We start from the raw sequence: 56,954 nt of genomic DNA on the forward strand, positions 1-56,954 counted from the left end.
CCGCTGCGCGTATTCAACATGAACAAGCCTGGCGCCCTGCTGAACATCGTGCATGGCGGCGCTGAAGGCACTCTGATCGAGGAAGGTCAACAATGATCAACGAAATCAAGAAAGACGCTCAAGAGCGCATGCAGAAATCCCTGGACTCTCTGGCCCATGCATTCGGTCAGATTCGTACTGGCAAGGCTCACCCAAGCATCCTGGGCAGCGTGATGGTGCCGTACTACGGCGCAGACACTTCCATCACTCAAGTGGCCAACATCACTGTAAAAGACTCCCGCACCCTGCAAGTCGTCGCTTTCGAGCGCAACATGCTGGCGGCCGTCGACAAAGCGATCCAGAGCGCCGGTCTGAACCTGAACCCGACCAACCTGGGTGAACTGCTGCTGATCTCCATGCCGGCCCTGACCGAAGAAACCCGTAAGGGCTTCACCAAGCAGGCGCGTGCGGCAGCCGAAGATGCGCGTGTTGCCGTGCGCAATATCCGCCGTGATGCGCTGGGCGAGCTGAAAAAACTGGTCAAGGATAAAGAAATCAGCGAAGACGAAGAGCGTCGTGCCACCGCTGAAATCGACAAGCTGACCAAAGACTTCGAGGCCCAGATCACCAAGGCCACGGACGAGAAAGAAAAAGACCTGATGGCCGTATAAGGGTCGAGTTTTAAATGGACAAGACCAAGCAGTCTGCGCCGTCCGCGGTGCCGCGCCATGTCGCGATCATCATGGATGGCAATAATCGCTGGGCGAAAAAACGCTTTATGCCGGGTGTCGCCGGGCATAAGGCCGGCGTGGATGCTGTGCGGGCGGTAATTGAGGTGTGCGCCGAGGCCAAGGTCGAAGTGCTCACCCTGTTCGCCTTTTCCAGTGAAAACTGGCAGCGCCCGGCCGATGAAGTCAGTGCCTTGATGGATCTGTTTTTCAAGGCGCTGCGTCGTGAGGCCAAGCGCCTTAACGACAACAACATCAGCTTGCGCATCATCGGCGATCGCTCGCGCTTCCATCCTGAGCTTCAGGCGGCGATGCGCGAGGCAGAAGCCATGACGGCTGGCGCCAACCGCTTCATCCTGCAGATCGCCGCCAACTACGGCGGTCAGTGGGATATTGCCCAGGCGGCGCAGCGTCTGGCGCGTGAAGTCCAGGCCGGGCATCTGCGTCCGGAAGACATCACTCCGGATCTGCTGCAGACCTGTCTGGCCACCGGCGACCTGCCGTTGCCGGACCTGTGCATCCGCACCGGTGGCGAGCACCGCATCAGCAACTTCCTGCTGTGGCAACTGGCGTATGCCGAGTTGTACTTCTCCGACCTGTTCTGGCCGGACTTCAAACACGAAGCCATGCGCACCGCGCTGGCCGATTTCGCTTCGCGCCAGCGTCGCTTCGGTAAAACGAGTGAACAGGTCGAAGCTGGAGCCCGGGTTTAATGCTTAAACAACGAATCATCACTGCGCTGATCCTGCTGCCGATCGCTTTGTGCGGGTTTTTCCTGCTCGAAGGGGCCGGTTTTGCGCTGTTCATCGGTCTGGTCGTCAGCCTGGGCGCCTGGGAATGGGCGCGCCTGGCGGGCTTCACCGCGCAGTCGTTCCGTGTCGGCTTTGCCGCTGTCGTCGCGCTGATGCTGTTCGTCATGTACGTCCTGCCGGGCCTCGCCCCTTGGGTGTTCGGCGCTTCGGTGTTGTGGTGGGCAGTGGCGACGTATCTGGTGCTGACGTATCCGCGCTCGAGCGAGCACTGGTCCACGGCGGCCACCAAGCTGGTGATCGGCTTGCTGATCCTGTTGCCGGCCTGGCAAGGCCTGGTGCAGATCAAGCAGTACCCACTGGGTAACTGGCTGATCATGGCGGTGATGGTGCTGGTCTGGGGGGCCGACATCGGTGCCTATTTCTCCGGCCGTGCCTTCGGCAAGCGCAAGCTGGCGCCGCAAGTCAGCCCGGGGAAAAGCTGGGAAGGCGTTTATGGTGGCCTGGCGCTGAGTCTGGTGATCACTGCGATCGTCGGCCTGGTTCGTGACTGGACGGTGGCTGAGCTGCTCAAGGGGCTGGTCGGCGCTGCATTGATCGTATTCATTTCGGTGGTGGGCGACCTCACCGAAAGCATGTTCAAGCGTCAGTCCGGCATCAAGGACAGCAGCAACCTGCTGCCCGGTCATGGCGGTGTGCTTGATCGCATCGACAGCCTGACGGCTGCGATCCCGATTTTTGCCGTATTGCTGTGGATGGCTGCACCGTGAGCCGCCCGCAACAGATTACCGTTCTGGGGGCCACCGGCTCGATCGGTCTGAGCACCCTTGACGTCATCGCTCGTCATCCCGAGCGTTATCAGGTTTTCGCCCTGAGTGGTTTCACGCGCCTGAGCGAGTTGCTGGCCTTGTGCATCCGCCATGTGCCGCAGTTTGCGGTGGTGCCGGAAGTGGCGGCGGCGCGCGGTTTGCAGGACGACTTGCGGGCTGCCGGCCTGTCCACTCGCGTATTGGTCGGGGAGGAGGGGCTGTGCCAGGTCGCCTCCGCGCCCGAAGTCGATGCCGTGATGGCTGCCATCGTTGGTGCCGCGGGCCTGCGCCCGACCCTGGCAGCGGTGGAGGCCGGGAAGAAAATCCTTCTGGCCAACAAAGAAGCGCTGGTGATGTCCGGCGCGCTGTTCATGCAGGCCGTGCACAAGAGCGGTTCGGTGTTGCTGCCGATCGACAGCGAGCACAACGCGATCTTCCAGTGCATGCCACAGGATTTTGCCCGCGGTCTGGGTGCGGTCGGCGTGCGGCGGATTCTGCTTACGGCCTCGGGCGGTCCTTTCCGTCAGGCGCCGATGAGCGAGCTGTCACATGTTTCGCCTGATCAGGCGTGTGCGCACCCGAACTGGTCCATGGGCCGCAAGATCTCAGTGGACTCGGCCAGCATGATGAACAAGGGCCTGGAGTTGATCGAGGCCTGCTGGCTGTTCGATGCCAAGCCGTCGCAGGTGGAGGTGGTGATTCATCCGCAGAGTGTGATTCACTCGCTGGTCGATTATGTGGATGGCTCGGTATTGGCGCAGTTGGGCAACCCTGACATGCGCACGCCGATTGCCAACGCATTGGCTTGGCCTGAGCGGATCGACTCGGGTGTGGCGCCGCTGGATCTGTTTGCCGTTGCGCGCCTGGATTTCGAGGCGCCGGACGAACAGCGCTTCCCTTGCCTGCGCCTGGCGCGGCAGGCGGCGGAGGCCGGCAACAGTGCGCCGGCCATGCTCAATGCGGCCAACGAAGTGGCAGTCGCGGCGTTTCTCGACGGACGCGTTGGCTATCTGGAAATCGCGAGTATCATCGAGTACGTGCTGAACCTCGAGCCAGTGGTTGCGCTTGAGGATCTGGACGCGGTGTTTACCGCAGACGCGAAAGCGCGGATTCTGGCCGAACAGTGGCTGAATCGTCACGGCCGATAGCCGTTGCAGAACCATGGCTTCACGCGGCACTGAACAGGATTGCGGAGAAAGTAGATGAGCGCGCTCTATATGATTGCCGGCACCCTGATCGCTTTGGGTGTACTGGTCACCTTTCACGAATTCGGCCACTTCTGGGTCGCGCGTCGCTGTGGCGTCAAGGTTTTGCGTTTCTCCGTAGGCTTCGGCATGCCCCTGCTACGCTGGCACGACAAGCAGGGCACCGAGTTTGTCGTCGCCGCGATTCCGCTGGGTGGCTACGTCAAAATGCTCGATGAGCGTGAGGGCGAAGTACCGGCCGATCAGCTTCATCAATCCTTCAATCGCAAATCGGTTCGCCAGCGCATCGCTATTGTCGCGGCGGGACCGATCGCCAACTTCCTGCTGGCCCTGGTGTTTTTCTGGGTGCTGGCCATGCTCGGCAGTGAGCAGATCCGCCCGGTCATCGGTGCCGTCGAGCCCGGCAGCATCGCGGCCAAGGCCGGTTTGAATGCCGGTCAGGAAATCGTCGCCATCGATGGTGAGCCGACTTCCGGCTGGGCGGCCGTCAATTTGCAGTTGGTCCGTCGTCTTGGGGAAAGCGGTTCCCTGCAGTTGCTCGTACGCGAGCAGGGGTCTACCGCGGATATGCCGCGCGAGCTGGCGCTGGATCACTGGCTCAAAGGGGCTGATGAGCCCGATCCGATTCGCTCGCTGGGTATTCGCCCATGGCGCCCGGCCTTGCCGCCAGTGCTGGCCGAGCTCGATCCAAAAGGTCCGGCGCAGGCCGCTGGTCTGAAAACCGGAGACCGCCTGTTGTCGCTCGATGGCCAGGCGCTGGGTGACTGGCAGCAAGTGGTCGATACCGTTCGTACGCGTCCTGATACCAAAATCTTGCTGCGCGTCGAGCGCGACGGTGCTCAAATCGACGTCCCGGTGACCCTGGCTGCGCGTGGCGAAAGCAAGGCGCCGAGCGGTTATCTGGGCGCTGGCGTGAAAGCTGTGGACTGGCCGCCGGAAATGATCCGCGAGGTCAGTTATGGCCCGTTGGCCGCGATTGGCGAGGGTGCCCGGCGTACCTGGACCATGAGCATCCTGACGCTGGACTCACTGAAGAAAATGCTGTTTGGCGAGCTCTCGGTAAAAAACTTGAGTGGGCCGATAACCATTGCTAAAGTGGCGGGCGCTTCTGCCCAGTCGGGCGTTGCTGATTTCCTGAATTTCCTTGCTTATCTGAGTATTAGCCTGGGGGTTCTGAATTTGCTGCCCATTCCTGTACTGGATGGGGGGCATTTGTTGTTTTATCTGATTGAGTGGGTGCGTGGTCGCCCCTTGTCGGATCGGGTGCAAGGTTGGGGGGTGCAGATCGGTATCAGTTTGGTGGTCGGAGTGATGTTGCTTGCTCTGGTCAATGATCTGGGTCGACTGTAAAGCTTCGCTGAATTGCGAATCTGCCGCATTTTGCGGCAGTTTGTTTATTGCCAGTTGGAATAAGAAAGGACTTCATGAAACGTCTGCTGCTAACTGCGGTTCTCACCGTATTGATGATCGCCGAAGTTCACGCCGAGTCCTTCACTATCTCTGATATTCGCGTCAATGGCCTCCAGCGGGTCTCCGCGGGTAGCGTCTTTGGTGCCTTGCCGTTGAACGTCGGCGAGCAGGCGGATGATCGTCGCCTGGTGGAATCCACTCGTGCGTTGTTCAAAACCGGTTTCTTTCAAGATATCCAGCTGGGCCGCGAAGGCAACGTTCTGGTGATCACGGTCGTCGAACGTCCGTCGGTCGCGAGTATCGAGATCGAAGGCAACAAGGCGATCTCTACCGAAGACCTGATGAAAGGCCTGAAGCAGTCCGGTCTGTCCGAAGGCGAGATCTTCCAGCGCGCCACCCTCGAAGGTGTCCGTAACGAGTTGCAACGTCAGTACGTTGCCCAGGGCCGTTACTCGGCGACCGTCGATACCGAAGTGGTTTCGCAGCCGCGTAACCGTGTGGCGCTGAAAGTGAAGATCAACGAAGGCACCGTGGCGGCCATCCAGCACATCAACGTGGTGGGTAACACGGTCTTCCCTGATGACGATCTGATCGACCTGTTCGAGCTGAAAACCACCAACTGGCTGTCGTTCTTCAAGAACGACGACAAGTACGCCCGTGAAAAACTCTCCGGTGACCTGGAGCGCCTGCGTTCCTACTATCTGGATCGTGGCTACATCAACATGGATATCGCTTCGACCCAGGTGTCCATCACCCCGGACAAGAAGCACGTCTACATCACCGTCAACATCACCGAAGGCGAGAAGTACACCGTTCGTGACGTCAAGCTCAGCGGTGACCTGAAAGTGCCTGAAGACCAGGTCAAGTCGCTGTTGCTGGTGCAGAAAGGTCAGGTGTTCTCGCGCAAGCTGATGACCACCACCTCCGAACTGATCACTCGCCGTCTGGGTAACGAGGGTTACACCTTCGCCAACGTCAACGGTATACCTCAGCCGCATGACGACGATCATACTGTGGACATCCTGTTTGCCGTCGATCCAGGCAAGCGCGCCTACGTCAACCGCATCAACTTCCGTGGCAACACCAAGTCCGAGGACGAAGTGCTGCGTCGTGAAATGCGTCAGATGGAAGGTGGCTGGGCTTCGACCTATCTGATCGACCAGTCCAAGACCCGTCTGGAGCGTCTGGGCTTCTTTAAAGAAGTGAACGTCGAGACGCCGGCTGTGCCGGGTGTCGACGACCAAGTTGACGTGAACTACGCCGTTGAAGAGCAGGCCTCCGGTTCGATCACCGCCAGCGTCGGTTTCGCCCAGAGCGCCGGTCTGATCCTCGGTGGTTCGATTACTCAGAACAACTTCCTGGGTACCGGTAACCGTGTGAGCGTGGGCCTGACCCGCAGTGAATACCAGAGCCGCTACAACTTCGGCTACGTTGACCCGTACTGGACCGCCGATGGCGTGAGCCTGGGTTACAACGCGTTCTATCGCACCACCGACTACAAAGACCTCGACGTCGACGTAGCAAGCTATGCGGTAGACAGCCTGGGTGCCGGCGTCAACGTTGGCTACCCGATCAGCGAGACTTCGCGTCTGACCTTCGGTCTGTCCGCTCAGCAGGACAAGATCAAGACCGGTCAATACACCGTTGACGAGATTTTCGACTTCGTTAACAAGGAAGGCGACAACTACCTGAACTTCAAGGCTTCGGCCGGCTGGTCCGAGTCGACCCTGAACAAGGGCGTATTGCCGACCCGTGGCCGTTCGCAGAGCCTGACGCTGGAAACCACGATTCCGGGCAGCGACCTGTCGTTCTACAAACTCGACTACCGTGGTCAGTTGTTCCAGCCGATCACCGAAAACTACACCCTGCGTCTGCACACCGAACTGGGTTATGGCGACGGTTATGGTTCGACCGACGGCTTGCCGTTCTATGAAAACTACTATGCTGGTGGTTTCAACTCGGTTCGCGGCTTTAAAGACAGTACGCTTGGTCCGCGCAGTACTCCTAGCCGTGGTGTCGGCGTTACAGGTAACGCCGGTACGCTGGCTGACCCGGATCAGGATCCGCTGCCGTTCGGTGGTAACGTGCTGATCCAGGGTGGTGTTGAAGTCCTGTTCCCGCTGCCATTCGTGAAGGATCAGCGCTCCCTGCGTACCTCAGTATTCTGGGACGTGGGTAACGTGTTCGATTCGACTTGCAAGTCGACTACCAATGCTGACGGTACAAAAGCCAACACTCAGTGCAACGACATCAGCCTGAGCAACATGGCCAGTTCCGTCGGTGTGGGCGTGACGTGGGTAACCGCACTGGGGCCTTTGAGCTTCGCGTTGGCCATGCCGATCAAGAAACCGGATGACGCTGAAACTCAAGTGTTCCAATTCTCCCTCGGCCAGACGTTCTAAGCGTCTGACCCAAGATAACGACAATGGATTTTGTAGGAGTGCATCGTGCGTAAGTTGACTCAATTGGTTCTCCTGGCCTCCGTACTGGTGGCAGGCCCGGCGTTCGCCGACATGAAAATCGCTGTTCTGAACTATCAGATGGCATTGCTGGAATCCGATGCGGCCAAGAAATACGCCGTGGATGCCGAGAAGAAGTTCGGTCCGCAACTGACCAAGCTCAAGACGCTGGAAAGCAGCGCCAAGGGCATTCAGGACCGTCTGATGGCCGGTGGCGACAAGATGCAGCAGGGCGAGCGTGAGCGTCTGGAGCTTGAATTCAAGCAAAAGGCCCGTGACTTCCAGTTCCAGTCCAAGGAGCTGAACGAAGCCAAGGCAGTTGCCGACCGCGAAATGCTCAAGCAACTGAAGCCGAAACTGGATAGCGCAGTGGAAGAAGTCATCAAGAAAGGTGGTTTTGACCTGGTGTTCGAGCGTGGCGCAGTGATCGATGTCAAACCTCAGTACGACATCACGCGCCAGGTTATCGAGCGCATGAATCAGCTGAAGTAACCCATGACCGTGACTATCAAGCTCGGCCAGTTGGCCGAGTTCCTCGGCGCCACCCTGCGTGGCGACCCCGAGAAGCAAATTACTGGGCTAGCCACCTTGCAGGAGGCTGGCCCAGCTCAGTTGAGCTTTCTGGCAAATCCTCAATATCGCAAATACCTGGCAAGTTCCCAGGCGGCTGCGCTGTTGCTCAAGGAAGCCGATGCCGAAGGTTTTGCCGGCAACGCCCTGGTGGTGCCGGATCCTTATCTGGCTTACGCCCGTATCTCCCATCTGTTCGATCCCAAACCGAAAGCCACTGCGGGTGTTCATCCCACAGCGGTGATTGCGCCGGATGCGGTGGTTGATCCAAGCGCCAGCATCGGCCCATTCGTGGTAATCGAGGCCGGTGCGCGCATCGGCGCGCAAGTCACCCTGGGCGCTCATTGCGTCATCGGTGCCCGCAGTGAAATCGGCGAGGGCGGCTGGCTCGCTCCTCGGGTGACGCTGTATCACGACGTGCGCATCGGCAAGCGTGTGGTGATCCAGTCCGGTGCCGTGCTCGGCGGTGAAGGCTTCGGTTTTGCCAATGAGAAAGGTATCTGGCAGAAGATCGCCCAGATCGGCGGCGTGACCATCGGCGACGATGTCGAGATCGGCGTGAATACCGCCATCGACCGTGGCGCGCTGGCAGATACCGTGATCGGCAACGGCGTGAAACTCGACAACCAGATCCAGATCGCGCACAACGTCCAGGTCGGTGATCACACTGCGATGGCGGCGTGTGTCGGTATCTCCGGCAGCACCAAAATCGGCAAGCATTGCATGCTCGCCGGTGGTGTTGGCCTGGTTGGGCACATCGATATTTGCGACAACGTTTTCCTGACCGGGATGACCATGGTGACCCACTCGATTACCGAGCCAGGCGCCTATTCTTCCGGCACAGCCATGCAACCGGCGGCCGAATGGCGCAAAAGCGCGGCCCGCATCCGTCAGCTCGATGACCTCGCGCGACGTTTGAAGCAGCTGGAAAAGCGCGTCGGGGAAGTGACCCCCGGCAGCAATGCTTCATCTGATGGCTGATACCATTTCCATATCAAGTGTGCACAGCCTCTAGACTGCCTCCTTGATTTGCTAGAGGAGTGCGCGTCAGTCGCGCTCCCAATCTTTACATAGGCTTCCCCCCGAAATGATGGACATCAACGAGATTCGCGAATACCTGCCTCACCGTTACCCGTTCCTGCTGGTGGACCGGGTGGTGGAACTGGACACTGAAGGCAAGCGCATTCGCGCCTACAAGAATGTCAGCATCAATGAGCCATTCTTCAACGGCCACTTCCCGGCGCACCCGATCATGCCGGGCGTACTGATCATCGAAGCGATGGCCCAGGCTGCCGGGATCCTCGGTTTCAAAATGCTCGACGTGAAACCGGCCGATGGCACCCTTTACTACTTCGTCGGTTCCGACAAACTGCGTTTCCGCCAGCCAGTGCTGCCGGGCGACCAGTTGATCCTGGAAGCCAAGTTCATCAGCTGCAAGCGTCAGATCTGGAAATTCGAATGCCAGGCTTCGGTCGATGGCAAGCCGGTCTGCTCGGCTGAAATCATCTGTGCGGAACGCAAGCTATGAGTTTGATTGACCCTCGCGCAATCATCGATCCGTCGGCCGTTGTGGCTGACGGCGTCGAGGTCGGCCCGTGGTCGATCATCGGCGCAGGTGTGGAAATCGGCGAGGGTACTGTGATCGGACCGCATGTGGTCCTCAAAGGCCCGACCCGCATCGGCAAGCACAATCGCATCTACCAGTTTTCCTCGGTCGGTGAAGACACCCCTGACCTGAAGTACAAGGGTGAGGAAACCCGTCTGGTGATCGGTGATCACAACGTCATTCGCGAAGGCGTGACGATTCACCGTGGCACCGTGCAGGACCGTTCGGAAACCACGCTGGGCGATCACAACCTGATCATGGCCTACGCCCACATCGGGCATGACAGCGTGATCGGCAACCACTGCATTCTGGTCAACAACACCGCGTTGGCCGGGCATGTGCACGTTGACGACTGGGCGATCCTCTCCGGTTTCACCCTGGTGCATCAGTATTGCCACATCGGCGCCCACAGCTTTTCCGGCATGGGCACCGCCATCGGCAAGGACGTTCCGGCGTTCGTTACCGTGTTCGGTAACCCGGCCGAAGCGCGCAGCATGAACTTCGAAGGCATGCGCCGTCGTGGTTTCAGCGAAGACGCGATTCATGCGCTGCGCCGCGCCTATAAAACGGTGTATCGCCAGGGCCTGACCGTGGAGCAAGCGTTGGCCGAATTGGCCGAGCCTGCTGCGCAGTTCCCGGAAGTTGCGCTGTTTCGTGACTCGATCCAGTCGTCGACTCGCGGCATCACCCGCTGATCATGGCCAGTCTGCGTATTGCGCTGGTGGCGGGAGAGGCTTCCGGTGATATTTTGGGCGCCGGTCTGATGCGCGCCCTTAAGGCTCAACATCCGGCAGTCGAGTTCATCGGTGTCGGCGGCCCGTTGATGCAGGCCGAGGGCCTGACGTCTTATTTCCCCATGGAGCGCCTGTCGGTCATGGGGCTGGTGGAAGTCCTCGGACGGCTGCGCGAGTTGCTCAAGCGCCGCAAGGACCTGATCGCCACGTTGATTGCCGAGAAACCTGACGTGTTCATCGGCATCGACGCTCCCGATTTCAACCTCAACATCGAGCTCAAGCTGCGTCAGGCCGGGATCAAGACCGTGCATTACGTCAGCCCTTCGGTGTGGGCGTGGCGCCAGAAGCGTGTGCTGAAGATTCGCGAAGGCTGCGATCTGATGCTCACCCTGTTGCCGTTCGAAGCAAAATTCTACGAAGAGAAGGGCGTGCCGGTGCGGTTCGTCGGTCATACGTTGGCCGATACCATTCCGCTGCAGGCCGATCGCGCCGCAGCGCGTGCCGAACTCGGCTTGCCCGACGGGCCGCTGGTGGCGTTGATGCCCGGCAGTCGCGGTGGCGAAGTCGGCCGGCTCGGTGCGCTGTTCCTGGATACTGCCGAACGTCTGCGGGCCATGCGCCCCGGGCTGCGCTTCGTCATCCCGTGCGCCAATGCCGAGCGTCGCGCTCAGCTCGAAGAGTTGCTGGTTGGCCGCGACTTGCCAGTAACCCTGCTCGACGGCAAGTCGCATCTGGCCTTGGCGGCGTGTAACGCGGTGCTGATCGCCTCCGGCACGGCGACGCTGGAAGCGTTGCTCTACAAGCGGCCAATGGTCGTTGCGTATCGCTTGGCGCCGCTGACCTTCTGGATTCTCAAGCGCATGGTCAAGAGTCCGTACGTGTCGCTGCCAAACCTGTTGGCCCAGCGTCTGTTGGTGCCGGAACTGTTGCAGGATGATGCGACAGTCGAGGCATTGGCGCAGACCCTGGCGCCGCTGATCGAAGGCGGCGAAGAACAGACCCGAGGCTTCGACGAGATCCACCGCACCTTGCGGCTGGATGCCTCCAATCAGGCGGCGGATGCCGTCCTCAACCTGATCGGTCAGAAACAATGAGCAAGACGATGCAGATGGGGCTGGATTTCACCCTGGTTGCCGAAGTCGAAGAGCTGGTGGCCGGTGTCGACGAAGTCGGTCGCGGCCCGTTGTGCGGCGCGGTGGTCACGGCGGCGGTGATCCTCGATCCGAACCGGCCGATCCTCGGCCTCAACGATTCGAAGAAGCTCACCGAAGCCAAGCGCGAGAAGCTCTACGACGAGATCATCGAGAAATCCCTGAGCTGGTGCATCGCCCGCGCCGAAGTCGAGGAAATCGACGAGCTGAACATTTTGCACGCGACCATGCTTGCCATGCAGCGCGCGGTGGCCGGGCTGCATATTCAGCCGAAACTGGCGATGATCGACGGTAACCGCTGCCCGAAACTGCCGATGCGCGCCGAAGCGGTGGTGCAGGGCGACGGCAAGGTGCCGGCCATCGCTGCCGCGTCGATTCTGGCCAAAGTCAGCCGCGACCGTGAAATGGCTGCATTCGAATTGATCTACCCGGGGTACGGCATCGGCGGCCATAAAGGCTATCCGACGCCCGTTCATCTGGAAGCCTTGGTGCGGCTTGGCCCGACACCGATTCACCGGCGCTCGTTCGCCCCGGTGCGACAGGCTTACGAGGCGCTGGAAGGTCTGACGCAGGTTTAGGCGCAAGGCTGATGTTTTGTTCGAGGCCCGGTACAATCCGGGCCTTGTTGTCTCTATGTAACTGGACAGGATCACTATGCCGGCTTCATTCGTTCATCTACGCCTGCACACTGAATACTCCCTGGTCGACGGGCTGGTGCGGATCAAGCCACTGGTCAAGGCGCTGACCGGCATGAACATGCCGGCCGTGGCGGTCACCGATCAGAACAACATGTGTTCCCTGGTCAAATTCTATAAAAACGCCATGGGCGCAGGCATCAAGCCGATCTGCGGTGCCGACCTGTGGCTGTCGAACAAGGATCCGGACGGGCCATTGAGCCGGATCAGCCTGTTGGTAATGAACGCCAAGGGCTATCGCAATCTCACCGAGCTGATCTCGCGCGGCTTCATCGACGGCCAGCGCAACGGCATGATCATCATCGAGCGCGAATGGGTCGCCGAGGCCAACGAAGGCCTGATCATGCTGTCCGCCGCCAAAGAAGGCGAGATCGGCATGGCCATGATCAGTGGCAACCCGGACGAAGCCGAGACGCTGGCGCGCGAATGGATGGCGGTGTTCCCGGATCGTTTCTATCTGGAGATTCAGCGCACCAATCGCCCCAACGACGAAGAGCAGCTGCACGGTGCCGTGGCTCTGGCCGACAAGCTCGGCGCGCCGTTGGTGGCGACCAACGATGTGCGCTTCATCAAGCAGGAAGACTTCGCTGCCCACGAAACCCGCGTATGCATCGGTGAGGGCCGCGCCCTCGACGATCCGCGGCGTTCGAAGAATTACAGCGATCAGCAATACCTCAAAAGCGCCGAGGAAATGGCCGAGCTGTTCAGCGACATTCCCGACGCCATCGAAAACACCGTCGAGATCGCCAAGCGCTGCAACATTGAAGTGAAGCTGGGCACGCACTTCCTGCCCAATTTCCCGATTCCCGATGGCATGACCATCGACGAATATTTCCGCAAGGTGTCCTTTGAAGGTCTCGAAGAACGCCTCGCGGTGCTGCTGCCCAAGGACACCACTGAAGACTACGAAGCCAAGCGTCAGGTCTACGTCGACCGCTTGAATTTCGAACTGGATATCATCATCCAGATGGGCTTCCCCGGTTACTTCCTGATCGTGATGGACTTTATCCAGTGGGCCAAGAACAACGGTGTGCCGGTAGGTCCTGGCCGTGGGTCGGGTGCCGGCTCGCTGGTGGCTTACGTGCAGAAGATCACTGACCTCGATCCGCTGGAATACGACCTGCTGTTCGAACGTTTCCTCAACCCGGAACGGGTATCGATGCCCGACTTCGACGTCGACTTCTGCATGGACGGTCGCGACCGGGTGATCGACTACGTGGCCGAGAAATACGGCCGCAACGCGGTGAGCCAGATCATCACCTTCGGTTCCATGGCTGCCAAGGCTGTGGTGCGCGACGTGGCGCGGGTGCAGGGCAAGTCCTACGGTCTGGCGGATCGTCTGTCGAAGATGATTCCGTTTGAAGTCGGCATGACCCTGGAAAAAGCCTACGAGCAGGAAGAGATCCTGCGTGACTTCATCAAGGTCGATGAAGAAGCGGCGGAAATCTGGGAGATGGCGCGCAAGCTTGAGGGCGTGGTGCGTAACGTCGGCAAGCACGCCGGTGGTGTGGTAATCGCGCCGACCAAACTGACCGATTTCTCGCCGATCTACTGCGACGAGGCCGGTGACGGTCTGGTAACCCAGTTCGACAAGGACGACGTGGAGGCCGCCGGCCTGGTGAAGTTCGACTTCCTCGGCCTGCGGACCCTGACGATCATCGACTGGGCGCTGAAAACCATCAACCGCGACCGCGCCAAGGTCGGCGAAGAGCCGCTGGACATCGCGTTCATTCCGCTCGACGACAAACCGACGTACAGCCTGTTGCAGAAGGCCGAAACCACGGCGGTGTTCCAGCTTGAATCGCGCGGCATGAAAGAGCTGATCAAAAAGCTCAAGCCCGACTGCCTGGAAGACTTGATCGCACTGGTGGCCCTGTTCCGTCCGGGCCCGCTGCAGTCCGGCATGGTGGACGACTTCATCAACCGTAAGCACGGTCGCGCCGAACTGGCGTACCCGCACTCGGACTACCAGTACGAAGGCCTCAAGCCGGTACTGGCGCCGACTTACGGCATCATCCTGTATCAGGAACAGGTGATGCAGATCGCCCAGGTCATGGCCGGTTACACCCTCGGTGGTGCGGACATGCTGCGGCGAGCCATGGGTAAGAAAAAGCCCGAGGAAATGGCCAAGCAGCGTGGCGGCTTCATTGAAGGTTGCGCGACCAACAATATCGACGCCGACCTCGCCGGTAACATTTTCGACCTGGTGGAGAAATTCGCCGGTTACGGTTTCAACAAATCCCACTCCGCCGCCTATGGCCTGGTGTCGTACCAGACCGCCTGGCTGAAAGCGCACTACCCGGCGCCGTTCATGGCCGCGGTACTCTCGGCGGATATGCACAACACCGACAAGGTCGTGACCTTGATCGAGGAAGTGCGCACGATGAAGCTGCGCCTCGACGCGCCTGACGTGAACACTTCGGAGTTCAAGTTCACGGTGAACGACGACGGCCGCATCGTCTATGGCCTCGGCGCAATCAAAGGTGTCGGCGAAGGTCCGGTGGAAGCGATCACCGAGGCGCGTCAGGACGGTCCGTTCAAGGATCTTTTCGACTTCTGCGCCCGGGTCGACCTCAAACGCATCAACAAGCGCACGCTGGACGGTCTGATCCGCAGCGGCGCGCTGGACCGCCTCGGTCCGTACTTCCACGATGAGCAAAAGGCTTATCAGGCCAACATCGACCGCAACCGCGCGGTGCTGCTGGCGGCGATGGAAGAGGCGATCAAGGCTGCCGAACAGACCGCCCGTACCCACGACAGTGGCCACGCCGACCTGTTTGGCGGGCTGTTTGTCGAAGAAGATGCCGACGTTTACGCGACGCACCGCAAGGCCAAGGAACTGACCCTCAAGGAACGCCTCAAGGGTGAGAAAGATACCTTGGGCCTGTACCTCACGGGGCACCCGATCGACGAGTACGAGGGCGAGATTCGCCGTTTCGCCCGGCAGCGCATCATCGACCTGAAACCGGCCCGCGACACGCAAACCGTGGCCGGGATGATCATTGCGCTGCGGGTGATGAAGAACAAGAAGGGCGACAAGATGGGCTTCATCACCCTCGACGACCGCTCGGGGCGGATCGAAGCTTCGCTGTTCGCCGATGCGTTCCACTCCGCGCAGTCGCTGTTGCAGACCGACGCGATGGTGGTGGTTGAAGGCGAAGTCAGCAACGATGATTTCTCCGGCGGCCTGCGCCTGCGGGTCAAGCGGGTGATGAGCATGGAAGATGCGCGGACCAATCTGGCCGAAAGCCTGCGCCTGAAGCTGCACACTCAGGACTTGAAAGGCGATCAGCTACGCTGGTTGGGTGAGCTGCTCAAGCGTCACCGCGGGGCGTGCCCGATCACCATGGAGTACACCAGTCCCGATGCGAAGACCTTGCTGCAGTTCGGCGAGACCTGGCGAATCGACCCGGCGGATGCGTTGATTCAAGCCCTGCGTGACCAGTTCGGGCGAGACAACGTCTTCCTCCAATACCGTTGACCGGCAAGTGCCATCATTGCGCTTGCCCGCAACCTGAATTTTTAATCTCGACCTCAGCGCGCCTCTCCCTTAAGGTAGGGCGCGAATAGACAACCGGCCGGCCCAAGCTCATTTGGGACACGACCCAAGACGGACGCCTATGAACCCGAATTTTCTAGATTTCGAACAGCCGATCGCCGACCTGCAAGCCAAGATCGAAGAGTTGCGCTTGGTCGGTAATGACAATTCGCTGAATATCGGCGATGAGATCTCCCGCCTGCAGGACAAGAGCCGCACGCTGACCGAAGACATCTTCGGCAAGCTGACCAGCTGGCAGATCGCACGCCTGGCGCGTCACCCGAAACGCCCGTACACCCTCGACTACATCGAGCACATCTTCACCGAGTTCGACGAACTGCACGGTGACCGTCACTTCTCCGACGACGCGGCCATTGTGGGCGGCGTGGCACGCCTGGAAGACCAGCCGGTGATGATCATCGGCCACCAGAAGGGCCGTGAAGTGCGCGAGAAGGTACGCCGCAACTTCGGCATGCCGCGTCCGGAAGGCTACCGCAAGGCCTGCCGTCTGATGGAGATGGCCGAGCGCTTCAAGATGCCGATCCTGACCTTCATCGACACCCCGGGTGCTTACCCGGGCATTGACGCTGAAGAGCGCAACCAGAGCGAGGCTATCGCCTGGAACCTGCGCGTGATGTCGCGCCTGAAGACTCCGATCATCGCCACCGTTATCGGTGAAGGTGGTTCCGGCGGTGCACTGGCGATCGGTGTCTGCGATCAGCTGAACATGCTGCAATATTCGACCTACGCGGTGATCTCGCCGGAAGGTTGCGCTTCGATTCTGTGGAAAACCGCCGAAAAAGCACCGGATGCCGCAGAGGCGATGGGCATCACTGCCGAGCGCCTGAAAGGCCTGGGTATCGTCGACAAGGTAATCGGCGAGCCACTGGGTGGCGCCCACCGTGATCCGGCCGCTGCCGCTGCGTCGATCCGTGCCGAGCTGAGCTCGCAACTGGCGATGCTGAAGAAGTTCGACAACGAAGCGCTGCTCAAGCGTCGTTACGATCGTCTGATGAGCTACGGTCTCTAAGTCGACTGCGCAGTACCCCTGTAGGAGCTGCCGCAGGCTGCGATCTTTTGATTTTGCTGTATCAAGATCAAAAGATCGCAGCCTGCGGCAGCTCCTACAGGGTTCTTTATTAAGCGACCCTCTCTATGAATTCTTCGAAGAGTGATTTGCCGTCGCGACTTATGTCGAGCCTTGAGCCTTGGCGCAACGCCGCTCACTGGCGTATCGCCTTCTCCGGTGGTCTCGATTCCACCGTCCTGCTGCATCTGCTGGCCCATCTCGCCAGACACCATTCCCTGCCGGCGCTCAGCGCCATCCATATCCATCACGGACTTCAGGCTGCGGCCGATGTGTGGCCGGAACATTGTCAGTCGGTCTGCGATGCGCTGGGTGTCCCTTTGCACGTGATGCGAGTGACGGTGCAACCCGGCGCAAGTCTTGAAAGGGCAGCGCGGGAGGCGCGCTATGCGGCGTTCACCTCGCTGACCGAGGCGGATGAGGTGCTGCTGACCGGGCAGCACCGTGATGATCAGGCCGAAACCTTGTTGTTTCGCTTGATGCGCGGTGCCGGTGTTCGCGGACTTTCGGCGATGCCGGCGCAGCGACCGTTGGGGCAGGGCACGCTGCTGCGGCCATTGCTCGACGTCACGCGCGCCGAGCTTGAGGCCTACGCCCGCGCGCATCAGTTGCGCTGGATCGAAGACCCGTCAAACGAAGATCGGCAGTTCTCGCGCAATTATCTGCGCCATCAGGTGCTGCCGTTGCTTACCGCACGCTGGCCGCAGGCGCAGGCGAGCATGGCCCGCAGCGCGGCGCATCTGCGTGAGGCGCAAGGTTTGCTTGATGAGCTGGCGCAGCTCGATCTGGCGCAAGCCGCCACGCCGAGCGAGTTCTCATGGCTGGGCCTGCCATCGCTGGAGCTGGCGCCGCTGGCGGATTTGTCCGCCGCCCGTCAGCGCAACGCACTCAGCCACTGGCTCGAACCGCTGACTCGGCTGCCCGACACTGACCATTGGTCGGGTTGGGACAACCTGTGCGGTGCTGCCAACGATGCTTCGCCGATCTGGCGTCTGGCCGACGGTGAGCTGCATCGCAGCGCCGGCCGGGTATGGTGGTTGAGCGGCAACTGGCTGCGCGCGCCGGCGGGCAGTGGTGAGTGGCCTGACCCGTCGACAACGCTACGCTTGGCGAATAACGGACGTGTCATGTTCAGCGGGCAGACTCCCGTCGGGCCATTGCGGATTGGCTATCGGCAGGGCGGCGAGGTAATGCATCTGGCGGAGCGCGGCCATCGCGATCTCAAGCGCCTGCTCAATGAGCGCGGGCTGCCGGGCTTCGTCCGTGGCAGATTGCCGCTGCTGTTTCGCGGCGCAGAATTGCTCGCGGTGGCGAACCTGCCGGGGCTTGACGGGCAGGGGCCGGACGGCTGGAAATTGCATTGGCAGCCAACAGACGAAGATCAAGGTTTGAGATGAAAGGGGCATTCCGGTAGACTACGCTCCCTTCTTGATACAACTTCTGTGGATTCGCCTGAATTGCAGGAGTTGCCGATTACCAAGCAGTCTTTGCTGGGCGATTCCAAAAAATGTGTAGCGAGCAACGTACCGGTGTTTCATCTGCCGGTCTGTCCCAACGCGGCGGTTTTTTTGAAAGGTGCACTGTGATTAATGCAGGTGATCGGGGGCTTCGGCCTTCCTTCGCTTTCCCCGGCGGCTCGTACCGCTTTAACGCAGACTTCTAGGGTTTTTCATGACGCGCTACATATTCGTCACGGGCGGTGTTGTTTCTTCATTGGGGAAAGGCATTGCCTCGGCTTCATTGGCAGCCATCCTGGAGGCGCGGGGACTTAAGGTCACCATGCTCAAGCTGGATCCGTACATCAACGTCGATCCGGGCACCATGAGCCCGTTCCAGCACGGTGAAGTGTTCGTCACCCACGACGGCGCCGAGACCGACCTGGACCTGGGCCACTACGAGCGGTTCATCCGCACGACCATGACCCAGAACAACAACTTCACCACTGGCCGTGTCTACGAGCACGTGCTGCGCAAAGAGCGCCGTGGTGACTACCTGGGTGCAACCATTCAGGTGATTCCGCACATCACCGACGAAATCAAGCGTCGCATCATCAAGGGTGCCGGCGACGCCGACGTGGCTCTGGTGGAAATCGGCGGCACCGTTGGCGACATCGAATCGCAACCGTTCCTCGAAGCCATCCGTCAACTGCGTGTGGAAGTCGGTTCCAAGCGCGCGATGCTGATGCACCTGACGCTGGTTCCGTACATCGCCACCGCTGGCGAGACCAAAACCAAGCCAACCCAGCACTCGGTCAAAGAGCTGCGTTCGATCGGTCTGCAGCCAGACGTGCTGATCTGCCGCTCCGACCATCCGGTGGATGTGTCGTCGCGTCGCAAGATCGCACTGTTCACCAACGTTGAAGAGCGTGCGGTGATCTCCCTGGAAGACGTGGACACCATCTACAAGATCCCGGCCGTGCTGCATGCCCAGGGGCTGGACGATTTCGTCGTCGAGCGTTTCGGCCTGCAATGCAATGGCGCCGACCTGTCCGAGTGGGAAAAGGTCGTCGATGCCAAGCTCAATCCAGAGCACGAAGTGACCATCGCGATGGTCGGCAAGTACATGGAACTGCTGGACGCCTACAAGTCGCTGATCGAAGCGATGAGTCACGCCGGCATCACCAACCGTACCAAGGTCAACCTGCGTTACATCGACTCCGAAGACATCGAGAACCAGGGCACTGCGCTGCTCGAAGGTGTCGATGCGATCCTCGTTCCGGGCGGCTTCGGTCTGCGCGGCGTCGAAGGCAAGATCACTGCCGTTCAGTACGCTCGTGAAAACAAGGTTCCGTACCTGGGTATCTGCCTGGGCATGCAAGTGGCGGTCATCGAGTTCGCCCGTAACGTGCTCGGCTGGAAAGACGCCAACTCCACCGAGTTCGATCGCGCCAGCGGCCATCCGGTCGTGGGTCTGATCACCGAGTGGGAAGACGCCACCGGCGCCGTTGAAGTGCGTACCGAAGCGTCCGATCTGGGCGGCACCATGCGCCTCGGCGCTCAGGAATGCCTGCTCGAAGCCGGCTCCAAGGTGCACGATTGCTACGGCAAGGATGTGATCGTTGAACGTCACCGTCACCGCTACGAAGTGAACAACAACCTGCTGCCACAAATCATCGAAGCCGGCCTGAAAATCTCCGGTCGCTCCGCTGATGCCGCGCTGGTTGAAGTGGTCGAAGCACCGGATCATCCATGGTTCGTCGCTTGCCAGTTCCACCCGGAGTTCACCTCGACGCCACGTGACGGTCACCCGCTGTTCAGCGGTTTCGTGAAAGCTGCGTTGGCTCAACACCAGAAGAAGGCGTAACCCGATGGCACAGAAGATCATCCGTGTTGGCAACATCGAAATCGCCAACGACAAGCCCATGGTGACGTTCGGCGGCATGAACGTGCTGGAAAGCCGTGACATGGCCATGCAGGTTTGCGAAGAGTACGTGAAGGTCACCGAGAAACTCGGTATCCCTTACGTGTTCAAGGCCAGCTTCGACAAGGCCAACCGGTCTTCTGTGACTTCGTATCGCGGCCCTGGCCTGGAAGAGGGCATGCGCATCTTCCAGGACATCAAACAAGCCTTTGGCGTGCCGATCATCACCGACGTCCACGAGCCTGATCAGGCCGCAGTCGTCGCTGAAGTCTGTGACATCATCCAGCTGCCGGCCTTCCTGTCGCGCCAGACCGATCTGGTCGTCGCGATGGCCAAGACCAACGCTGTGATCAACATCAAGAAAGCCCAGTTCCTCGCGCCTCAGGAAATGAAACACATCCTGAACAAGTGCGTGGAAGCGGGTAACGATCAATTGATCCTCTGCGAGCGGGGTTCGAGCTTCGGCTACAACAACCTCGTGGTCGACATGCTCGGCTTCGGCATCATGAAGCAGTTCGAGTACCCGGTATTCTTCGACGTGACCCACGCGCTGCAAATGCCTGGCGGTCGTGCCGACTCCGCCGGCGGTCGCCGTGCGCAGGTTCTGGATCTGGCCAAGGCAGGCATGAGCCAGTCGCTGGCCGGTCTGTTCCTCGAAGCGCATCCGGATCCGGACAACGCCAAATGCGACGGCCCTTGCGCCTTGCGTCTGGACAAACTGGAGCCATTTCTGGCCCAGCTCAAAGCTTTGGACGAACTGGTGAAGAGTTTTCCGACGGTAGAAACCGCGTAAAGCTCAATTCTCCGGTAAAGTACCGCACGATTTGTCGCACATGCCCTCGGGCATGTGCGTTGTCGTCTGCAAGCTGCCCGCTGCACACCACTTGCCGACGGTCAAAAGATTTCCTCTAGCTGCGTCGTTTTCGTCAACTTTGGAGTGTTTACAACAATGGCAAAAATCGTCGACATCAAAGGTCGTGAAGTTCTCGACTCCCGTGGCAATCCCACCGTGGAAGCGGACGTGCTTCTCGACAACGGCATCATCGGCAGCGCCTGCGCGCCTTCCGGTGCATCCACTGGCTCGCGTGAAGCGCTCGAGCTGCGTGATGGCGACAAGAGCCGTTACCTGGGCAAAGGTGTGCTCAAGGCGGTAGCCAACATCAACGGTCCGATCCGCGATCTGCTGCTGGGCACTGACCCAAGCGACCAGAAAGCCCTTGACCACGCGATGATCAAGCTGGACGGTACCGAAAACAAGGCAACCCTGGGCGCAAACGCCATCCTCGCCGTATCCCTGGCTGCGGCCAAGGCGGCTGCACAGGACCAGGATCTGCCACTGTACGCACACATCGCCAACCTGAACGGCACCCCGGGTGTGTACTCGATGCCGGTTCCGATGATGAACATCATCAACGGTGGCGAGCACGCCGATAACAACGTCGACATCCAGGAATTCATGGTGCAGCCGGTTGGCGCCAAGACGTTCTCGGAAGGTCTGCGCATGGGCACCGAGATTTTCCATCACCTCAAGGCTGTGCTGAAGGCCCGTGGCCTGAGCACCGCCGTTGGCGACGAAGGCGGTTTCGCACCGAACCTGGCGTCCAACGAAGACGCGCTGAAAGTGATCTCCGAAGCCGTTGCCAACGCCGGTTACAAGCTGGGCACCGACGTGACCCTGGCACTGGACTGCGCAGCCAGCGAATTCTACGAAGACGGCAAGTACAACCTGTCCGGCGAAGGCCAGGTGTTCACTGCTGAAGGTTTCGCCGATTATCTGAAAGGCCTGACCGAACGTTATCCGATCATCTCGATCGAAGACGGTCTGGACGAGTCCGACTGGGCTGGCTGGAAGATCCTCACCGACAAGATCGGCGAGAAGACCCAACTGGTTGGTGACGACCTGTTCGTGACCAACACCAAGATCCTGAAAGAAGGCATCGATAAAAAGATCGCCAACTCGATCCTGATCAAGTTCAACCAGATCGGCACCCTGACCGAAACCCTGGAAGCCATCCAGATGGCCAAGGCTGCCGGTTACACCGCGGTGATCTCGCACCGTTCGGGCGAAACCGAAGATTCGACCATTGCCGACCTGGCCGTGGGCACTTCGGCTGGCCAGATCAAGACCGGTTCGCTGTGCCGTTCCGACCGCGTTTCCAAGTACAACCAACTGCTGCGTATCGAAGAGCAGTTGAATGGCAAAGCCAAGTACAACGGTCGCAGCGAGTTCCGCGGCTGAGTTGTAAATGGTAAAAAGACACCGGATTGTGTCGGAAAAGTCGTGACAGCGATGGATTTGCCACTAATCTGATGCCTTATATGCACAAGCCTGGATCTTCCAGGCTTCGTGCTATCAGACGTTTCAAAGTTTTCGCGTGGCTGTCTTTTTTCACTGGATACCTGATATTCGATGCGCAGTCCTTACTGGTTGTTTCTCGTTTTGCTCTTGCTGCTGGCCGGTCTGCAGTACCGCCTGTGGGTGGGCAATGGCAGTCTGGCGCAGGTCGCCGAGCTGAAGCAGCAAATTGCTGATCAGCACGCCGAGAACGAAGGCTTGCTGGAGCGCAATCGGGTGATGGACGCTGAAGTCAGCGAATTGAAGAAAGGCATGGAGACCGTTGAAGAGCGGGCTCGCCATGAGCTGGGCATGGTCAAGGACGGTGAAACCCTTTACCAGCTCGCGCAATGATCGATTCCCTGCCGGCCTTCTGGGCCGTGATTCCTGCCGCGGGTGTCGGTGCCCGAATGGCCGCGGACCGTCCCAAGCAATATCTGCAACTGGGCGGGCGCACAATTCTCGAACACAGCCTCGGCTGTTTCCTTGATCACCCGAGCCTCAAGGGGCTGGTGGTCAGTCTGGCGGTTGATGATCCTTATTGGCCAAACCTGGCTTGCGCCAGCGACTCGCGGATTCAACGGGTCGAGGGCGGCACGGAACGTTCCGGGTCGGTGCTCAACGCCTTGCTGTATTTGCATGCGCAGGGTGCCGATGACGATGACTGGGTGCTGGTACACGATGCAGCACGGCCCAACCTGAGTCGCGACGATCTCGACAAGTTGCTGGCTGAACTGGCGGATGATGCCGTCGGCGGTCTGTTGGCCGTGCCGGCGCGCGATACCCTGAAGCGGGTCGACAAGCACGGTCGTGTGCTCGAAACCGTGGATCGCAGCGTGATCTGGCAAGCCTATACGCCGCAGATGTTCCGCCTCGGTGCGCTGCACCGTGCCTTGGCGGACAGTCTGGTGGCGGATGTGGTGATTACCGATGAAGCCTCGGCGATGGAGTGGGCCGGTCTGGCGCCGCGCCTGATCGAAGGGCGAGCGGACAACCTCAAGGTCACCCGGCCGGAAGACCTGGAGTGGTTGCGTCAGCGCTGGGCCAATCGCCGCTGATTGCTGTGGAGCCTGTCAGATTGCCTTCGCGAGCAGATTCGCTCCCACATTTGATTTGCGCCTGACCCCGAATTTGCATGCACTGCCGATCCCCTGTGGGAGCGAGCCAGCTCGCGAAGGCGATAGTTCAGGCAATCCATCTCTCAGCTCCTATACTCCGGCCGCTCGGCCAATCCTTCCTTCAAGAAATCCACCAGCTTGCGTACCTTCGGTGAGAGATGCCGCTGCTGTGGATATAACGCCCACACCGCCGTATTCGGTGGCTGATGCGCCTCCAGCAGCGAAATCAGCGCCCCGCTGTGCAAATGCTCCAGCACGTAATAGTCCGGCAGCTGACACAAGCCGACCCCTTGCAGCGCCGCATCCAGCACCGCCTGCCCACTGTTGCAGCGCCAGTTTCCCTGCACGCGCTGGGAAAATTCCCGGCCGTTTTGCTCCAGTTGCCACAGATCCGAACTGCCGATCAGACAATTGTGCCGACTTAGTTCCGACAAGCTGTGTGGGCGGCCATACCGTTCCACGTAGGACGGAGACGCGCACAGATACATCCGACGCGGCGCCAGACGGGTGGCGACCAATCGAGAATCCTGCAGACGACCCAGGCGGATCGCCAGATCCAGCCCTTCATGCACCAGATCGAGTTGACGGTTACTCAGTTCGATGTCGACGCGCAGTTGCGGGTATAGCCCCATGAAGCGCGTCACCAGCGGCACGATGAACCGTTCGCCATAGGCTACGGCGCAGGTCATGCGCAGCATGCCTTTCGGTTCGCTGGTCAGGTCGCCGACCGCGCGCAGGGCTTCTTCGCGACCGTCTTGCAGGCGCTGGCAATGCTGCAGGAAGGTCTGACCGGCTTCGGTCAGGGTCACGCGACGGGTGCTGCGGTAGAGCAGGCGTGTCTGTAATCGATCCTCCAACCGTACGATTTGTCGACTGATGTGTGAGGAAGAAACTCCAAGGCGTTCGGCCGCAGCGGTGAATTGGCTGCATTCGGCGACGGCGACGAACTCGTCGATACCTTCCCAGCGGTTTTCGGACATTTGATTATCCCTGTACAGCAATAATATTTTGCATTTGTCCGGATTATTAATCAGATGGCCCTGAACTACACTGCCGGTCTGGTTTTTTATTCAATGGATTCACTGGAGAGTCAGCATGATCAAGTCGCGCGCCGCCGTTGCCTTCGAGGCCAAGAAGCCGCTGGAAATCGTAGAAGTCGATGTGGCCATGCCCAAGGCCGGTGAAGTGTTGCTGCGCGTGGTGGCTTCCGGGGTTTGCCACACTGACGCCTACACCCTGTCCGGCGCGGACCCGGAAGGCATCTTCCCGTCGATCCTCGGCCACGAAGGTGGGGCGATCGTTGAAGCGATCGGCGAGGGCGTAACTTCGGTCGCCGTCGGTGACCACGTGATTCCGCTGTACACCCCGGAATGCGGCCAGTGCAAATTCTGCAAGTCGGGCAAGACCAACCTGTGTCAGGCGATTCGCGCCACTCAGGGCAAAGGTCTGATGCCGGACGGCACTTCGCGCTTTTCCTACAAAGGCCAAACGATTTTCCACTACATGGGTACTTCGACCTTCTCGGAATACACCGTACTGCCGGAAATCTCCGTGGCGAAAATTGCCAAGGATGCGCCGCTGGAGAAGGTCTGCCTGCTCGGTTGCGGCGTAACTACCGGTATCGGTGCGGTGCTCAACACCGCCAAGGTCAAGCCGGGTGACACCGTGGCGATCTTCGGTCTGGGCGGCATCGGTCTGTCGGCAGTCATTGGTGCGGTGAAGGCCAAGGCCGCGCGCATCATCGCCATCGACATCAACCCGGCCAAGTTCGAAATCGCCAAGCAGTTGGGCGCCACCGATTGCGTCAATCCGAAAGATTTCGATCGTCCGATCCAGGAAGTGATCGTCGACATGACCGATGGCGGCGTCGACTTCTCCTTCGAATGCATCGGCAATGTGCAACTGATGCGCGCCGCGCTGGAATGCTGCCACAAGGGCTGGGGCGAGTCGGTGATCATTGGCGTTGCTGGTGCCGGTCAGGAAATCTCCACCCGTCCATTCCAGTTGGTGACCGGTCGCGTCTGGCGTGGTTCGGCATTTGGCGGCGTGCGTGGTCGTACCGAGTTGCCAAGTTACGTCGACATGGCGCAAAGCGGCGAGATCCCGCTGGATACTTTCATTACCCACACCATGGGTCTGGAAGACATCAACAAGGCGTTTGACCTGATGCACGAAGGCAAGAGCATCCGCACCGTCATTCATTTCTGATCAATCGCGAAACCACGGCTACAGACCTTGAAGGTTTGTAGCCGGGGCCGCGTAGGAGTTTTTACATGAGTCTGGAAAACATCTCCTGTCAGAAAAGTTTCGGCGGCTGGCACAAGCGTTATCGCCACCGTTCCGACGTGCTCGGCTGCGACATGGTGTTTGCCGTGTACCTGCCGCCGCAAGCGGAGCAGGGCGGCAAGTTGCCGGTGCTGTACTGGCTGTCGGGCCTGACCTGCACCGACGAGAACTTCATGCACAAGGCCGGGGCGATGCGCATGGCTGCCGAGCTCGGCCTGATTATCGTCGCGCCGGATACCAGTCCACGCGGCCCGGATGTGCCGGGTGATCCTGATGGCGCCTGGGATTTCGGTCTCGGTGCCGGGTTCTACCTGAATGCCACGCAGGAACCGTGGTCGCGCCACTATCGGATGCATGACTATGTCGTGCAGGAATTGCCCTCATTGGTTGAAGCGCATTTCCCGGCGTCGGACAGACGCAGCATCAGCGGCCATTCCATGGGCGGTCACGGTGCGCTGGTCTGTGCGCTGCGCAATCCGGGGCGTTATCAGTCGGTGTCGGCTTTTTCGCCGATCAACAACCCGATGGATTGTCCGTGGGGGCAGAAAGCATTCTCCCGCTATCTGGGCGAAGACCGTTCGAAGTGGAAAGAATGGGATGCCTGCGCGCTGATCGCTGAAGCCGACGAGAAACTGCCGTTGCTCGTCGATCAGGGGGACCGCGATGATTTCCTCGAAAACCAGCTCAAGCCCCAAGCCCTGCAACAGGCGGCAAAACAAGCGGATCATCCGCTGACATTGCGTCTGCAACCGGGCTACGACCACAGCTATTTCTTCATCTCAAGCTTCATTGACGACCACTTGCAGCATCACGCACGCGCCCTGCGCGGTTAATGCAGGTAGAATCACGCCCTGACAAAAATCGGGGCGTTTTTTTATGCGTATTGGCCACGGCTACGATGTTCACCGTTTCGCTGAAGGCGATTTCATTACTCTGGGCGGCGTGCGCATTGCACACGGCTTCGGGCTGCTCGCTCATTCCGACGGTGACGTCCTGCTGCATGCCTTGAGCGATGCCTTGCTCGGCGCGGCCGCGCTGGGCGATATCGGCAAGCACTTTCCGGACACCGACCCGCAATTCAAGGGCGCCGACAGCCGTGTGCTGCTGCGGCATGTGGTCGCGCTGATCCACGCCAAGGGTTGGAAAGTCGGCAACGTCGACAACACCATCGTCGCTCAGGCACCGAAAATGGCCCCGCATATCGAAGCGATGCGCGCGTTGATCGCCGCCGATCTGCAAGTTGAACTGGATCAAGTGAACGTGAAAGCTACCACCACCGAAAAGCTCGGCTTCGTCGGTCGCGAAGAAGGTATCGCCGTGCATTCCGTTGCCTTGTTGCTGCGCGCATGAACGAACTGCAATTGCTTGGCCCGCGGGCCTATGGCGAACCTCTCGGCACCGCGGTACTGAAAGCCATCGCCGAAGATTTTCAGGTCGATGAAGTGCTCGACATCCCGCTCAGCGGCGATGGTGAGCACCTGTGGATCTGGGTGGAAAAACGTGGCTTGAACACCGAAGAAGCCGCGCGGCGAATTGCCAAGGCCGCCGGCGTGCCGTTGCGCACCGTCAGTTATGCCGGGCTCAAGGATCGTCAGGCGTTGACCCGTCAGTGGTTCAGCGTGCAACTGCCGGGCAAGGCCGACCCGGATCTCTCGGCGGCGGAAAACGACACGCTGAAGATCCTCAAGACCACGCGACACAAGCGCAAGCTGCAACGCGGCGCGCATTCGGCCAACGGCTTCACCTTGCGCCTGACCCAGTTTGCCGGCGACAGGGACGCGATCGAGCAGCGTCTGCAACTGATCGCCAGGCAAGGCATTCCCAATTATTTCGGCGCCCAGCGTTTCGGCCATGACGGCGGCAACGTCGTTGATGCGCGTGCCTGGGCGGCGCGCAAGGCATTGCCCGAGCAGCGCAATGTGCGCTCGCGGCTGCTGTCGACGGCGCGCAGTTTTCTGTTCAATCAGGTACTGGCGGCGCGGGTTGCCGATGGCACCTGGCAGCAGGCACAGGTCGGCGACCTGCTGGCGTTTACCGACAGCCGCAGTTTCTTCCCGGCGGGTGTTGCCGAATGCAGCGATCCGCGCCTGGCGATTCTCGACCTGCACCCGACCGGTCCGCAGTGGGGCGAAGGTGACTCACCCGCCGCTGGCGCTGTCCATGATCTGGAGCAGGGGATTGCCGAGCGTGAGGCGGATCTGCGCGATTGGTTGATCAATGCCGGAATGAGCCACGAACGTCGCATCCTGCGGCTGCCCATTGGCGGGTTGTCGTGGCATTATCCCCAGCCTGACATTCTGCAACTGGAATTCGTCCTCCCGGCCGGATGCTTCGCCACCGTATTGGTGCGCGAACTCGTTGATCTGGTGCCGGTGGGGCAGACGGACAGCCCATGCGTATTCTGATTTCTAACGACGATGGGGTAACCGCACCCGGTCTCGCCGCGCTTTATGCTGCGCTGGCGGATTACACCGAGTGCGTGGTTATCGCCCCGGAGCAGGACAAAAGCGGCGCCAGCAGTTCGCTGACGCTCGACCGTCCGTTGCACCCGCAATACCTGGCCAACGGTTTCATCAGCCTCAACGGTACGCCGACCGACTGTGTGCACCTGGGCCTCAACGGCCTGCTGGAGCGCGAGCCGGACATGGTGGTTTCCGGGATCAACCTCGGGGCCAATCTGGGCGATGACGTGCTGTATTCCGGCACTGTGGCGGCAGCCCTCGAAGGGCGCTTTCTCGAGCGCCCTTCGTTTGCGTTCTCGCTGTGTTCACGACAGGTGGACAACCTGGCGACAGCCGCACATTTCGCGCGCAAACTGGTCGAGGCCCACGCCGGGCTGGACCTGCCGCCGCGCACGGTGCTGAACGTGAACATCCCCAATCTGCCGATCGACCATATTCGTGGCATTCAGCTGACCCGTCTGGGCCATCGCGCCCGTGCGGCAGCACCGATGAAAGTGGTCGACCCGCGTGGCAAGGCCGGCTACTGGATTGCCGCGGCCGGCGATGCCGAGGACGGCGGCCCGGGCACCGACTTTCATGCGGTGATGCAGGGGTTTGTGTCGATCACGCCGTTGCAGCTCGATCGCACTTTCAATGATGCCTTCAGAAGTCTCGATGGCTGGCTGGAGGAACTGCGCTGATGGCTCGTGAACACGAAGACAGATTGCGCAGTGGCATCGGCATGACGTCGCAGCGCACCCGTGAACGTCTGATCCAGCGCCTGTATGAAGAAGGCCTGTCCAACGCCAAGGTGCTGGAAGTGATCCGTCGTACGCCGCGTCATCTGTTTGTCGATGAAGCGCTGGCGCATCGTGCCTACGAAGACACCGCTCTGCCGATCGGCCACAACCAGACCATCTCTCAGCCTTATATGGTGGCGCGCATGAGCGAGCTGCTGCTGGAGGCGGGACCGCTGGACAAGGTGCTGGAGATCGGCACCGGTTCGGGTTACCAGACGGCCGTGCTATCGCAACTGGTCGAGCGGGTATTTTCGGTCGAGCGCATCAAGGTCCTGCAGGATCGGGCCAAGGAACGCCTGGTCGAGCTTAACTTGCGCAACGTGGTGTTCCGCTGGGGCGATGGCTGGGAAGGCTGGCCGGCGCTGGCGCCTTACAACGGCATCATCGTCACCGCAGTCGCGACTGATGTGCCGCAGGCCTTGCTCGATCAACTGGCACCGGGTGGGCGGATGGTGATTCCGGTCGGCTCGGGGGAAGTGCAACAACTGATGCTGATCGTGCGTGAAGAACACGGCTTTTCCCGTCACGTATTGGGAGCTGTGCGCTTCGTGCCATTGCTCAATGGCCCGCTGGCCTGAGCATTTGTTTGCGGGCGCTGAATTCCTCGCGCTGGCCTGTGTCTTACATCGGCAGCGATGGTTTAAACGCTACGAATTGTCCACGGGCAAACGTGTGCGTGAAGCGTTTTCGCATCTTTAACGGTAAAGCCTGTTCGGCCCGTTATACTTGCGACACTACTTGCCGCGATTCGGCATTCCACATATTTCAGCCACCACAAAGGGAGCGGCGGGTGAGTCTCACAGTCATTGCGCAGCGTATGGGTAACACGAGCTTTCAGCGCCTGGTGACTGGCCTTGTATTGAGCACCCTGCTGGTCGGTTGCTCCAGCACCAAATCGAGCAACGTTCGGGTGGTCGATCGCAACAGCGCGGCGGCCCAGCGTCCTGCCGTCACGACCGGGCAGTATGTAGTCCGTCCGGGCGATACGCTGTTTTCCATCGCTTTTCGCTACGGCTGGGACTACAAAGCCCTCGCGGCCCGCAACAATATTCCTACGCCGTATACGATCCACCCAGGTCAGACAATTCGCTTTGACGGTCGTACCGGTTCAACACCGACAGCGGTGGTGAGCAACGGCGGTTCCGCGCCATCATCGTCGAGCAAAACTACGGTAATCCGACGCCAGGCGAATGGCACGACGACCACCACCGTTACCGGCTCCGGGGCCGCTGCTGCGGGGGCTGCACCGTCCGTCGCGAACAAATCGGCTCCGGCTCCGATGCCTCCACCCGGCCCGGCCCCGACCGGCTGGGGATGGCCATCTAATGGCATTCTGATTGGAAAATTCTCTTCAAACGGTAGTTTGAATAAAGGAATTGATATCGCCGGAGATTTGGGACAGCCTGTTTTAGCTGCGTCTGATGGGACGGTGGTTTACGCCGGGAGTGGCTTAAGGGGCTACGGCGAATTAGTCATCATCAAACACAGCGAAACCTACGTCAGTGCCTACGGACACAACCGCAGGCTGTTGGTACGGGAGGGGCAGCAGGTCAAGGTCGGACAGACAATTGCCGAAATGGGGTCAACGGGTACAGACCGGGTGAAACTGCATTTTGAGATTCGCCGCCAAGGTAAACCTGTAGATCCGCTGCAGTTCCTGCCCAAACGTTGATTTGAGGCCAGCCTGTTCCGTCGCGTAGAGGGGACAGGCTCCAGCGCTGCCAAGGATAAAGGCGTCGCTTGAGCTTGGGGTCGAACTCACCAAAGGACTATAACAATGGCTCTCAGTAAAGAAGTGCCGGAGTTTGACATCGACGATGAGGTTCTCCTTATGGAGGCCGGCATCGATTCGGAATCTTCGATGTCGAATGATGAAGGGGCTGCTCCACCTTCCGTTCGTTCCAAATCCAGACAATCCGCTTCACTTAAACAACACAAGTACATCGATTACACTCGGGCACTCGATGCCACGCAGCTGTATCTCAACGAAATCGGCTTTTCACCACTGCTCTCCCCGGAGGAAGAAGTTCATTTTGCGCGTCTGTCGCAAAGTGGTGACCCTGCCGGGCGCAAGCGCATGATTGAAAGTAACCTGCGGCTGGTCGTGAAGATCGCCCGGCGTTATGTCAATCGGGGGCTGTCGCTGCTGGATCTGATCGAAGAGGGTAACCTCGGCCTGATCCGCGCAGTGGAAAAGTTCGATCCCGAGCGTGGCTTCCGCTTCTCGACCTACGCGACCTGGTGGATCCGTCAGACCATCGAGCGCGCTATCATGAATCAGACCCGGACCATCCGGTTGCCGATTCATGTGGTCAAGGAGCTCAACGTGTACCTGCGGGCTGCACGGGAGCTGACGCAAAAGCTCGATCACGAACCTTCACCTGAAGAAATCGCCAACCTGCTGGAAAAACCGGTGGGCGAGGTCAAGCGTATGCTCGGCCTGAACGAGCGGGTTTCTTCGGTCGACGTCTCGCTGGGTCCGGATTCGGATAAAACCCTGCTGGACACCCTGACGGATGACCGTCCGACCGATCCATGCGAATTGCTGCAGGATGACGACCTGTCGCAGAGCATTGATCAATGGCTCTCGGAACTGACCGACAAGCAGCGCGAGGTGGTCGTACGCCGCTTTGGCCTGCGCGGCCATGAGAGCAGCACGCTGGAAGACGTAGGTCTGGAGATCGGCCTGACCCGAGAACGGGTGCGGCAGATCCAGGTGGAAGGCCTCAAGCGCCTTCGCGAAATCCTCGAGAAGAATGGCCTGTCGAGCGAGTCGCTGTTTCAGTAAGCGCCTCTGACACCCGCCCATAAAAAGCCCCGACTGGTTCGGGGCTTTTTTATTTTTGGAGACTTCGTCCGTAGGAGCTGCCGAAGGCTGCGATCTTTTGATCTTGATCGTTAAAGCAAAATCAAAAGATCGCAGCCTTCGGCAGCTCCTACAGGGGGGCTTTTAGATCTGGATATGTAGTCTCGCGGTGTAAGCCTTGGCTTACTCTTTCGTAAGCGTTCCCTATTTTTGCAGGACGGTTGACGTCGACTGCTGCCGAGAGTCGTATTTAACCAATTGATTTATATGCTTATTTTTTAATATGAAGTGCTTATTACAGCGACTTTCATCCTCCGGGGGCGATTGCTCTCAGCGGGGAACTCTTTAGTATCAGCACTGTGTCGACGGACAGACACGCCCTTCAAGGAAGAGGGGAACGGACATCGCAGGACGCGATTCATCAGGACGATGAAAAGGAATACAGGGAATAGGGAAAAAATGTGGGCGGGTCAAACCGCCCCTTTTTTTGCCTGTAAAAAAGTAAAACCCGAAAAAGCAAAAAGGCCCGCAAGGGGCCTTTTGGTAACGCGCGACAGATCAGCGTTCGAGATCTTTGATCTTGCCTTTGACGCCATCCCACTCTTCGGCATCCGGCAGGGATTCTTTCTTCTCGGTGATGTTCGGCCAGATTTCAGCCAATTCAACGTTCAGTTGAATGAACTCCTGCATATCCTCCGGAACTTCATCCTCGGAGAAAATCGCGACGGCCGGGCATTCCGGTTCGCACAGGGCGCAGTCAATGCACTCGTCCGGGTGAATCACCAGGAAGTTCGGGCCTTCGTAAAAGCAGTCCACCGGACAGACTTCTACGCAGTCGGTGTACTTGCACTTGATGCAGTTGTCGGTGACGACGAAGGTCATTTCTAATTTTCTCCTCAGGCGGCGGCAGCGTAGCCCCTTCACGGTTGGGGTCGCCAGGTTCGGGAGCGATGTCTGCCAGCCAGGCTATTAGCCAGCAGCATCCCAAACCGCGCGAGATTCTAACAGCTTGAAGCCGTTTGCGTTATATCCGGTTCTTTGCTGCTTAGATCCGGTTCTTAAGTGCATATAACAATTCGAGCGCTCGGCGCGGGGTCAGGTCATCGAGATCCACTTTCGCCAACTCATCGAGCACCGGATGTGGCAGGCTGGCAAACATGTCGCTCTGCTGCGGGACCGCCGGTTTGCCTTTGACGGCAGGCTTGGGCGCTTCATGCGGCAAAGCGGTGTCTTCCAGTCGGCTCAGGTGCTCGCGGGCGCGCACGATCACTTCACTCGGCACGCCGGCCAGTTGCGCCACTGCCAGGCCATAGCTCTGGCTGGCAGGCCCTGGCAATACGTGGTGCAGGAACACGATGCGCTCGTTGTGCTCGGTGGCATTCAGGTGCACGTTAGCCACCAAAGGCTCGGCTTCCGGCAACACTGTCAGTTCGAAATAGTGCGTGGCAAATAGAGTATAGGCACGCAGATGCGCCAGACGCTCGGCGGCAGCCCATGCCAGGGACAGACCGTCGAAGGTGCTGGTGCCGCGACCGACTTCGTCCATCAGCACCAGACTGCGCTCGGTGGCGTTGTGCAGGATGTTGGCGGTTTCGCTCATCTCGACCATGAAGGTCGAACGGCCACCGGCCAGGTCATCGCTGGAACCGATTCGGGTGAAGATCCGGTCCACCAGCGACAACTCGCAACTGGCCGCCGGCACGAAGCTGCCGATATGCGCCAGCAGCACGATCAATGCGGTTTGGCGCATGTAGGTGGATTTACCACCCATGTTCGGGCCGGTGATCACCAGCATCCGGGTGTTGTCATCCAGGCTCAGGTCGTTGGCCACGAACGGCGTAGTCAGCACCTGCTCGACCACCGGGTGACGCCCTTGGGTGATGCGCATGCACGGCTCGCTGACGAAGCGCGGGCAGTTCAGGTCAAGGTTCAGCGCACGCTCGGCAAGGTTGCTCAGCACGTCCAGTTCGGCCAATGCGCCGGCAGTGTCCTGCAACGGTGGCAACTGGCTGATCAGATCTTCCAGCAGTGCCTCGTAGAGCATTTTCTCGCGGGCCAGGGCACGGCTCTTGGCTGACAGCGCCTTGTCTTCGAATTCTTTCAGCTCGGGCGTGATGAAACGCTCGGCGCCCTTGAGCGTCTGGCGTCGGATGTAATCGGCTGGAGCGGATTCCGCCTGCTTGCTCGGCAGTTCGATGAAGTAGCCGTGAATGCGGTTGTAGCCAACTTTCAGGTTGGCCAGACCGGTGCGGGCCTTTTCCCGGGCTTCCAGATCGATGAGGAATTGGCCGGCGTTTTCGCTCAACGACTGCAGCTCGTCGAGTTCGCTGTCGTAACCGGTTTTCAACACGCCGCCGTCGCGGATCACCGCTGGTGGGTTGTCGATGATGGCTTTTTCCAGCAGCGCCGCCAGTTCCGGGTAGGTGCTGGTGGTGGTCGCCAGACGTTGCAGGTGCGGTGCTTCGAGGTCGGTCATCGCCACTTGCAGTTGCGGCAGGGCACCGAGAGCATCGCGCAGACGCGCGAGGTCACGGGGGCGCGCATTGCGCAGGCCGATCCGCGCCAGAATCCGCTCGATGTCGCCGATTTCCTTGAGCTGCGGCTGCAGCTTTTCAAAGCGGTAGCCGTCGAGCAGGCAAGTGATCGACGTCTGGCGCGCCAGCAGCACGGTCAGATCGCGCAGCGGACGATTCAGCCAACGGGTCAGCAAGCGGCTGCCCATCGCGGTCTGGCAACGATCGACCACCGATTGCAGCGTGTTGTCGCGGCCGCCAGACAGGTTGGTATCGAGTTCGAGGTTGCGACGGCTCGCGCCGTCGAGCACCACGGTGTCGTCCAGGCGCTCATGGCGCAGGCTGCGTAGATGGGGCAGGGCGGTGCGCTGGGTTTCCTTGGCATAGGCCAGCAGGCAACCGGCAGCGCCGATGGCCAGGGTCAGGGTTTCGCAACCGAAGCCTTTCAGGTCTTGCGTGGAAAACTGCTGGCAGAGACTTTTCAACGCCGAATCACGCTCGAAATCCCACGGCGCGCGACGCCGCACACCACGGCGTTTTTCCGCTGGCAGGTCTTTCGGCCAGTCGTCCGGGATCAGCAGTTCCACCGGGTTGACTCGCTCCAGCTCCGCCAGCAGGTTTTCCCAGCCCTTGATCTCGAGCACAGTGAAGTTGCCGCTGGTGATGTCCAGCACAGCCAGACCGAACAGACGCTCGTCGCCGAGTACTGCGGCAATCAGGTTGTCGCGGCGTTCATCGAGCAGCGCTTCGTCGCTGACCGTGCCCGGGGTGATGATGCGCACCACCTGACGTTCCACCGGCCCCTTGCTGGTGGCCGGATCGCCGACCTGCTCGCAGATCACCACCGACTCGCCGAGCTTGACCAGTTTCGCCAGGTAACCTTCCGCCGCGTGGTAAGGAATCCCGCACATCGGAATCGCCTGCCCTGCCGATTGACCACGTGCGGTCAGGGTGATGTCGAGCAACTTGGCAGCCTTCTTCGCGTCTTCATAGAAGATCTCGTAGAAGTCGCCCATGCGATAGAACATCAGCTGATCCGGGTGCTGGTTCTTCAGGCGCCAGTACTGCTGCATCATCGGGGTGTGGGAGGACAGGTCGGAGACGGCTTTATTCATCGGATTGTCAGGTAACTCGTTAAATGATGTAGGGCAAAAGCGAGGGCAACCGCCGGGCTTTTCCGCGATGGGCGCAAGGTTACCATGGGCGGTCGGCTCGACGCAGGCATGACGGCCGGCTGACACTTTCTGCGATTAATTGTGATTTATGCACGATTTATGCAAATCAGCATTTGTCTTCGGAAAAAACTTCAAGCACTATGCGCGTTATGCAAAAACGCAACGTATCCTCCGTCTTAAGAGCACTGCTCGACCAGCACGGGATCTCCCCCACGGAGCTCCACCGTCGCACCGGCGTGCCTCAATCAACGCTCTCGCGGATTCTCAGCGGGAAGATCGTCGATCCTTCGGATAAACATATCTCGAAGATCGCCGAATACTTCAATGTGAGCACCGATCAATTGCGTGGCCGCGCCGATGTCGCGATCGCGACTGGCGGCGCGCGCGATGACGTGCATGCGGAACTCAAGGACATAAGCCTGTGGGACGACGATACCCCTGTCGATGACGACGAGGTGTCGGTGCCCTTTCTTCGTGAGGTTGAATTGGCTGCTGGATCAGGAAGATTCGTCATCGAAGAGAGCGAACGCTCTAGCCTGCGCTTCGGCAAGCGCAGCCTGCGCCATAACGGTGTGCAGTTCGACCAGGCCAAATGCGTGACAGTGCGCGGTAACAGCATGATGCCAGTGTTGCGGGATGGCGCCACGGTCGGAGTCAACGCCGGCAAGTGCGGGATCGGCGACATCATCGATGGCGACCTGTACGCGATCAACCACAATGGTCAGTTGCGGGTGAAGCAGCTCTACCGTCTGCCGACCGGTATCCGTCTGCGCAGCTTCAATCGTGATGAACATCCGGACGAGGACTACAGTTTCCAGGACATGCAGGAAGAGCAGATCGTCATCCTCGGTCATGTCTTCTGGTGGGGCATGTACGCCCGATAGGCAATCCCCTTCTTAGAAAACCCGCCCATGGCGGGTTTTTTTTCGCCTTAACGAAACCCTCGAAGCCTTTATTTATGCGGCCTGCATGCGTTCGTGCATTTATTGTCCATAAATAAATGCATTTATGCATTGACTGTATATGCATCCATGCATATTCTTGCCACCAAGCCGCTCGACAAAGCGGCTGGCAACAACAGCTCTTTAGTTCCACAAGAACAGGCAGCGATGAACCGGCCTCAACGGTTCAGAGGGTTGGCAACTGACCCGGGTGTGCAGCGTAAAGCACCAAGAGCAGTTATCCGGCGGGCAGGGACCGCGGTCGGAAAAACAATTTGAATGGACTCGTACCGCGCCAGTAGCGCCGAAAAGTCAGCTTCCTTCTCGAATACAGGATTTGAAGGAAGGCGAAGGAGCGCATTACTGAAAAGCCCGGTGAATAACCGGGCTTTTTGGAATGCCTGCCAGGTTTCATCGCGGCATTTATCAAACAAAAAACTGGGAGAACGAAATGAATCTCTATGCATTGGTTGAATACAACAAAGTTACCCGGCTCCAGGAAAGTGAAGTCGCTCCGGATGCGCCTGCTTCGCCATCCGCTTTTTGGGTTGATGTCACCGGCAATACTGAAATCCGTGTCGGCTGGGGGGCGACGTTCAATGAAGTCTGGACGTTTACACCGCCATCCGACGAAGACCTGCGCAACGCGGCCGAGGAGCAGAAATGGCAACTGCTGAATGTGGCAGCTGCCTGGCTGCAGCTTAACTCGCTGCAATTCAAAGTGGATGTCGCCGTCGCCACTCCTCAAGAGCAGGCGCTGCTGATTGCACACAAGAACTACTGCATCGCCGTCAGCGATATCGACAAGCAGGCGGGCTACCCGGTGACCATTGACTGGCCGGTCGTTCCGTACTGATTACGTAAGGATCAACACGCTGATCCGAAGGCAGACAAACGTGCTGTCTGCCAAACATCAAACAAATACTTGTGTTCCCAAGTGCGAATCGCAAGAAAACTGCTGTCTGTCATTTGTTATCAGGAGAAGTAGATGAGCCGTTTTGCTTTTGTTAAGTACTCTTATGTAGACGTCATCCGCAAAGTTACGGAAATTCTGGAAGCTGATGAGAAACCCACTTACTACCCAAATGATGTTTATGGTTTTTGGGTTGATATCACGGATAACCTGGCTGTGCAGGTGGGCTGGAAGGCTACCACTGTCAATACGGTTGATTGGGTCTTCAGTGAGCTGACCTATCAAGACCACGCCGATGAGGCCGCCGCGAAAAAACAGGAATTGCTGACCGCTGCTGTCAACTGGCTGAAGCTAAATCCACTGCAATACAGCATCGATCTTGGCGTCGCCACACCTGAAGAGGAAGCGCTGCTGCTGGCATTCAAGCAGTTCTATGTGGGTGTCGCCCGTGTAGAAAAACAGTCCGGTTATCCATACACCATCAACTGGCCGATCGCGCCTTTCTGATTCTGGCGCGTGTGCCAAACCCGTCAGCGGGAGCGCATTACTGAAAAGCCCGGTCTCACCACCGGGCTTTTTGGAATGCCTACCTGAAGAGACATCGCTTGAACCCGACACACATCACTCATCAACTGAAACCAGGAGGCGTGACATGACAAACGAGCAACAAGCGTTGGCGGACATGCCGATCTGGCTGGTCATCCTCCTCGCTGTAGTGGGCGGGGTGTCCGGCGAAATGTGGCGCGCCGACAAGGAGGGCGCCCGCGGCTGGTCATTGCTGCGGCGTCTGGCCCTGCGCTCCGGCGCCTGCATGATCTGCGGCGTCTCGGCGATCATGCTGCTGTATGCAGCCGGGCTTTCGATCTGGGCCGCCGGTGCTTTCGGTTGCCTGACCGCCATGGCCGGTGCCGACGTCGCCATCGGTCTGTACGAACGCTGGGCCGCCAAGCGCATCGGCGTCTGCGAAGTTCCCCCGCCGCGCGATCCCCAGTAACTCAACACTTTCCTGCCTTGCTGCAACTGATGCGGCGGGGCTGCGCGTGGACAATTGAAAAGGAGGTCATGTATGCCCGCAACGATCCAGCAGCCTTCGCAGCTGTTCACGGCGATGGTGACAACCTTGCGCAACAGCGCCGGCCTGAATCTGCAGGTCGGCAATCACGATGACTTTACAGCCCCCGGCGCTCAGGCCTGGGCGTTGATTGACTTCGACCGTAATGCGCCCGGTGTGCGTGGCGCCGACGGACGTATCGCCCACGTCATGACGGTGTCGCTGCAAGTCATTCCGGCAGTTTCCGCCAGTGCCTTTGCCGCCTGCGATCTGATCGCCGTGCTGAAAAACCTGATCACTGACAACCGCTGGGGGCTGCCCGGCGATCAATGCGATCTGCCGATGAACATTGATGGTCTGCCGTCAGTGCTCACACGCGCCGATCAGCAATACAAGGCATGGACGCTGACCTTCACCCAGACCCTCTATCTCGGTCCGACCTTGCTCGACGACCCGCTCGGTATGCCGAAATTCGCCCGTACCTGGGAAGTCAGCAACATCGACGACCCGGACCAATACACCGCGCTGGAGGCCTGACCGATGTTCGACGCATTACTGCGCATGCAACTGGGGCCGATCATCGAGCGGCTGGCGGAGATGGAAGCGGAGATCGATGACCTGCACCGCCGCGCCGAGAGTTTCTGTCGCATCGGCGTCTGTCAGACAGTCGATGCTGCGAGCAACACTTGTCAGGTCAGCCACGGTGGACTGCTGACGCCGGCGATCAAGTTCTTCAATCCGAGCGCCGGAGCGCAGAGCGAATCGCGAATTCCGAGCGTGGGCGAGCAGTGCCTGCTGTTCAACTACGGCAGCGGTGAAAGCGGCGCGCAGAGCGTGGCGTTGTTCGGTTTGAACAGTGACCGCTTTCCACCGACGGCAACGGTACCGACGCTGACGCGCCGGGTGCATGTCGACGGCACTGAAAGCGGCTACGACGACGCTACACACACCCTGCACTGGCAGAACGGCCCGGCCGCATTCAGCGGCTCTCGCGAGTCGCTTGCACTGAGCATCGGCCCGGCACAACTGACGATGACGCCACAGCTGATCAGCCTGCAACTGGGCGCGGTCGGCCTGAGCATCGACGCCTCGGGCGTGCACTTCGGCGGCCCGTTGGTGGATCACCAGGGCCGCGTCATCAGCCCCTGAATCAAGAGCTTCCCATGATCGGAATCGATAGAGACTCCGGGGCCACGGTCGACGACTGGCTGCAGTTTGTGCAGCGCGCGACCCGGGCCCTGACCACGCCGCTGGGCACCCGGCAAAAAAGGCCCCTTTATGGCTCGCTGATCCCCACGCTGCTGGGGCAGAACCTCGGTGACGACGTTCTGCTTCTGGCCCAGAGCCACGCGGCTCAGGCGTTCTACAACACGCAGAACGGGATCAGTGATTTTCAGCCGAGCGTGATTGTCGCCAGCCGTCACGGCGCCGGCCTGCTGCTGCGCTTCGCCGGCACCTGGAAAAACCGTCAACAGACCTTCGAGGTAGTGACATGAGCAAGTTGATCCCCGGCCAGAACCAATTGGCCGAACCGGCGCTGATCACCGTCGACGCCTTCGAAGACCTGCTCGCCGAGTTCAAGACTTTCGTCGTCGAGTACGTTGGCGCCCGAGCGCCGGACAGCACGGCGAAACTCAAGACCAGCCTGGAAAACGAGAGCGAATTGCTGACCCTGGCGCTCGAAGCTTTTTGCGTGCGCCTGCAAACCCACGAACGCAAATACAACGCCCGCATCAAGCAGATGCTGGCGTGGTGGGCGACTGGCAGCAACCTCGACGCGCGGCTGGCGGACATGGGTCTGGAGCGCCAGTTGCTTGATGCGGGTGACCCGGCAGCCTTCCCGCCAATACCACCGATTTATGAAAGTGACGACGACGCCCGGTTGCGCTACTACCTGGCGCCGCACGCCCCGGCAGCGGGCTCGCGGATGCAGTATCGCCGCGAGGTATTCACCCTCGGTGAACGGCCAACGGTGAAGGTCGAATCCAGCGATGGCGGTGTGGTGAACGTCACCTACACCTTCAACCCGGACGGCCTCGCTGCACAGGTCAAAGACGGCAACGGTCGGCGTACTGCGCCGGGCGAAGTGCAGGTCACGGTGCTGTCGCGAGACGGCGATGGCACCCCGTCTGCAGCGTTGCTTGACGGTGTACGTCAGCACTTCGCCCGCCCTGATGTGCGACCGGAAACCGACCTCGTCACGGTCAAGGCAGCCGACATTCAGCGCTACAAAATCCGTGTCGTGGCGAAGATCAATTCCGGTCCCGATTCGGGCCTGACCAAAGTTGCCGCACAACAGCAATTGCAGGCCTACGCCGACAGTTGCCATCGCCTGGAAGGGCGGGTCGATCCGAGCTGGATCGACTACACGCTGCACAGCGCCGGCGCCGTGCAACTGCAGATTCTTGAACCGCTGGCGCCGATCGTGACCACTGCGTTTCAGGCACCGTACTGCACGGCGGTCGAGGTCGAGGTGTTGACGCTATGACTGAGCCAACGCATAGCCCGACCTTGTTGCCGGCCAACAGCTCGGCACTCGAACGTGGACTGGATCTGGGCTTCGGCGCATTGCTTGATCGCATCGCGCCGCCGTTTCCCGAGCTGATGAACCCGAGCGAAACACCGGTCGCATTCCTGCCGTATCTGGCAGCGGATCGCGGTGTCGCCGAATGGAGCACCAGCGCACCGGAAGCGGAAAAGCGCCTGACCGTCGAACTGGCCTGGCCCACCGCGCGCCAGGCCGGTACTCGCAAGGCGCTGGAAAACGCAGCCAAGGGTTTGCAACTGCGCCCCGAAGTCCGCGCCTGGTACGAACAGACGCCTCCCGGCGTGCCTTACAGCTTCAGCGTGCGCGCCTTCAGCGAGCAGCCTTACAGCGCAGAAATCGACGCCCGTCTCGACCGACGTCTGGCCGATGCCAAGAGCGAGCGGGACATTCTTTCGGTGACGGTGGGCTTGAGCGCGTTCGGCAGCCACTCCATCGCCGCCGCTACTTTCTGCGGTGAGCTGACGACGGTTTATCCGGTGTTCATCGAAGGTCTCGAAACCTCTGGCGAGGCGTTCATGGCCGCCGCGATGTACACCGTCGAAACATCCACTATTTATCCTCAGGGGGCCTGAATGGCTGACTATTACACCCTGCTCACCAACGCAGGGATTGCCTACGAAACGGCGTGCAAGGCCGCAGGTACGCCGATCAAGTTGACACAGATTTCCGTCGGCGACGGCGGCGGCGCGGTCTACAACCCGGCCGCGACCGCCACCGCGCTGAAACGCGAAGTCTGGCGCGGCCCGCTCAATGCGCTGTTCCAGGACGAGAAAAACCCGAGCTGGCTGCTCGCCGAAGTGACCATTCCGCCGGATATCGGCGGTTGGTACGTGCGAGAAGCGGGGCTTTGGACCGACACCGGGATCCTCTACGCCATCGTCAAATACCCGGAGTCGTTCAAACCGGTACTGGCGACGTCGGGCTCGGGCAAAGAGTTCTACATTCGCTCGATTTTCGAGACCAGCAATGCATCGCTGGTGACCTTGCTGATCGACGACACGGTGGTCAAGGCCACTCGTGCGTGGGTGACAGGGTATGTGGCGGATGAGCTAGCCAAGCTTGATGCCAAGCAGTCTGTGCGTGTTGCCACTACGAGCAATATCGCGCTGAAAGCTTCACAAACTATTGATGGTGTTGCAGTCGTTGCGGGAGATAGGGTGCTGGTTAAAAACCAGACATCAGCGAAAGACAATGGACTGTACGTTGTTGCAAATGAATTCTGGGTGCGCACAAAAGATGCCGACTCGAATCTCAAAGTAACGCCAGGTCTGACCGCATCTATTGAGCAAGGCACAACTCAAGCCGACACGATCTGGCAGCTTGTTACCGACGGCCCTGTGCTCCTCGGCACAACTGCTTTGGTGTTTCAAAACATCACCTTCGGCTTTGCGCCGCTCAGTTCTCCGGTGTTCTCCGGTAGCCCGACAGCGCCCACGGCCAACGTTTTTAGTAATGATGATGTTCTGGCAACTACTAAATTTGTTCAGCGTGCGCTGGGTAGTTATGCCGGCCAGACAAACTATGAAGCCAACACTCAATTGACTGTCGCCGACGTCGGGAAACTATCGATCTTCACCGCACCTGGTTTGACGGCGACACTTCCAGCCTGGGACAGCGTTCCTCCCGGGGGATTGGTTCATCTGACGAGCACTGGAGGGGTAACCGTCAAGACTCGGGCGGGGGAAACGTTTGGAGCAGTCAACACCACCAACTTGACCAGCGTTGTACTTCAACCTGGCAATTTTGCGGTTTTCCGACGCTTGTTGCTGGGTCCCGGCTGGAGTTTGGACTCGGGGGATACTGCGCTGAAATATTCGCCGATGTTTCAGTCATCGCTAACAGGGGCGAATGGTTACAAGAAAGACCCGAGTGGACTGATCGAGCAATGGGGATTGATTCCTTCGTACAACACTGGAGGAAACGTTTCTGTGGTGTACCCCATAGCATTTCCGAATGGTGTGCTTTCAATCACGACCCAGCGACTGGATGGGAACGTTTCTTCTGGAACCATCGTAGTCAATCAGATGCCGGCGACGGGATTCACCTTTGTTGATACCGCCGGTCCAACGGGGGATATCAATTCGATATTCTGGACTGCAAAAGGCAAGTAGGGAGCCATTCATGCATTACTCACCTTCAAAGAACGGCTTTTATGATTCGGACCTTATTGGTCAGCTTCCAGATGATGTCGTAAAGATAAGCAGTGAAGAACACTTTCGTTTGTTGGAAGGGCAGAGTCAGGGACAGATCATTTCAGCTGGTGCTGATGGCAAACCCGTGTTGAACCCGCGTCCAGATCTGACGTCCGAGCAGTTATCGACGGTCGAGCGTTTTTGGCGTGATCGACGTTTGTCCGATACGGATGGCCTCGTCTCCAGACATCGCGATGAGCTTGAGGAATCTCAAGGTACTACGCTGTCATCGGCAGAGTACGTTCAGTTGCAAGCCTACCGCCGTGCTTTACGTCAATGGCCAGAAGCGGGGGACTTTCCATTGGCGGAACATCGTCCTGAAGAGCCTGCGTGGCTTCTGCTGCAGCCCCAATAAACGCCCCGCACCCCGGGGCGTTTTCTTTCCCGCAAAAAACAATTCAACACCCGCCAAAGCCCCTCCCCACGAGGGGCTTTCCCGTTTATGGAGAAACGAAAAATGGCAACCCGCCAAACCTACACCGTGCTCGTCCCATTCCCCACCGGCGGTGGGCACTGGTCGAGCGTCGGTCAAGACCTTGATCTGCTCGACGTCGAGGCCAGTGCGCTGTACAGCGCCGGTCGACTGGAACTGAAAACACCTACCACCCAGGCCAAAAAGGCCGCTGCCAAGAAGGCTGACTGAACATGGCTGAGGTTTTGAACTTCGAGCACAACGGCATTACCGTCAATGCCACCGAATCCCCCGAGGCCATGGGTGGCCTGGGTGACAACGTCATCGGTCTGGTCGGCACCGCGCCGAAAGCCGATCCGCTGATTCCGCGCAACGCACCGTTCCGCATCAACAGCTTCACCACCCACGCGCTGCTCGATCCGACCGGCGCTGAAGAGGGCACGCTGTACCACGCGGTTTACCAGATCCTCAAAGTGGTCAAGGTGCCGGTGTACGTGGTGATCGTCGAAGCGGGCGCGACGCCGGCCGACACCGTTAACGCAGTGATCGGCGGTGTTGATCCAACCACCGGCCGCAAGCTCGGTCTGGCGGCACTGGGCAGTGTCCCGGAAGACCTGACCATCATCGGCGCGCCGGGCTTCACCGGCACCAAAGCGGTAGCCAGCGAGTTCGCCTCGTTCGGCAAGCGCATCAAGGCCCGTGTGGTGCTGGATGGCAAGGATGCCTCGGTCGCTGATCAAGTGACTTACAGCCAGGAACTGGGTGGCGCCGACCTCGGTTTCGACCGTTGCCTGGTGGTGCACAACATGCCGGCCGTGTACTCGAAAGCGGCAAAGAAAAATGTGTTCCTCGCGCCGTCGAGCCTGGCGATTGCCGTGCTGGCCAAGGTCAAGCAGTGGGAGAGCCCGGGCAACCAGGTGACCTACGCCGAAGACGTGTCCCGGGTCGTTGAGTACAACATCCTCGACACTTCCACCGAAGGCGATCTGCTCAACCGTTACGGCGTCAGCTACTACGCCCGCACCGTGCTCGGCGGCTTCTCGCTGCTGGGTAACCGCTCGATCACCGGCAAGTTCATAAGCTACGTCGGCCTCGAAGATGCGATCAGCCGCAAGCTGGTCAAGGCCGGCCAGAAAGCCATGGCGAAGAACCTGACCAAGTCGTTCATGGATCAGGAGGTCAAGCGTATCAACGACTGGCTGCAAACCCTGGTCGCCGACGAAACCATTCCTGGCGGCAGCGTGTACCTGCACCCGGAACTCAACAGCGTCGAGAAGTACAAGAACGGCACCTGGTACGTGGTCATCGACTACGGCCGCTACGCGCCGAACGAACACATGGTTTATCAACTCAACGCCCGCGATGAAATCATCGAGCAGTTCCTGGAGGACGTTCTCTAATGTTTACCAACCGCGTAAGACAGGCCATCGCGGCCACCCTGCAAGGCCTGCCGCTGTCGGCGACCGTTGAGGAATTCACGCCACCGAAGATCGAATTCGACGTGGAAGAAATGCGTGGCGGCCGTTTCATCGTCGAAGAAATGGCCAAGGGTGGCAAAGCGCTCAACGCCAAGCTGACCCTGCAAGGCATGGGCGCAGAAGTCATGCTCGCACTGGGCGTGAAGCTGGGCGACGACATCCTGCTGAACGTGCGTGAAGCCGGTCAGGATCAGGACGGCAACACCTGGTTCACCTATCACACGGTCGGCGGCAAGCTGAAATCCCTTGAAGAAACCGCAGTGAAAATGGGCGAAAAACCCAAGACCAACCTGGAGCTGTCCTGCCGCACCTACAACCGCCTGGAAAACGGCATCCCGGTGATAGACATCGACGTGCGCACCCAGAAGTTCGTGCTCAACGGCGTCGACATCCTCGGTGATGCGCGTCGTGCGGTGCTGATGCCGTAGTCCGTTACACCGCAAAACCTGTGGGAGCGAGCCTGCTCGCGAAGAGGCCATCACATTCGCTACCTATGTGACTGTAAGACCGCTTTCGCGAGCAGGCTCGCTCCCACACTAGGCCGGGTTGACTGGCTCCATTGCGCAATACCCCCTCAAGAATCACCAAGGAATTCATACATGTCGTGGATGCCACCCAAGCATGACCTGCTGTCGCCGATCACCGGTGACGACGGCGCGCAGATCGAGCAGATCCAGCTCAAGCCACTGTTCTACGCCGCACAGAAAGAAGCGCTGGAACGCGCCGGCGATGATGAAGACGATCAGTTCTTCGAACTGGCGCTGCTCGCCACCGGCCTGTCGGTCAAGGAACTCGACCAGCTCAAACGCCCGGACTACGTGAGCATCGCCCAGTACGTGCACGAGATGTCGACCCGTCCGGCGTCGTACTTTCTGGAGCAGGTCGAGGACGCGGAAAAGTCCGACGATCCTGACGAAGTGCAGCTGCTGCAACCGCTCGCCGTGACCGGCCGCACCGTGACCTCGCTGTCGCTGGAAATGCCCGCACTGCGCGCCACCAAAGTGATGAAGAAACTGAAAACGGCCAAGGAACGCGCCGAGTTCATCACTGCCCACTGCACCGGTCTGATGATCCCCGATCTGACCCAGTTGAGCGTCCCGGACTGGACCCAATTGCAGGTGCGCATCGACGATTTTTTAAACCAGCCGGCGGCCTACTTTCGGAACGCGACATCGAAGTAATCCTCGATATCGTCCCGCTCATTTACCCGGTAAGTGAAGCGGAGATTCTGGAATGGGACGCCGAAAAGGCGTTGCGCCGCTACGACATAGCGATCACTCGCCTTGGCGTGAAACAGGAGTAGAGCGGCATGGCAGAGAGTAAATATGCGCTCGCATACGCCGGTGAGAGCAGCGACACAACGGGCGCAATCTTGCCCGACAACCTCGGCAAATCGCTGCAGGATCTGAACCTGACACTGGCGTTGGCAAGCGTGGATATTCGTTTGCTGACTCAGGAGCAGGTCAAGCTGCGCGAGCTGCTGGTCAACCAGCAATCGTTGTTCAAGGTCGTCGCGGCGCCGCCAGCGGCCAATAGTGAACCGAAGTCGAAACTCAAGGCCGAGATCGAGCAGCGTCCGCCGCCGAAAAAACTGCAATCGGCGATGGCTAACGAGACCGCGCTGGTTGAACTCAATCAGGTGCTCAAGCTGAGCAAGGTTCAGCTGCAAACGCATTCTGAACGCACACTGGAACTGGCCAGCGAGAAGCAGGTAGCAGCCAGCGGTGCGACCAGCGCAGATCTGTTGCAAGTGCAACTCACCGGAGCCCGAGCCGGTATTGCCGATGGTGCCAAGGGTGATCAGCGGGCGAACGAACTGAAGTGGTTCTCCCGGGATGCGGCGGTCAACGCATCGGCGTTCAGGACCGACGTCAAAACGGCTGGCGAAATGTTGGCAGCCTGGCGTTCGTCGCTGAAGCTGGATCGATACCAGAGTCAGGATCTGGCCGACGCCACGAGCTACTTGGGCAGCAGCGGCCTGGACGCCAAGGCCGCCGACATCGGTGCGGTTGTGCAGCGTTCCGGCGAAACCGCAATCACTGCAGGTATGACCCCGGAACAGGTGGCCGCACTCGCGGCTGCGTTGCTCAACAGTGGCGCAGACAAGGAAGGCGCCAGCGCCACTTTGAAGGGCATCGTTTCTGCGCTGGCCAAGGGCGGATCAGCATCAACGGATCAGCGTACGGCCCTGGCCCGGTTAGGATTGAACCCCGAATCGCTGGCGGGTGAGATGCGCAAGGATGCTCCCGCTGCCATCAGCGCGGTTTTCGCCGCGCTCAATAAACAACCTGTGCAAGAGCGTGCAGCACTGACGAAGACGCTATTCGGCGAAAACGACGTCAGAGTTCTTGAACTGCTGAAGAAACCCGAGGATGTGACAAACGCATTTTCGCAGGTGGCCGACAAGCGCCAATACGCGACTTCGGAGCGTGGCGCCGACGGCGGTGCAGCAGCGCAAGCCGCCGAGGCTGTCGGTAATACATCGCAGGGGCGCTGGAACGCGCTGGATGCAAGTCTGAACCGATTGTCTACGGCATTCGGCACGGCATTGGCTCCTTTGGCCGACGGGGCCGCCGTGGTGCTCACCGGACTGGTCAATGGCGTGAGTACAGCGGCCGAGGCTTTTCCGGCGCTTACGGCAGGATTGGTTCTGCTTGGGGCTGCAGCTCTGCCGTTTGTGGGAGGGGCGCTGAAAACCGGTGTTGCCTCGGTGCTCGACACCGTTAGTGCGAAGCTGTTACGCCTTGCTGCCGCGCGTTTGCCATCGGATCTTGCCGACGTCATGGCAGGCGATGACGGCAATGATGGTGGTGGAAAAAAACGGCGACCGGCTCGCAGGTCGGGGCGACGCGCACCCTCTCGTATCGGGGCGCGTGCCTCGACGCCAGGTGCCCGCGGGAGCGGCCGTTTGAGTGGTGTGACGGCCAGGATCGCACCGATGTTCGACGATGCACTGACGCGATTGAGGATGGTCGGTGACGTTGCTAAAAATATGCGACCTGAGTGGCTCAAAGGGGCTGCCGCCAAAATCATGCCTTTGGCTGAAGGCGCCAGTGCCAGACTCGCACCGTATGCTGCCAAGGCATTGCCTGCCGTCAAGATAGGTGCACCTCTGGCCATCGCCCATGCGGCCTATGCCGGATTGAAAGGCTGGCGCGAAGGCGATGATCAAGCTGTTAAAGGTGCCGCCGGCGAACTCGCCGGAACCGCCATTGGCGCCACGATCGGCACGTTCATTGCGCCCGGTATCGGCACTTTCATCGGCGGCACTCTGGGCGGGATGCTCGGCTCCTATGTGGGGGAACAATGGGGGAAACCTGCCGAGGACAAACTCGCGCCCCCCGCGCAAGTGGCCAAGGATCTGTCCAGCGCTCAGACGCAACTGCCCAATTACACCTACTCGCCGTTAGTGCAGATCAGCGGCAGTGATGCGCTCAATGCCGAAAAAATCGGCGATGTGGTTTCGCAGGTCATGCGCAACCATTTCGATAGCGCATTCACACCCGCAGTAGGCACCAACGCTCTCGCCACCCGCCGTGACGCAGCCCTGACCGATGGAGTCGCCTGATGAAACAACAAATGGCGCTGGGCGGTTTCATCTTCGGCCTTTCGCGCGACTTCGCCTACAGCTCGCTGGCGCGCAAGTCCGACGGAGGCTGGAGCGAAATCCAGATTCTCACCAGCAAACCCAAGTCCAGCCAGACCGGGCAAAAACCGGAAACCCTGACTATCACCGGCAAGTCGATGTACGCCGTGGCCATGAATCGGCTCGACGAATTGCGCGCCTTGCAGGCCCAGCGTATCCCGCTGCCGTTGATTGACGGCATCGGTCGCAACTGGGGCCTGTGGCGAATCAACAATATTCAGGAAAACCAGAGCCAGATCATCGATGACGGCACGGCAATGGTCGTTGACTGGGTTATCGAGCTAGCGGAGTTCAACAATGCGTAAGGTCCGAAGCGTGGCTGGTGATTCGGTGAATCTGCTGCTCTACCGCGAAACCGGGCGCAGTGATGACGCCGCCGAAGAGGCCCTGTGGAAACTCAACCCGACCCTGGCCGAACACGGCCCGATCCTGCCCGCGGGCGTTTGGGTCACGTTGCCGGAACTCGACTCGAAACCGGCCACGCTAAAACCGCTCACGGCCTGGGATTAAGGAGGTTGCATGGCACTGGGTTTCACCCCGGCGGTAAGACTCTACGGGGCCCATTCGGCCCTGCTCAATCAACGCCTGATCAGTTGGGAACACATCGATGCAGCCGGTTTCGAGTCCGATCAACTGACGTTGACGATCGATCTTGAAGGCCTCGAAGGGCTGCCGGATCTGGGCGGGAAAATCGGCCTTGAGGTCGGTTATCTGGAGTCGGGAATGGTCGACAAGGGCCAGTTCAAAGTGACACGCCTGACGCCGACGCTGTTCCCGTTTCGCCTGACTCTGGTGGCCACGGCGGCGCCGTTCAGCAAGGATGATGAGACAGGCTTCAAACAACGCCGCACGGCCAGTCATGGCCCGACCACCTTGGGTGCGCTGTTTCGCAAACTGGTGTCGAGCCATGGCTTTTCACCGCGCGTCGCGCCCGAGGTGGCGATGATCAGAATCGAGCACGTCGACCAGTCAAACGAAACCGACATGAGTTTTCTGACGCGCCTGGCGAAAAAGTACAACGCGGTGACCAAACCCTACAACGACGTGTACGTGCTGGCCCGTCCCGGCCAGACCAAATCATTGTCGGGCCAGGTGTTGGCGGACGTGACATTGTCGGTGACCAGCAACAACCGTCCCGGCGATCACGCGTTCGTCAGCGCCACGCTGGAGGAGTCTGCCCGCGAACAGACCAAGGGCTGCAAGACCTGTTTCTGGGATGGTGCTGCCGGCGTGTTGCGTTGGGTTGAAACGGGGCTTGCGCCGTTCAAGACCCTCCGCCAGAAACAACCCACTGAAGCCGATGCGATCGCCGTCGGCGAAGGCGAAGTGCGCAAGATGCTCCGGCAGAAATACAAGGTGAAAGTCACTTGCCCCGGCAATCCACTGCTGGCGGCCGAAGGTCTGGTGCGGCTCGATGAGACCTGGCCGGACTTCATGCGTGGGCGCTGGTCGATCGAAAAAGTCACCGCCAGTGGCAATCGCGAGAACAGCTATCGCTGCGTGATCGATGCCACGTGCCTCGACCCCAAGGCGGGCGCCAAAGACTGATTCACTCTTTCTCAGAGCGACACAAACCCCTGTGGGAGCGAGCCTGCTCGCGAAAGCGGTGGATCAATCAACACTGTTTTTGAATGTAAGTCCGCCTTCGCGAGCAGGCTCGCTCCCACATTGGTCCTGCGGTAACTCCCCCACACTCTGGAACACCACCATGAAGATCACCCCGATCCTCACGCAACTGCGTGCGCAATGCCCAAGCCTTGCCAACCACGTTGCGGTGGGTGTCGATCTGGCGTTGCTGCAAGGCAATGCCGATCTGCCGACACCCTCGGCCCATGTGCTGCCGCTGGCCGATGTCGCCGGCAACAGCACCGCACAAAACCTCACCGCGCAACCGATCCGCGACCGCTTCGAAATCGTCCTGGCACTCGATGCCACGGACGCCACAAAAGCGCTGGATCTGTTGCACGACCTGCGCGCCGAACTGTGGCGTGCGCTGGTGGGGTTCAAGCCGGGCACCGATTACAGCGCCATCGTCTACGACGGCGGCGAAATGGTCTCGATCAACAGCAGCCGGGCCTTCTATCGGCTGCGCTTTTTTGCCGAGTTCCAGCTCGGCCGCAATCTGCCCAGTCAGCCTGCGGAGAGTTGGCACGAACGTGAACTGGACGGTTTGTCGTCCTTTACCGGGGTCACCGTGCGGGTCGATGCGATCGATCCGGCCGACCCCAATCTGAAACACCCGGGCCCTGACGGGCGCGTGGAACTGACTTTCTCTGGAGACGTAACCCCATGAGCAATCGCATCACCGTACTGCCGGCCGCTGGCCGTGCCGTGCCTGACCCGGAAGCGGGCGATCTGCTGCCCAAAGAAGGCCGTGAAGTGCTGGACAGCGCCTGGTGGCGCCGACGTCTGGCCGACGGCGATATCACTATCAAAACCGTAAAAGTCAAAGCACAGGGAGCCAAATAATGGCGATCGGATTCAGCAACATCCCCGCGGACATTCGTGTACCGCTGTTCTATGCCGAAATGGACAACTCGGCTGCCAATAGCGCGACTTCGGCCATGCGCCGTCTGATCGTCGCTCAGGTCAACGACAACATCGCCCCGACCGAAGTCGGCAAACTGGTGCTGGTCTCCAGCGTCGCGCTGGCAAAAAGCATCGGCGGTCAGGGCTCGATGCTCGCCTCGATGTACGAGACCTTCCGCAAGGCCGACCCGATCGGTGAGATCTGGTGCCTGCCGCTGCACAACACTGAAGGCGCCATCGCCAAAGGCGTGCTGACCCTGACTGGCACTGCGACTCAGGCTGGCGTGCTCAACCTGTACGTCGCTGGCGTGCGTGTGCAGGCCACCGTGGTCAACGGTGCCACCGCTGCTCAAGCGGCTACCGCACTGGCACAGAAAATCAACGCCACCGCCGATCTGCCGGTCAGCGCTGCGGCGGCTGAAGGTGTGGTCACCCTGACCGCCAAATGGACCGGCGACAGCGCTAACGACATCAGCCTGCAGTTCAATCGTCTGGGCAAGAGCAACGGCGAAGAAACCCCGGCCGGCCTGACCACTGCGATCACCGCCATGACTGGCGGTGCCGGTGTGCCGGATCAGGTCGCAGCCGTGGCTGCACTGGGTGACGAGCCGTTCGAGTTCATCGCTCTGCCGTGGTCGGATCTGTCGACCCTCAATACCTGGCAAGCAGTGATGGATGACAGCACCGGTCGCTGGTCCTGGGCCAAGCAACTGTTCGGTCACGTCTACAGCGCCAAGCGCGGTACCGTCGGCACCCTGGTTGCTGCCGGCCAGGCACGTAACGATCAGCACATGACCATTCAGGCGCTAGAGCCGGGCGTACCGCAACCGTTCTGGGTCCAGGCGGCAGCACTGGCTGCGCGCACCGCGGTGTTCATCTCCGCCGATGCCAGCCGTCCGACCCAAAGCGGCAGCCTGCCGGGCGTTGATCCGGCGCCGGCCAGCGAGCGTTTCACCCTGACCGAGCGTCAGTCGCTGCTCAACTACGGCATCGCCACGGCCTACTACGAAGGTGGCTACGTGCGCATCCAGCGTTCGATCACCACCTACCAGAAGAACGCTTACGGTCAGGCCGACAACTCTTATCTGGACAGCGAAACCATGCACCAGTCGGCGTTCATCGTGCGTCGTCTGCAAAGCGTGATCACCAGCAAGTACGGCCGGCACAAACTGGCTTCCGACGGCACCCGTTTCGGCGCCGGCCAGCCGATCGTCACTCCGGCGACCATTCGCGGCGAGCTGATCGCGCAGTACGCCAAGCTGGAACTGGAAGGCCACGTGGAGAACGCCGAGCTGTTCGCCGAGCACCTGATCGTCGAGCGTGACGTGCAGGATCCGAGCCGCGTGAACGTGCTGTTCCCGCCGGACTACATCAACGGTCTGCGCGTGTTCGCACTGCTCAACCAATTCCGTCTGCAATACGACGACGCGGCCTGATAACCGCGTTTGGCCGTAAGCATTCAGCCCACCTAGGTGGGCTTTTTTATTTGAAGGGAGTAACACCATGGGTCAAGTGATTGCAGGCACCTGCTACGTCAAAGTCGACGGTGCACAACTGACTATCAACGGCGGCTGCGAAGCCCCGCTGATGGCTGTCAAACGCGAAACCGTCGTACCGGGTTTCTACAAGGAAACCGACGTCGCGCCGTCGTTCAAAGTGACCGCGCTGCACACCGCCGACTTCCCGCTGAAGAAGCTGATCGAAGGCACCGACATCACCGTCACCTGCGAATTCAGTAACGGCAAAGTCTACGTGCTGGCCGGTGCCTATCTGGTCGAAGAGCCGGTTTCCAAGGGCGATGACGCCACCATCGAACTGAAATTCGAAGGCATCAAGGGGACCTGGCAATGAGCGGCGCCGTGAAGCTTCAGGTTGCGATCGAAGCTCACGGCGAGCCCCTGACCGAACTCGTCCTGCGCCGTCCGACGGTGCAGGAAGTGCGAGCGATCAAGGCGCTGCCGTACAAGATCGACAAGAGCGAAGAAGTCAGCCTCGACATGGACGTGGCGGCCAAATACATCGCCGTGTGCGCCGGTATTCCACCGTCGTCGGTCAACCAGCTCGATCTGGCTGACCTCAACGCGCTGAGCTGGGCCGTTGCGAGTTTTTTCATGAGTGCGGCGTCGGAGCCATCACCGACCTGATCGCAGTCGCCTATGACCTGGCCTGGTTCTGGAAGGTTGACCCCGAACAGATGATGGCCAGGCCACTGGATGTGCTCCGCGAATCGCTGGAGCACGCGCAACGGATCAATGCGATGCAGCAGGTGCAGTGATGGCAGACGAAGAAAAGAAAGTGCAAACACCGGTGCTGATCACGGGCATCGATGAACTGTCGCCCAAACTCGGCGCCCTGCGAGTAAAGGTCGAGAGCTTCAAGAAAAATCTCGAACAGACCGGCCTCGGCAAACTGGATATCAGCGGTCTGTTCAAGGGCGGCAGCGTGATCACGCCGTTCGTGGACGGGATCAAATCGGCGGCAGCGTTTCAGGGCAAATTGACTGAAGTCAGCGAGACGGCGAAAACCGTGGATCTGCCTGCCGCACCGAAAGTCGCTGCACAAAACATGAACGTGTTCAGTGCGTCGATGGAAAAGGTTTCCGCTGCTGTTGACGCGGCGCTGGTGCCGGCAGTCGGTGCGTTGGTGGTCGGGCTTGAGCCAATGCTGACTCAGTTCGGCAGCCTGCTTGCCGACAACCCGCAACTGGTGGAAGGCCTGGCTGCGGGGGCCATCGCCTTCTCGGCGATGCAAACCGCGGTCACCGGCGCCACGCAAGTGTTCGATGTAATGAGCATGGTGCTCAAGACCAATCCGATCATGCTCATCGCCATGGGCATCGCGGTGGCGGCCGGTTTGATCTACGCCAACTGGACGCCGATCAGCGCGTTCTTCAAAGGCATGTGGGAGGGCGTGAAAAACATCGGTGCGAGTGCGATGGCGACGTTGCGCTCGGTCCTTGACTGGCGACCACTGGATGCACTGGCGGCGCTGTGGTCACCGGTCGCGGGATTTTTCTCGGGCATCTGGGAAGAGGTCAAAGCCGTCACTGCGCCGGTAATCGACTTCTTCAAATCGGTATTCTCGTGGACGCCCGCCGGCATGATCCTGGAAAACTGGGCACCGCTGACGGGGCTGTTTTCGGCGATCTGGGAACTGCTCAAGGCCTTGAGTGTGCCGGTGATGGCGTTCCTCCGAAACCTGTTCGACTTCTCGCCGATGCAGATGATCAACAGTGCGTGGGGTGGCGTTGTCAGGTTCTTCGAGCCGATGTTCGATGGCCTGCGGAAAGTCGCGCAGACGGCTAAAGAGTACCTGGTGTCGTTTTTCGATTTCTCGCCGATGCAGATGATCACCAGCGCCTGGGGCGGTGTTGTTGCGTACTTCCAGCCGATGTGGACGACGCTGCAATCAGCTGTGCAAAGCACCCGGGATACCTTGCGGGCACTGTTCGATTATTTTCCGATGGAAATGATCACCAGCGCCTGGGGTGGTGTCGTCGGGTACTTCGAACCGATCTGGACGGCACTGCAAACGTCAGTGCAGCGGGTCAAAGGCTTTTTCACCAGCCTGTTCGAGTGGTCGCCGCTGGAGCAGATTGCGCAGTACTGGCAGCCGGTCGGCGAAGTCTTTTCGGCGCTGTGGGATGTTGTGCTGGCGGCGTCTGCACCAGTCGTGGACTTTCTGCATACCCTGTTCGAATGGAAACCTCTGGATCAGATCATCGAGAGCTGGGGGCCGATTGTCGGGTGGTTCGGCGAGTTGTGGCAAAAGCTGCAAACCGTCATCGCGCCGATCAAGGAGCTGTTCGACGGAGGTTTCGCCGGGTTGATCGCCAAGGTCACCGGCAAGGTCGAAACTCTGACCCAAGCGCAGCGCCAGACCAACGCCGAAGGCAAGGGTGAGCTGGCGCCGGCATTCTTTGGCGCGAGTACCGCCCCTGCTGGAAACGGGGCGCTGCAAGGCGGATCGCTGCCGCAATCCTCCAGCGCCCTGATCCAGCAAAGCGCGGCCAACAACCGCACGCAACTCGAAGGCGGCCTGACCGTGCGCTTCGAAAATGCACCGGCGGGGCTGCGCACCGATCAACCACAAACCAATCAACCGGGCCTGGCGCTGTCTTCGCGCATCGGCTATCGCTCGCTGTCGGCAGGAGGTTCCAATGAACTGGCGTGACCGTTTGTTGCCGGCATCGTTTCGCGGTGTCGGGTTCTGGATCGATCAGGCGAAAACCCCGGTCGGTCGCAAAGGTCAGTTGCACGAGTACCCGCAACGCGACCTGCCGTATTTCGAGGATCTCGGCCAACAGGCCAAGACCCACGACATCACGGCGTTCATCATCGGCGCCGATTGCCTGGAGCAGCGCGACAAGCTGCTCAAGGCCTTGGAGGCAGGCAGTGGAGAACTGGTGCATCCGTGGCTCGGACGCTTGCAGGTCAAGGTCGGCGAATGCGACATGACCCACACCCGCCAGGACGGCGGGCTGGTGACGTTCAGTCTGAAGTTTTACCCGGACCGGCCGTTGCCGTTTCCGACCGCCACGGTCAGTACGCAAAAAGTTCTGTTGGCCAAGGCGGACACGCTGTTGGGTTCTGCGGTGGCGCGCTTCGAGCAGGCGATGACGTTGATCAAGGCCGCGCGGATCGGCATTGCCAATCTGCGCAACAGCCTGACCGGGGTCTATGAGGTGATCAAGGAGCAGCTCAAACCGCTGATCGAGCAGTACAAGCAGATCACTGAACTGGTCAAAGCCGTCAAGGAGTTGCCCAAGGAAGTGGCAGCGGAGTTCAAGGGCTTGCTCGGCGATATCAAGGAACTCAAGGAGTTCGCGAAGGAGGGCTACCGTGGCGTGATTGCCGACGTGTCCCAACAACTCGAAGCCATCCGCAAGGCCGATGCGCCGAAGATCACCACCGGCAAGGACACCAACGCGGCGGCGCAAGCCATGGCTGATCTGGTGCAGGACACGCTGATTGTTAAGGCGGCGCAGTGGATCGCTTCAATGCCGGTTGCAAGCAAACCGGTGAAATTGCCGTCGATACCTTCTGTGGGCCAGCAGGCGAATCAGCCGATCAATCGTGCGGACGTGCCCGCCATCGATGATGTGCAGGCGATTCAGCAGACGCTGATCGACACCCTTAACCTGGTAAAAACCAAGGCCGGCCCGGCGCACCACCAGCTGATCAGCGATCTGCAGGATGCAGCGGTCGCGCATCTCAAGTCGGTCGCGTCCTCGGGTATACGGCTTGTCACTAAAACCCTTCAGGAAAGCGCGCCGGCGGTGGTGATCGCCTACAAGTACCTTGGCGATGCCACGCGGGTCACTGAAATCCAGCAGCGCAATCCGACGAACCATCCCGGGTTTTCGCCCAACGAAGTGAAAGTCTCCGGGGAGTAAACCATGAGCGAGATAGACAATCGCGTCACGCTGACCGTCGACAACATGGAATACGGCGGCTGGAAAAGTGTGGAAATCACCGCTGATCTGGAGCGTCAGTTTCGCACCTTCAAACTCGACATCACCTGGCAGTGGCCGGGGCAGACGGTGGACAAACCGATCAAGCCGGGCGATCCGTGCGAAGTGAAAATCGGGCAGGACCTGGTGCTCACCGGCTACGTGTTCAAGGCCCCGATCCGCTACGACGGACGCCAGATCAGCCTGACCATCGAGGGCAGTTCCTGTACTCAGGATC

59 protein-coding genes (2 of these 59 cut by a window edge) are annotated in these 56,954 nt (G+C 59.8%); 56 read left to right on the forward strand and 3 right to left on the reverse strand.

Annotated features, from left to right (window positions below; all coding sequences use genetic code 11):
- From pyrH to ispD, 21 genes are all read left to right on the forward strand, one after another.
- On the forward strand, positions 1–96 hold the end of the coding sequence (gene pyrH, locus LOY52_RS05530) for a UMP kinase (RefSeq protein ID WP_003222124.1). The gene continues 648 nt to the left of window position 1, outside the view; the window shows 96 of its 744 coding nt (coding positions 649–744); the start codon falls outside the window, past its left edge; it ends in the stop codon at positions 94–96.
- Complete coding sequence (gene frr / locus LOY52_RS05535; RefSeq protein WP_103520496.1) at positions 93–650, forward strand: ribosome recycling factor; 558 nt, start codon at positions 93–95, stop codon at positions 648–650. Before pyrH ends, frr begins: the two co-directional genes overlap by 4 nt.
- A gap of 14 nt (positions 651–664) precedes the next feature.
- On the forward strand, positions 665–1,420 hold the full coding sequence (gene uppS, locus LOY52_RS05540; protein ID WP_003222128.1) for a polyprenyl diphosphate synthase: 756 nt from the start codon (positions 665–667) through the stop codon (positions 1,418–1,420).
- Positions 1,420–2,226: a phosphatidate cytidylyltransferase gene (locus LOY52_RS05545; RefSeq protein WP_258678619.1), complete on the forward strand. Its 807-nt coding sequence runs from the start codon at positions 1,420–1,422 to the stop codon at positions 2,224–2,226. The genes uppS and LOY52_RS05545 overlap by 1 nt, the downstream gene beginning before the upstream one ends.
- Complete coding sequence (ispC, locus tag LOY52_RS05550; RefSeq protein WP_258678620.1) at positions 2,223–3,413, forward strand: 1-deoxy-D-xylulose-5-phosphate reductoisomerase; 1,191 nt, start codon at positions 2,223–2,225, stop codon at positions 3,411–3,413. Before LOY52_RS05545 ends, ispC begins: the two co-directional genes overlap by 4 nt.
- A gap of 54 nt (positions 3,414–3,467) precedes the next feature.
- The gene (rseP, locus tag LOY52_RS05555; protein WP_258678621.1) at positions 3,468–4,820 is read left to right on the forward strand and encodes a sigma E protease regulator RseP; all 1,353 of its coding nucleotides are present in this window, start codon (positions 3,468–3,470) and stop codon (positions 4,818–4,820) included.
- 74 nt (positions 4,821–4,894) lie between these two features.
- Complete coding sequence (gene bamA / locus LOY52_RS05560) at positions 4,895–7,282, forward strand: outer membrane protein assembly factor BamA (RefSeq protein WP_258678622.1); 2,388 nt, start codon at positions 4,895–4,897, stop codon at positions 7,280–7,282.
- A 45-nt stretch (positions 7,283–7,327) separates the two neighbouring features.
- A complete protein-coding gene (locus LOY52_RS05565; RefSeq protein WP_003222140.1) occupies positions 7,328–7,831 on the forward strand; it encodes an OmpH family outer membrane protein in 504 nt (167 codons plus the stop codon).
- Between the two features lie 3 nt (positions 7,832–7,834).
- Entirely contained in the window at positions 7,835–8,890 is a 1,056-nt protein-coding gene (gene lpxD / locus LOY52_RS05570; protein ID WP_027611033.1) for a UDP-3-O-(3-hydroxymyristoyl)glucosamine N-acyltransferase, read from the forward strand.
- A 106-nt stretch (positions 8,891–8,996) separates the two neighbouring features.
- Positions 8,997–9,437, forward strand: a complete 441-nt coding sequence (gene fabZ, locus LOY52_RS05575) for a 3-hydroxyacyl-ACP dehydratase FabZ (protein ID WP_003222142.1) — start codon at positions 8,997–8,999, stop codon at positions 9,435–9,437.
- Positions 9,434–10,210: an acyl-ACP--UDP-N-acetylglucosamine O-acyltransferase gene (gene lpxA, locus LOY52_RS05580; RefSeq protein WP_123587099.1), complete on the forward strand. Its 777-nt coding sequence runs from the start codon at positions 9,434–9,436 to the stop codon at positions 10,208–10,210. The genes fabZ and lpxA overlap by 4 nt, the downstream gene beginning before the upstream one ends.
- Before the next feature lie 2 nt (positions 10,211–10,212).
- Complete coding sequence (gene lpxB / locus LOY52_RS05585) at positions 10,213–11,343, forward strand: lipid-A-disaccharide synthase (protein ID WP_237403037.1); 1,131 nt, start codon at positions 10,213–10,215, stop codon at positions 11,341–11,343.
- An 8-nt stretch (positions 11,344–11,351) separates the two neighbouring features.
- On the forward strand, positions 11,352–11,978 hold the full coding sequence (rnhB, locus tag LOY52_RS05590) for a ribonuclease HII (RefSeq protein ID WP_027611036.1): 627 nt from the start codon (positions 11,352–11,354) through the stop codon (positions 11,976–11,978).
- Between the two features lie 76 nt (positions 11,979–12,054).
- The gene (gene dnaE, locus LOY52_RS05595) at positions 12,055–15,576 is read left to right on the forward strand and encodes a DNA polymerase III subunit alpha (RefSeq protein WP_258678623.1); all 3,522 of its coding nucleotides are present in this window, start codon (positions 12,055–12,057) and stop codon (positions 15,574–15,576) included.
- A 139-nt stretch (positions 15,577–15,715) separates the two neighbouring features.
- Entirely contained in the window at positions 15,716–16,663 is a 948-nt protein-coding gene (locus tag LOY52_RS05600; RefSeq protein WP_064586192.1) for an acetyl-CoA carboxylase carboxyltransferase subunit alpha, read from the forward strand.
- Between the two features lie 125 nt (positions 16,664–16,788).
- Positions 16,789–18,117 (forward strand): tRNA lysidine(34) synthetase TilS, encoded by a 1,329-nt coding sequence (gene tilS, locus LOY52_RS05605; protein ID WP_258678624.1) that lies wholly within the window; start codon positions 16,789–16,791, stop codon positions 18,115–18,117.
- A 274-nt stretch (positions 18,118–18,391) separates the two neighbouring features.
- Positions 18,392–20,023: a CTP synthase gene (locus tag LOY52_RS05610; RefSeq protein WP_003222153.1), complete on the forward strand. Its 1,632-nt coding sequence runs from the start codon at positions 18,392–18,394 to the stop codon at positions 20,021–20,023.
- Positions 20,024–20,027: 4 nt separating this feature from the next.
- Positions 20,028–20,873, forward strand: coding sequence for a 3-deoxy-8-phosphooctulonate synthase (kdsA, locus tag LOY52_RS05615; RefSeq protein WP_258678625.1), 846 nt, complete (start codon positions 20,028–20,030; stop codon positions 20,871–20,873).
- 156 nt (positions 20,874–21,029) lie between these two features.
- Positions 21,030–22,319 (forward strand): phosphopyruvate hydratase, encoded by a 1,290-nt coding sequence (eno, locus tag LOY52_RS05620; RefSeq protein ID WP_003222156.1) that lies wholly within the window; start codon positions 21,030–21,032, stop codon positions 22,317–22,319.
- Between the two features lie 171 nt (positions 22,320–22,490).
- Positions 22,491–22,769, forward strand: a complete 279-nt coding sequence (ftsB, locus tag LOY52_RS05625; protein ID WP_007964293.1) for a cell division protein FtsB — start codon at positions 22,491–22,493, stop codon at positions 22,767–22,769.
- Positions 22,766–23,473 carry a 2-C-methyl-D-erythritol 4-phosphate cytidylyltransferase gene (gene ispD, locus LOY52_RS05630; protein ID WP_258678626.1) on the forward strand — a complete coding sequence of 236 codons (708 nt, stop codon included), beginning with the start codon at positions 22,766–22,768 and terminating at the stop codon, positions 23,471–23,473. The genes ftsB and ispD overlap by 4 nt, the downstream gene beginning before the upstream one ends.
- A gap of 143 nt (positions 23,474–23,616) precedes the next feature.
- Here the strand turns inward: ispD and LOY52_RS05635 are convergent, their stop codons facing one another.
- Positions 23,617–24,513, reverse strand: a complete 897-nt coding sequence (locus LOY52_RS05635) for a LysR substrate-binding domain-containing protein (protein ID WP_258678627.1) — start codon at positions 24,511–24,513, stop codon at positions 23,617–23,619.
- Between the two features lie 115 nt (positions 24,514–24,628).
- On the opposite strand from LOY52_RS05635, the gene LOY52_RS05640 reads away from it, so the two are divergent.
- From LOY52_RS05640 to rpoS, 8 genes are all read left to right on the forward strand, one after another.
- Complete coding sequence (locus LOY52_RS05640) at positions 24,629–25,741, forward strand: S-(hydroxymethyl)glutathione dehydrogenase/class III alcohol dehydrogenase (protein ID WP_258678628.1); 1,113 nt, start codon at positions 24,629–24,631, stop codon at positions 25,739–25,741.
- Between the two features lie 65 nt (positions 25,742–25,806).
- Positions 25,807–26,652 (forward strand): S-formylglutathione hydrolase, encoded by an 846-nt coding sequence (gene fghA, locus LOY52_RS05645; RefSeq protein WP_258678629.1) that lies wholly within the window; start codon positions 25,807–25,809, stop codon positions 26,650–26,652.
- A gap of 43 nt (positions 26,653–26,695) precedes the next feature.
- A complete protein-coding gene (gene ispF, locus LOY52_RS05650; protein ID WP_027611044.1) occupies positions 26,696–27,169 on the forward strand; it encodes a 2-C-methyl-D-erythritol 2,4-cyclodiphosphate synthase in 474 nt (157 codons plus the stop codon).
- Positions 27,166–28,224 (forward strand): tRNA pseudouridine(13) synthase TruD, encoded by a 1,059-nt coding sequence (gene truD / locus LOY52_RS05655; protein ID WP_258678630.1) that lies wholly within the window; start codon positions 27,166–27,168, stop codon positions 28,222–28,224. Before ispF ends, truD begins: the two co-directional genes overlap by 4 nt.
- Entirely contained in the window at positions 28,212–28,961 is a 750-nt protein-coding gene (surE, locus tag LOY52_RS05660; RefSeq protein ID WP_258678631.1) for a 5'/3'-nucleotidase SurE, read from the forward strand. The genes truD and surE overlap by 13 nt, the downstream gene beginning before the upstream one ends.
- A 41-nt stretch (positions 28,962–29,002) precedes the next feature.
- Positions 29,003–29,638 carry a protein-L-isoaspartate(D-aspartate) O-methyltransferase gene (locus tag LOY52_RS05665; protein WP_169841266.1) on the forward strand — a complete coding sequence of 212 codons (636 nt, stop codon included), beginning with the start codon at positions 29,003–29,005 and terminating at the stop codon, positions 29,636–29,638.
- Positions 29,639–29,850: 212 nt separating this feature from the next.
- Positions 29,851–30,732 (forward strand): peptidoglycan DD-metalloendopeptidase family protein, encoded by an 882-nt coding sequence (locus LOY52_RS05670; protein ID WP_202369562.1) that lies wholly within the window; start codon positions 29,851–29,853, stop codon positions 30,730–30,732.
- 105 nt (positions 30,733–30,837) lie between these two features.
- Positions 30,838–31,848, forward strand: a complete 1,011-nt coding sequence (rpoS, locus tag LOY52_RS05675; protein ID WP_007964304.1) for an RNA polymerase sigma factor RpoS — start codon at positions 30,838–30,840, stop codon at positions 31,846–31,848.
- A gap of 576 nt (positions 31,849–32,424) precedes the next feature.
- Here rpoS and fdxA read toward each other — a convergent pair.
- Both fdxA and mutS read right to left on the reverse strand, forming a co-directional pair.
- Entirely contained in the window at positions 32,425–32,748 is a 324-nt protein-coding gene (gene fdxA, locus LOY52_RS05680) for a ferredoxin FdxA (protein ID WP_003222178.1), read from the reverse strand.
- 163 nt (positions 32,749–32,911) lie between these two features.
- Positions 32,912–35,494 (reverse strand): DNA mismatch repair protein MutS, encoded by a 2,583-nt coding sequence (gene mutS, locus LOY52_RS05685; RefSeq protein WP_258678632.1) that lies wholly within the window; start codon positions 35,492–35,494, stop codon positions 32,912–32,914.
- A 200-nt stretch (positions 35,495–35,694) separates the two neighbouring features.
- Between mutS and LOY52_RS05690 the strand changes: the two genes are divergently transcribed.
- From LOY52_RS05690 to LOY52_RS05820, 27 genes are all read left to right on the forward strand, one after another.
- Positions 35,695–36,438, forward strand: coding sequence for an XRE family transcriptional regulator (locus LOY52_RS05690; protein ID WP_202369560.1), 744 nt, complete (start codon positions 35,695–35,697; stop codon positions 36,436–36,438).
- A gap of 508 nt (positions 36,439–36,946) precedes the next feature.
- Positions 36,947–37,351: a tail fiber assembly protein gene (locus LOY52_RS05695; RefSeq protein ID WP_258678633.1), complete on the forward strand. Its 405-nt coding sequence runs from the start codon at positions 36,947–36,949 to the stop codon at positions 37,349–37,351.
- 132 nt (positions 37,352–37,483) lie between these two features.
- The gene (locus tag LOY52_RS05700) at positions 37,484–37,915 is read left to right on the forward strand and encodes a tail fiber assembly protein (RefSeq protein WP_258678634.1); all 432 of its coding nucleotides are present in this window, start codon (positions 37,484–37,486) and stop codon (positions 37,913–37,915) included.
- Positions 37,916–38,060: 145 nt separating this feature from the next.
- Positions 38,061–38,402 (forward strand): phage holin family protein, encoded by a 342-nt coding sequence (locus LOY52_RS05705; protein WP_003222183.1) that lies wholly within the window; start codon positions 38,061–38,063, stop codon positions 38,400–38,402.
- Positions 38,403–38,474: 72 nt separating this feature from the next.
- Complete coding sequence (locus LOY52_RS05710; protein ID WP_258678635.1) at positions 38,475–38,996, forward strand: hypothetical protein; 522 nt, start codon at positions 38,475–38,477, stop codon at positions 38,994–38,996.
- Positions 38,997–38,999: 3 nt separating this feature from the next.
- Positions 39,000–39,608, forward strand: a complete 609-nt coding sequence (locus tag LOY52_RS05715) for a phage baseplate assembly protein V (RefSeq protein ID WP_258678636.1) — start codon at positions 39,000–39,002, stop codon at positions 39,606–39,608.
- A 14-nt stretch (positions 39,609–39,622) separates the two neighbouring features.
- On the forward strand, positions 39,623–39,955 hold the full coding sequence (locus tag LOY52_RS05720) for a phage baseplate protein (RefSeq protein ID WP_047601262.1): 333 nt from the start codon (positions 39,623–39,625) through the stop codon (positions 39,953–39,955).
- Positions 39,952–40,947 carry a baseplate J/gp47 family protein gene (locus LOY52_RS05725; RefSeq protein ID WP_258678637.1) on the forward strand — a complete coding sequence of 332 codons (996 nt, stop codon included), beginning with the start codon at positions 39,952–39,954 and terminating at the stop codon, positions 40,945–40,947. Before LOY52_RS05720 ends, LOY52_RS05725 begins: the two co-directional genes overlap by 4 nt.
- The gene (locus LOY52_RS05730) at positions 40,944–41,579 is read left to right on the forward strand and encodes a phage tail protein I (protein WP_258678638.1); all 636 of its coding nucleotides are present in this window, start codon (positions 40,944–40,946) and stop codon (positions 41,577–41,579) included. Before LOY52_RS05725 ends, LOY52_RS05730 begins: the two co-directional genes overlap by 4 nt.
- A complete protein-coding gene (locus tag LOY52_RS05735) occupies positions 41,580–43,118 on the forward strand; it encodes a phage tail protein (RefSeq protein ID WP_258678639.1) in 1,539 nt (512 codons plus the stop codon).
- Between the two features lie 10 nt (positions 43,119–43,128).
- The gene (locus LOY52_RS05740; protein WP_258678640.1) at positions 43,129–43,554 is read left to right on the forward strand and encodes a phage tail assembly chaperone; all 426 of its coding nucleotides are present in this window, start codon (positions 43,129–43,131) and stop codon (positions 43,552–43,554) included.
- Positions 43,555–43,656: 102 nt separating this feature from the next.
- Complete coding sequence (locus LOY52_RS05745) at positions 43,657–43,842, forward strand: hypothetical protein (RefSeq protein WP_027611057.1); 186 nt, start codon at positions 43,657–43,659, stop codon at positions 43,840–43,842.
- Between the two features lie 2 nt (positions 43,843–43,844).
- Positions 43,845–45,011, forward strand: coding sequence for a phage tail protein (locus LOY52_RS05750; RefSeq protein WP_258678641.1), 1,167 nt, complete (start codon positions 43,845–43,847; stop codon positions 45,009–45,011).
- A complete protein-coding gene (locus tag LOY52_RS05755; RefSeq protein WP_258678642.1) occupies positions 45,011–45,517 on the forward strand; it encodes a phage major tail tube protein in 507 nt (168 codons plus the stop codon). The genes LOY52_RS05750 and LOY52_RS05755 overlap by 1 nt, the downstream gene beginning before the upstream one ends.
- Before the next feature lie 171 nt (positions 45,518–45,688).
- On the forward strand, positions 45,689–46,270 hold the full coding sequence (locus LOY52_RS05760) for a phage tail assembly protein (RefSeq protein WP_258678643.1): 582 nt from the start codon (positions 45,689–45,691) through the stop codon (positions 46,268–46,270).
- 128 nt (positions 46,271–46,398) lie between these two features.
- Entirely contained in the window at positions 46,399–48,657 is a 2,259-nt protein-coding gene (locus tag LOY52_RS05765) for a phage tail tape measure protein (RefSeq protein WP_258678644.1), read from the forward strand.
- The gene (locus tag LOY52_RS05770) at positions 48,657–49,040 is read left to right on the forward strand and encodes a phage tail protein (RefSeq protein WP_258678645.1); all 384 of its coding nucleotides are present in this window, start codon (positions 48,657–48,659) and stop codon (positions 49,038–49,040) included. Before LOY52_RS05765 ends, LOY52_RS05770 begins: the two co-directional genes overlap by 1 nt.
- A complete protein-coding gene (locus tag LOY52_RS05775) occupies positions 49,033–49,245 on the forward strand; it encodes a tail protein X (protein ID WP_258678646.1) in 213 nt (70 codons plus the stop codon). Before LOY52_RS05770 ends, LOY52_RS05775 begins: the two co-directional genes overlap by 8 nt.
- A gap of 9 nt (positions 49,246–49,254) precedes the next feature.
- Positions 49,255–50,283 (forward strand): phage late control D family protein, encoded by a 1,029-nt coding sequence (locus LOY52_RS05780; protein WP_258678647.1) that lies wholly within the window; start codon positions 49,255–49,257, stop codon positions 50,281–50,283.
- Between the two features lie 160 nt (positions 50,284–50,443).
- Positions 50,444–51,028 carry a hypothetical protein gene (locus LOY52_RS05785; protein WP_258678648.1) on the forward strand — a complete coding sequence of 195 codons (585 nt, stop codon included), beginning with the start codon at positions 50,444–50,446 and terminating at the stop codon, positions 51,026–51,028.
- Complete coding sequence (locus LOY52_RS05790) at positions 51,025–51,204, forward strand: DUF2635 domain-containing protein (RefSeq protein ID WP_095138390.1); 180 nt, start codon at positions 51,025–51,027, stop codon at positions 51,202–51,204. The genes LOY52_RS05785 and LOY52_RS05790 overlap by 4 nt, the downstream gene beginning before the upstream one ends.
- On the forward strand, positions 51,204–52,700 hold the full coding sequence (locus tag LOY52_RS05795) for a phage tail sheath subtilisin-like domain-containing protein (RefSeq protein WP_225137729.1): 1,497 nt from the start codon (positions 51,204–51,206) through the stop codon (positions 52,698–52,700). Before LOY52_RS05790 ends, LOY52_RS05795 begins: the two co-directional genes overlap by 1 nt.
- 67 nt (positions 52,701–52,767) lie before the next feature.
- Positions 52,768–53,115 (forward strand): phage tail tube protein, encoded by a 348-nt coding sequence (locus LOY52_RS05800; protein ID WP_007964335.1) that lies wholly within the window; start codon positions 52,768–52,770, stop codon positions 53,113–53,115.
- Positions 53,112–53,408 (forward strand): phage tail assembly protein, encoded by a 297-nt coding sequence (locus LOY52_RS05805; protein ID WP_003222226.1) that lies wholly within the window; start codon positions 53,112–53,114, stop codon positions 53,406–53,408. The genes LOY52_RS05800 and LOY52_RS05805 overlap by 4 nt, the downstream gene beginning before the upstream one ends.
- A gap of 130 nt (positions 53,409–53,538) precedes the next feature.
- Positions 53,539–55,437, forward strand: coding sequence for a phage tail protein (locus LOY52_RS05810; RefSeq protein WP_258678649.1), 1,899 nt, complete (start codon positions 53,539–53,541; stop codon positions 55,435–55,437).
- On the forward strand, positions 55,424–56,659 hold the full coding sequence (locus LOY52_RS05815; RefSeq protein WP_258678650.1) for a DNA circularization protein: 1,236 nt from the start codon (positions 55,424–55,426) through the stop codon (positions 56,657–56,659). Before LOY52_RS05810 ends, LOY52_RS05815 begins: the two co-directional genes overlap by 14 nt.
- A gap of 3 nt (positions 56,660–56,662) precedes the next feature.
- On the forward strand, positions 56,663–56,954 hold the beginning of the coding sequence (locus tag LOY52_RS05820; protein WP_258678651.1) for a phage baseplate assembly protein. Its footprint extends 752 nt past the window's final position; the window shows 292 of its 1,044 coding nt (coding positions 1–292); the start codon lies at positions 56,663–56,665; its stop codon lies beyond the right edge, outside the window.

Origin of the sequence: Pseudomonas sp. B21-051, from assembly GCF_024748795.1 — a bacterium.
Taxonomy (GTDB): domain Bacteria; phylum Pseudomonadota; class Gammaproteobacteria; order Pseudomonadales; family Pseudomonadaceae; genus Aquipseudomonas; species Aquipseudomonas putida_A.

Coding starts and splice junctions, on each gene's coding strand:
- tilS (WP_258678624.1), top strand. CDS start 16,789: ATGAATTCTTCGAAGAGTGATTTGCCGTCGCGACTTATGTCGAGCCTT.
- LOY52_RS05640 (WP_258678628.1), top strand. CDS start 24,629: ATGATCAAGTCGCGCGCCGCCGTTGCCTTCGAGGCCAAGAAGCCGCTG.
- uppS (WP_003222128.1), top strand. CDS start 665: ATGGACAAGACCAAGCAGTCTGCGCCGTCCGCGGTGCCGCGCCATGTC.
- LOY52_RS05750 (WP_258678641.1), top strand. CDS start 43,845: ATGGCTGAGGTTTTGAACTTCGAGCACAACGGCATTACCGTCAATGCC.
- LOY52_RS05815 (WP_258678650.1), top strand. CDS start 55,424: ATGAACTGGCGTGACCGTTTGTTGCCGGCATCGTTTCGCGGTGTCGGG.
- rpoS (WP_007964304.1), top strand. CDS start 30,838: ATGGCTCTCAGTAAAGAAGTGCCGGAGTTTGACATCGACGATGAGGTT.
- fabZ (WP_003222142.1), top strand. CDS start 8,997: ATGATGGACATCAACGAGATTCGCGAATACCTGCCTCACCGTTACCCG.
- LOY52_RS05805 (WP_003222226.1), top strand. CDS start 53,112: ATGAGCGGCGCCGTGAAGCTTCAGGTTGCGATCGAAGCTCACGGCGAG.
- LOY52_RS05690 (WP_202369560.1), top strand. CDS start 35,695: ATGCGCGTTATGCAAAAACGCAACGTATCCTCCGTCTTAAGAGCACTG.
- LOY52_RS05800 (WP_007964335.1), top strand. CDS start 52,768: ATGGGTCAAGTGATTGCAGGCACCTGCTACGTCAAAGTCGACGGTGCA.
- LOY52_RS05635 (WP_258678627.1), bottom strand. CDS start 24,513: ATGTCCGAAAACCGCTGGGAAGGTATCGACGAGTTCGTCGCCGTCGCC.
- dnaE (WP_258678623.1), top strand. CDS start 12,055: ATGCCGGCTTCATTCGTTCATCTACGCCTGCACACTGAATACTCCCTG.
- fghA (WP_258678629.1), top strand. CDS start 25,807: ATGAGTCTGGAAAACATCTCCTGTCAGAAAAGTTTCGGCGGCTGGCAC.
- ispD (WP_258678626.1), top strand. CDS start 22,766: ATGATCGATTCCCTGCCGGCCTTCTGGGCCGTGATTCCTGCCGCGGGT.
- frr (WP_103520496.1), top strand. CDS start 93: ATGATCAACGAAATCAAGAAAGACGCTCAAGAGCGCATGCAGAAATCC.
- LOY52_RS05715 (WP_258678636.1), top strand. CDS start 39,000: ATGTTCGACGCATTACTGCGCATGCAACTGGGGCCGATCATCGAGCGG.
- LOY52_RS05765 (WP_258678644.1), top strand. CDS start 46,399: ATGGCAGAGAGTAAATATGCGCTCGCATACGCCGGTGAGAGCAGCGAC.
- surE (WP_258678631.1), top strand. CDS start 28,212: ATGCGTATTCTGATTTCTAACGACGATGGGGTAACCGCACCCGGTCTC.
- LOY52_RS05700 (WP_258678634.1), top strand. CDS start 37,484: ATGAGCCGTTTTGCTTTTGTTAAGTACTCTTATGTAGACGTCATCCGC.
- LOY52_RS05780 (WP_258678647.1), top strand. CDS start 49,255: ATGGCACTGGGTTTCACCCCGGCGGTAAGACTCTACGGGGCCCATTCG.
- fdxA (WP_003222178.1), bottom strand. CDS start 32,748: ATGACCTTCGTCGTCACCGACAACTGCATCAAGTGCAAGTACACCGAC.
- LOY52_RS05720 (WP_047601262.1), top strand. CDS start 39,623: ATGATCGGAATCGATAGAGACTCCGGGGCCACGGTCGACGACTGGCTG.
- LOY52_RS05795 (WP_225137729.1), top strand. CDS start 51,204: ATGGCGATCGGATTCAGCAACATCCCCGCGGACATTCGTGTACCGCTG.
- LOY52_RS05740 (WP_258678640.1), top strand. CDS start 43,129: ATGCATTACTCACCTTCAAAGAACGGCTTTTATGATTCGGACCTTATT.
- LOY52_RS05600 (WP_064586192.1), top strand. CDS start 15,716: ATGAACCCGAATTTTCTAGATTTCGAACAGCCGATCGCCGACCTGCAA.
- LOY52_RS05755 (WP_258678642.1), top strand. CDS start 45,011: ATGTTTACCAACCGCGTAAGACAGGCCATCGCGGCCACCCTGCAAGGC.
- LOY52_RS05810 (WP_258678649.1), top strand. CDS start 53,539: ATGGCAGACGAAGAAAAGAAAGTGCAAACACCGGTGCTGATCACGGGC.
- LOY52_RS05705 (WP_003222183.1), top strand. CDS start 38,061: ATGACAAACGAGCAACAAGCGTTGGCGGACATGCCGATCTGGCTGGTC.
- ftsB (WP_007964293.1), top strand. CDS start 22,491: ATGCGCAGTCCTTACTGGTTGTTTCTCGTTTTGCTCTTGCTGCTGGCC.
- LOY52_RS05665 (WP_169841266.1), top strand. CDS start 29,003: ATGACGTCGCAGCGCACCCGTGAACGTCTGATCCAGCGCCTGTATGAA.
- LOY52_RS05695 (WP_258678633.1), top strand. CDS start 36,947: ATGAATCTCTATGCATTGGTTGAATACAACAAAGTTACCCGGCTCCAG.
- LOY52_RS05760 (WP_258678643.1), top strand. CDS start 45,689: ATGTCGTGGATGCCACCCAAGCATGACCTGCTGTCGCCGATCACCGGT.
- eno (WP_003222156.1), top strand. CDS start 21,030: ATGGCAAAAATCGTCGACATCAAAGGTCGTGAAGTTCTCGACTCCCGT.
- lpxA (WP_123587099.1), top strand. CDS start 9,434: ATGAGTTTGATTGACCCTCGCGCAATCATCGATCCGTCGGCCGTTGTG.
- LOY52_RS05710 (WP_258678635.1), top strand. CDS start 38,475: ATGCCCGCAACGATCCAGCAGCCTTCGCAGCTGTTCACGGCGATGGTG.
- kdsA (WP_258678625.1), top strand. CDS start 20,028: ATGGCACAGAAGATCATCCGTGTTGGCAACATCGAAATCGCCAACGAC.
- LOY52_RS05790 (WP_095138390.1), top strand. CDS start 51,025: ATGAGCAATCGCATCACCGTACTGCCGGCCGCTGGCCGTGCCGTGCCT.
- mutS (WP_258678632.1), bottom strand. CDS start 35,494: ATGAATAAAGCCGTCTCCGACCTGTCCTCCCACACCCCGATGATGCAG.
- rnhB (WP_027611036.1), top strand. CDS start 11,352: ATGCAGATGGGGCTGGATTTCACCCTGGTTGCCGAAGTCGAAGAGCTG.
- LOY52_RS05770 (WP_258678645.1), top strand. CDS start 48,657: ATGAAACAACAAATGGCGCTGGGCGGTTTCATCTTCGGCCTTTCGCGC.
- LOY52_RS05735 (WP_258678639.1), top strand. CDS start 41,580: ATGGCTGACTATTACACCCTGCTCACCAACGCAGGGATTGCCTACGAA.
- lpxD (WP_027611033.1), top strand. CDS start 7,835: ATGACCGTGACTATCAAGCTCGGCCAGTTGGCCGAGTTCCTCGGCGCC.
- LOY52_RS05610 (WP_003222153.1), top strand. CDS start 18,392: ATGACGCGCTACATATTCGTCACGGGCGGTGTTGTTTCTTCATTGGGG.
- bamA (WP_258678622.1), top strand. CDS start 4,895: ATGAAACGTCTGCTGCTAACTGCGGTTCTCACCGTATTGATGATCGCC.
- lpxB (WP_237403037.1), top strand. CDS start 10,213: ATGGCCAGTCTGCGTATTGCGCTGGTGGCGGGAGAGGCTTCCGGTGAT.
- ispF (WP_027611044.1), top strand. CDS start 26,696: ATGCGTATTGGCCACGGCTACGATGTTCACCGTTTCGCTGAAGGCGAT.
- LOY52_RS05730 (WP_258678638.1), top strand. CDS start 40,944: ATGACTGAGCCAACGCATAGCCCGACCTTGTTGCCGGCCAACAGCTCG.
- LOY52_RS05785 (WP_258678648.1), top strand. CDS start 50,444: ATGAAGATCACCCCGATCCTCACGCAACTGCGTGCGCAATGCCCAAGC.
- LOY52_RS05775 (WP_258678646.1), top strand. CDS start 49,033: ATGCGTAAGGTCCGAAGCGTGGCTGGTGATTCGGTGAATCTGCTGCTC.
- LOY52_RS05725 (WP_258678637.1), top strand. CDS start 39,952: ATGAGCAAGTTGATCCCCGGCCAGAACCAATTGGCCGAACCGGCGCTG.
- rseP (WP_258678621.1), top strand. CDS start 3,468: ATGAGCGCGCTCTATATGATTGCCGGCACCCTGATCGCTTTGGGTGTA.
- LOY52_RS05545 (WP_258678619.1), top strand. CDS start 1,420: ATGCTTAAACAACGAATCATCACTGCGCTGATCCTGCTGCCGATCGCT.
- truD (WP_258678630.1), top strand. CDS start 27,166: ATGAACGAACTGCAATTGCTTGGCCCGCGGGCCTATGGCGAACCTCTC.
- LOY52_RS05745 (WP_027611057.1), top strand. CDS start 43,657: ATGGCAACCCGCCAAACCTACACCGTGCTCGTCCCATTCCCCACCGGC.